This window comes from Bacillus sp. JK62 (genome assembly GCF_053663455.1).
Map to the genome: position 1 here is coordinate 167,411 of NZ_JBSJQA010000004.1, position 56,954 is coordinate 224,364.

58 protein-coding genes and 1 pseudogene (2 of these 59 running past the window's edge) are annotated in these 56,954 nt (G+C 45.7%); 48 read left to right on the top strand and 11 right to left on the bottom strand.

What is annotated here, in order from left to right; translation table 11 throughout:
• The 4 genes from ACWJJ4_RS12050 to ACWJJ4_RS12065 form a co-directional block, all read left to right on the top strand.
• Positions 1-743 carry the 3' portion of a polysaccharide biosynthesis protein gene (locus ACWJJ4_RS12050; RefSeq protein WP_039251635.1) on the top strand. 598 nt of this gene lie to the left of the window's left edge, so the window shows 743 of its 1,341 coding nt (coding positions 599-1,341); its start codon lies beyond the left edge, outside the window; the stop codon is at positions 741-743.
• A 62-nt stretch (positions 744-805) separates the two neighbouring features.
• On the top strand, positions 806-1,300 hold the full coding sequence (gene stoA / locus ACWJJ4_RS12055) for an endospore biogenesis thiol-disulfide oxidoreductase StoA (RefSeq protein WP_039251632.1): 495 nt from the start codon (positions 806-808) through the stop codon (positions 1,298-1,300).
• A gap of 243 nt (positions 1,301-1,543) precedes the next feature.
• Positions 1,544-3,457 (top strand): heavy metal translocating P-type ATPase, encoded by a 1,914-nt coding sequence (locus ACWJJ4_RS12060; RefSeq protein WP_102421853.1) that lies wholly within the window; start codon positions 1,544-1,546, stop codon positions 3,455-3,457.
• Positions 3,458-3,571: 114 nt separating this feature from the next.
• Positions 3,572-4,666 (top strand): M24 family metallopeptidase, encoded by a 1,095-nt coding sequence (locus ACWJJ4_RS12065; protein ID WP_182068813.1) that lies wholly within the window; start codon positions 3,572-3,574, stop codon positions 4,664-4,666.
• 57 nt (positions 4,667-4,723) lie between these two features.
• Here ACWJJ4_RS12065 and ACWJJ4_RS12070 read toward each other — a convergent pair whose 3' ends face one another.
• Positions 4,724-4,849 carry a hypothetical protein gene (locus ACWJJ4_RS12070; RefSeq protein ID WP_003154659.1) on the bottom strand — a complete coding sequence of 42 codons (126 nt, stop codon included), beginning with the start codon at positions 4,847-4,849 and terminating at the stop codon, positions 4,724-4,726.
• A 97-nt stretch (positions 4,850-4,946) separates the two neighbouring features.
• On the opposite strand from ACWJJ4_RS12070, the gene ACWJJ4_RS12075 reads away from it, so the two are divergent.
• From ACWJJ4_RS12075 to ACWJJ4_RS12115, 9 genes are all read left to right on the top strand, one after another.
• Positions 4,947-5,912: a LacI family DNA-binding transcriptional regulator gene (locus tag ACWJJ4_RS12075; protein ID WP_182068814.1), complete on the top strand. Its 966-nt coding sequence runs from the start codon at positions 4,947-4,949 to the stop codon at positions 5,910-5,912.
• A gap of 50 nt (positions 5,913-5,962) precedes the next feature.
• Positions 5,963-6,829: a glucose PTS transporter transcription antiterminator GlcT gene (glcT, locus tag ACWJJ4_RS12080; protein ID WP_012117426.1), complete on the top strand. Its 867-nt coding sequence runs from the start codon at positions 5,963-5,965 to the stop codon at positions 6,827-6,829.
• A 230-nt stretch (positions 6,830-7,059) separates the two neighbouring features.
• Positions 7,060-9,156, top strand: coding sequence for a glucose-specific PTS transporter subunit IIBC (gene ptsG, locus ACWJJ4_RS12085; protein WP_101562965.1), 2,097 nt, complete (start codon positions 7,060-7,062; stop codon positions 9,154-9,156).
• 96 nt (positions 9,157-9,252) lie between these two features.
• On the top strand, positions 9,253-9,519 hold the full coding sequence (locus ACWJJ4_RS12090; protein WP_003154654.1) for a phosphocarrier protein HPr: 267 nt from the start codon (positions 9,253-9,255) through the stop codon (positions 9,517-9,519).
• On the top strand, positions 9,519-11,234 hold the full coding sequence (ptsP, locus tag ACWJJ4_RS12095; RefSeq protein ID WP_007409600.1) for a phosphoenolpyruvate--protein phosphotransferase: 1,716 nt from the start codon (positions 9,519-9,521) through the stop codon (positions 11,232-11,234). The genes ACWJJ4_RS12090 and ptsP overlap by 1 nt, the downstream gene beginning before the upstream one ends.
• Positions 11,235-11,321: 87 nt before the next feature.
• On the top strand, positions 11,322-11,561 hold the full coding sequence (locus tag ACWJJ4_RS12100; protein WP_172614644.1) for a transcriptional regulator SplA domain-containing protein: 240 nt from the start codon (positions 11,322-11,324) through the stop codon (positions 11,559-11,561).
• Between the two features lie 86 nt (positions 11,562-11,647).
• Entirely contained in the window at positions 11,648-12,676 is a 1,029-nt protein-coding gene (gene splB, locus ACWJJ4_RS12105; protein ID WP_094246987.1) for a spore photoproduct lyase, read from the top strand.
• Between the two features lie 127 nt (positions 12,677-12,803).
• Positions 12,804-14,771, top strand: a complete 1,968-nt coding sequence (locus tag ACWJJ4_RS12110; protein WP_044053153.1) for a methyl-accepting chemotaxis protein — start codon at positions 12,804-12,806, stop codon at positions 14,769-14,771.
• Between the two features lie 80 nt (positions 14,772-14,851).
• The gene (locus ACWJJ4_RS12115; RefSeq protein ID WP_003154640.1) at positions 14,852-15,718 is read left to right on the top strand and encodes an NAD(P)-dependent oxidoreductase; all 867 of its coding nucleotides are present in this window, start codon (positions 14,852-14,854) and stop codon (positions 15,716-15,718) included.
• A gap of 33 nt (positions 15,719-15,751) precedes the next feature.
• Here ACWJJ4_RS12115 and ACWJJ4_RS12120 read toward each other — a convergent pair whose 3' ends face one another.
• Positions 15,752-16,537, bottom strand: coding sequence for a CAP domain-containing protein (locus tag ACWJJ4_RS12120; RefSeq protein WP_367069847.1), 786 nt, complete (start codon positions 16,535-16,537; stop codon positions 15,752-15,754).
• Between the two features lie 340 nt (positions 16,538-16,877).
• Here ACWJJ4_RS12120 and ACWJJ4_RS12125 point away from each other — a divergent pair, with 340 nt between their 5' ends.
• Entirely contained in the window at positions 16,878-19,010 is a 2,133-nt protein-coding gene (locus ACWJJ4_RS12125) for a peptidoglycan D,D-transpeptidase FtsI family protein (RefSeq protein ID WP_077722137.1), read from the top strand.
• A 177-nt stretch (positions 19,011-19,187) separates the two neighbouring features.
• Entirely contained in the window at positions 19,188-21,008 is a 1,821-nt protein-coding gene (locus ACWJJ4_RS12130) for a PAS domain-containing protein (RefSeq protein WP_003154628.1), read from the top strand.
• Here ACWJJ4_RS12130 and ACWJJ4_RS12135 read toward each other — a convergent pair.
• Together ACWJJ4_RS12135 and ACWJJ4_RS12140 are read right to left on the bottom strand one after the other, a co-directional pair.
• Positions 20,984-22,203 (bottom strand): annotated as a pseudogene (locus ACWJJ4_RS12135) (aminotransferase A). The gene ACWJJ4_RS12130 and the pseudogene ACWJJ4_RS12135 sit on opposite strands and share 25 nt — an antisense overlap.
• A 200-nt stretch (positions 22,204-22,403) precedes the next feature.
• Positions 22,404-22,565, bottom strand: coding sequence for a hypothetical protein (locus tag ACWJJ4_RS12140; RefSeq protein WP_164672396.1), 162 nt, complete (start codon positions 22,563-22,565; stop codon positions 22,404-22,406).
• Positions 22,566-22,753: 188 nt separating this feature from the next.
• Here ACWJJ4_RS12140 and cheV point away from each other — a divergent pair, with 188 nt between their 5' ends.
• Complete coding sequence (gene cheV / locus ACWJJ4_RS12145) at positions 22,754-23,665, top strand: chemotaxis protein CheV (RefSeq protein WP_003154623.1); 912 nt, start codon at positions 22,754-22,756, stop codon at positions 23,663-23,665.
• Between the two features lie 41 nt (positions 23,666-23,706).
• Here the strand turns inward: cheV and ACWJJ4_RS12150 are convergent, their stop codons facing one another.
• From ACWJJ4_RS12150 to ACWJJ4_RS12165, 4 genes are all read right to left on the bottom strand, one after another.
• A complete protein-coding gene (locus tag ACWJJ4_RS12150) occupies positions 23,707-24,171 on the bottom strand; it encodes a YkyB family protein (protein ID WP_454021674.1) in 465 nt (154 codons plus the stop codon).
• A gap of 122 nt (positions 24,172-24,293) precedes the next feature.
• Positions 24,294-25,586, bottom strand: a complete 1,293-nt coding sequence (locus ACWJJ4_RS12155) for an MFS transporter (protein WP_043867050.1) — start codon at positions 25,584-25,586, stop codon at positions 24,294-24,296.
• A gap of 75 nt (positions 25,587-25,661) precedes the next feature.
• Positions 25,662-26,156 carry a L,D-transpeptidase family protein gene (locus ACWJJ4_RS12160; protein WP_088037173.1) on the bottom strand — a complete coding sequence of 165 codons (495 nt, stop codon included), beginning with the start codon at positions 26,154-26,156 and terminating at the stop codon, positions 25,662-25,664.
• Positions 26,157-26,230: 74 nt separating this feature from the next.
• On the bottom strand, positions 26,231-27,094 hold the full coding sequence (locus tag ACWJJ4_RS12165; RefSeq protein ID WP_454021668.1) for a metallophosphoesterase: 864 nt from the start codon (positions 27,092-27,094) through the stop codon (positions 26,231-26,233).
• A gap of 143 nt (positions 27,095-27,237) precedes the next feature.
• Here ACWJJ4_RS12165 and fadH point away from each other — a divergent pair, with 143 nt between their 5' ends.
• From fadH to ACWJJ4_RS12235, 14 genes are all read left to right on the top strand, one after another.
• Positions 27,238-28,002 (top strand): 2,4-dienoyl-CoA reductase, encoded by a 765-nt coding sequence (gene fadH, locus ACWJJ4_RS12170; protein ID WP_003154618.1) that lies wholly within the window; start codon positions 27,238-27,240, stop codon positions 28,000-28,002.
• A gap of 110 nt (positions 28,003-28,112) precedes the next feature.
• On the top strand, positions 28,113-28,661 hold the full coding sequence (locus tag ACWJJ4_RS12175; protein ID WP_324658789.1) for a hypothetical protein: 549 nt from the start codon (positions 28,113-28,115) through the stop codon (positions 28,659-28,661).
• A 141-nt stretch (positions 28,662-28,802) separates the two neighbouring features.
• The gene (locus ACWJJ4_RS12180; RefSeq protein WP_003154615.1) at positions 28,803-30,023 is read left to right on the top strand and encodes an EAL domain-containing protein; all 1,221 of its coding nucleotides are present in this window, start codon (positions 28,803-28,805) and stop codon (positions 30,021-30,023) included.
• 443 nt (positions 30,024-30,466) lie between these two features.
• Positions 30,467-30,706, top strand: coding sequence for a YkuJ family protein (locus ACWJJ4_RS12185; RefSeq protein ID WP_003154613.1), 240 nt, complete (start codon positions 30,467-30,469; stop codon positions 30,704-30,706).
• A gap of 122 nt (positions 30,707-30,828) precedes the next feature.
• The gene (locus ACWJJ4_RS12190) at positions 30,829-31,347 is read left to right on the top strand and encodes a ribonuclease H-like YkuK family protein (RefSeq protein ID WP_020955744.1); all 519 of its coding nucleotides are present in this window, start codon (positions 30,829-30,831) and stop codon (positions 31,345-31,347) included.
• Between the two features lie 140 nt (positions 31,348-31,487).
• Positions 31,488-31,679: an antirepressor AbbA gene (gene abbA / locus ACWJJ4_RS12195; protein ID WP_007409618.1), complete on the top strand. Its 192-nt coding sequence runs from the start codon at positions 31,488-31,490 to the stop codon at positions 31,677-31,679.
• A 143-nt stretch (positions 31,680-31,822) separates the two neighbouring features.
• A complete protein-coding gene (gene cbpB / locus ACWJJ4_RS12200) occupies positions 31,823-32,266 on the top strand; it encodes a cyclic-di-AMP-binding protein CbpB (RefSeq protein ID WP_003154608.1) in 444 nt (147 codons plus the stop codon).
• A gap of 140 nt (positions 32,267-32,406) precedes the next feature.
• Positions 32,407-33,288: a transcriptional regulator CcpC gene (ccpC, locus tag ACWJJ4_RS12205; RefSeq protein ID WP_007611101.1), complete on the top strand. Its 882-nt coding sequence runs from the start codon at positions 32,407-32,409 to the stop codon at positions 33,286-33,288.
• A 111-nt stretch (positions 33,289-33,399) separates the two neighbouring features.
• The gene (locus tag ACWJJ4_RS12210) at positions 33,400-33,873 is read left to right on the top strand and encodes a flavodoxin (RefSeq protein WP_070081741.1); all 474 of its coding nucleotides are present in this window, start codon (positions 33,400-33,402) and stop codon (positions 33,871-33,873) included.
• Positions 33,863-34,756 carry a WD40/YVTN/BNR-like repeat-containing protein gene (locus ACWJJ4_RS12215; RefSeq protein ID WP_071391904.1) on the top strand — a complete coding sequence of 298 codons (894 nt, stop codon included), beginning with the start codon at positions 33,863-33,865 and terminating at the stop codon, positions 34,754-34,756. The genes ACWJJ4_RS12210 and ACWJJ4_RS12215 overlap by 11 nt, the downstream gene beginning before the upstream one ends.
• Before the next feature lie 26 nt (positions 34,757-34,782).
• A complete protein-coding gene (locus ACWJJ4_RS12220) occupies positions 34,783-35,238 on the top strand; it encodes a flavodoxin (protein ID WP_077722141.1) in 456 nt (151 codons plus the stop codon).
• 81 nt (positions 35,239-35,319) lie between these two features.
• The gene (dapD, locus tag ACWJJ4_RS12225; RefSeq protein ID WP_007409623.1) at positions 35,320-36,030 is read left to right on the top strand and encodes a 2,3,4,5-tetrahydropyridine-2,6-dicarboxylate N-acetyltransferase; all 711 of its coding nucleotides are present in this window, start codon (positions 35,320-35,322) and stop codon (positions 36,028-36,030) included.
• A 70-nt stretch (positions 36,031-36,100) separates the two neighbouring features.
• Positions 36,101-37,225 (top strand): N-acetyldiaminopimelate deacetylase, encoded by a 1,125-nt coding sequence (locus tag ACWJJ4_RS12230; protein ID WP_182068817.1) that lies wholly within the window; start codon positions 36,101-36,103, stop codon positions 37,223-37,225.
• Positions 37,226-37,285: 60 nt separating this feature from the next.
• Positions 37,286-37,531, top strand: a complete 246-nt coding sequence (locus tag ACWJJ4_RS12235) for a YkuS family protein (RefSeq protein ID WP_003154596.1) — start codon at positions 37,286-37,288, stop codon at positions 37,529-37,531.
• A 33-nt stretch (positions 37,532-37,564) separates the two neighbouring features.
• Here the strand turns inward: ACWJJ4_RS12235 and ACWJJ4_RS12240 are convergent, their stop codons facing one another.
• Positions 37,565-38,371, bottom strand: a complete 807-nt coding sequence (locus ACWJJ4_RS12240) for a mechanosensitive ion channel family protein (protein ID WP_060386912.1) — start codon at positions 38,369-38,371, stop codon at positions 37,565-37,567.
• Positions 38,372-38,658: 287 nt separating this feature from the next.
• On the opposite strand from ACWJJ4_RS12240, the gene ACWJJ4_RS12245 reads away from it, so the two are divergent.
• Both ACWJJ4_RS12245 and rok read left to right on the top strand, forming a co-directional pair.
• Entirely contained in the window at positions 38,659-39,117 is a 459-nt protein-coding gene (locus ACWJJ4_RS12245; protein WP_146283574.1) for a redoxin domain-containing protein, read from the top strand.
• 451 nt (positions 39,118-39,568) lie between these two features.
• Positions 39,569-40,165 (top strand): transcriptional regulator Rok, encoded by a 597-nt coding sequence (gene rok / locus ACWJJ4_RS12250; RefSeq protein ID WP_070081746.1) that lies wholly within the window; start codon positions 39,569-39,571, stop codon positions 40,163-40,165.
• A gap of 20 nt (positions 40,166-40,185) precedes the next feature.
• On the opposite strand, the gene ACWJJ4_RS12255 is transcribed toward rok, so the two are convergent.
• A complete protein-coding gene (locus ACWJJ4_RS12255) occupies positions 40,186-41,178 on the bottom strand; it encodes a coiled-coil domain-containing protein (protein ID WP_069473386.1) in 993 nt (330 codons plus the stop codon).
• A 145-nt stretch (positions 41,179-41,323) separates the two neighbouring features.
• Here ACWJJ4_RS12255 and ACWJJ4_RS12260 point away from each other — a divergent pair, with 145 nt between their 5' ends.
• The 14 genes from ACWJJ4_RS12260 (at position 41,324) to sipT (ending at position 54,109) form a co-directional block, all read left to right on the top strand.
• On the top strand, positions 41,324-41,926 hold the full coding sequence (locus ACWJJ4_RS12260; RefSeq protein WP_146283573.1) for a molybdenum cofactor guanylyltransferase: 603 nt from the start codon (positions 41,324-41,326) through the stop codon (positions 41,924-41,926).
• 51 nt (positions 41,927-41,977) lie between these two features.
• Positions 41,978-42,997, top strand: a complete 1,020-nt coding sequence (locus ACWJJ4_RS12265; protein WP_077722145.1) for a molybdopterin-synthase adenylyltransferase MoeB — start codon at positions 41,978-41,980, stop codon at positions 42,995-42,997.
• 17 nt (positions 42,998-43,014) lie between these two features.
• Positions 43,015-44,307, top strand: a complete 1,293-nt coding sequence (locus ACWJJ4_RS12270; RefSeq protein ID WP_102421866.1) for a molybdopterin molybdotransferase MoeA — start codon at positions 43,015-43,017, stop codon at positions 44,305-44,307.
• Complete coding sequence (gene mobB, locus ACWJJ4_RS12275) at positions 44,268-44,789, top strand: molybdopterin-guanine dinucleotide biosynthesis protein B (RefSeq protein ID WP_102421867.1); 522 nt, start codon at positions 44,268-44,270, stop codon at positions 44,787-44,789. Before ACWJJ4_RS12270 ends, mobB begins: the two co-directional genes overlap by 40 nt.
• Positions 44,790-45,260, top strand: coding sequence for a molybdenum cofactor biosynthesis protein MoaE (locus tag ACWJJ4_RS12280; RefSeq protein ID WP_003154579.1), 471 nt, complete (start codon positions 44,790-44,792; stop codon positions 45,258-45,260).
• Positions 45,257-45,490 (top strand): molybdopterin converting factor subunit 1, encoded by a 234-nt coding sequence (gene moaD, locus ACWJJ4_RS12285; RefSeq protein ID WP_007611118.1) that lies wholly within the window; start codon positions 45,257-45,259, stop codon positions 45,488-45,490. The genes ACWJJ4_RS12280 and moaD overlap by 4 nt, the downstream gene beginning before the upstream one ends.
• Before the next feature lie 323 nt (positions 45,491-45,813).
• Positions 45,814-46,512 carry a YIP1 family protein gene (locus ACWJJ4_RS12290; protein WP_077722147.1) on the top strand — a complete coding sequence of 233 codons (699 nt, stop codon included), beginning with the start codon at positions 45,814-45,816 and terminating at the stop codon, positions 46,510-46,512.
• A 1-nt stretch (position 46,513) separates the two neighbouring features.
• Positions 46,514-47,650: an efflux RND transporter periplasmic adaptor subunit gene (locus ACWJJ4_RS12295; RefSeq protein ID WP_043867055.1), complete on the top strand. Its 1,137-nt coding sequence runs from the start codon at positions 46,514-46,516 to the stop codon at positions 47,648-47,650.
• Positions 47,651-48,343 (top strand): ABC transporter ATP-binding protein, encoded by a 693-nt coding sequence (locus ACWJJ4_RS12300; protein ID WP_070081750.1) that lies wholly within the window; start codon positions 47,651-47,653, stop codon positions 48,341-48,343.
• Positions 48,340-49,533, top strand: a complete 1,194-nt coding sequence (locus tag ACWJJ4_RS12305; protein ID WP_071391893.1) for an ABC transporter permease — start codon at positions 48,340-48,342, stop codon at positions 49,531-49,533. The genes ACWJJ4_RS12300 and ACWJJ4_RS12305 overlap by 4 nt, the downstream gene beginning before the upstream one ends.
• 281 nt (positions 49,534-49,814) lie before the next feature.
• On the top strand, positions 49,815-50,570 hold the full coding sequence (locus ACWJJ4_RS12310) for a DeoR/GlpR family DNA-binding transcription regulator (RefSeq protein WP_014417627.1): 756 nt from the start codon (positions 49,815-49,817) through the stop codon (positions 50,568-50,570).
• The gene (pfkB, locus tag ACWJJ4_RS12315) at positions 50,567-51,478 is read left to right on the top strand and encodes a 1-phosphofructokinase (RefSeq protein ID WP_454021669.1); all 912 of its coding nucleotides are present in this window, start codon (positions 50,567-50,569) and stop codon (positions 51,476-51,478) included. The genes ACWJJ4_RS12310 and pfkB overlap by 4 nt, the downstream gene beginning before the upstream one ends.
• Before the next feature lie 14 nt (positions 51,479-51,492).
• The gene (locus ACWJJ4_RS12320) at positions 51,493-53,397 is read left to right on the top strand and encodes a PTS fructose transporter subunit IIABC (RefSeq protein ID WP_204530522.1); all 1,905 of its coding nucleotides are present in this window, start codon (positions 51,493-51,495) and stop codon (positions 53,395-53,397) included.
• Between the two features lie 94 nt (positions 53,398-53,491).
• Entirely contained in the window at positions 53,492-54,109 is a 618-nt protein-coding gene (gene sipT / locus ACWJJ4_RS12325) for a signal peptidase I sipT (protein ID WP_369719103.1), read from the top strand.
• 37 nt (positions 54,110-54,146) lie between these two features.
• Here the strand turns inward: sipT and ACWJJ4_RS12330 are convergent, their stop codons facing one another.
• A complete protein-coding gene (locus ACWJJ4_RS12330) occupies positions 54,147-54,416 on the bottom strand; it encodes a hypothetical protein (RefSeq protein ID WP_021493749.1) in 270 nt (89 codons plus the stop codon).
• A gap of 162 nt (positions 54,417-54,578) precedes the next feature.
• Here ACWJJ4_RS12330 and ACWJJ4_RS12335 point away from each other — a divergent pair, with 162 nt between their 5' ends.
• Both ACWJJ4_RS12335 and ACWJJ4_RS12340 read left to right on the top strand, forming a co-directional pair.
• On the top strand, positions 54,579-56,198 hold the full coding sequence (locus ACWJJ4_RS12335; protein ID WP_003154562.1) for an ABC-F family ATP-binding cassette domain-containing protein: 1,620 nt from the start codon (positions 54,579-54,581) through the stop codon (positions 56,196-56,198).
• A 113-nt stretch (positions 56,199-56,311) separates the two neighbouring features.
• Positions 56,312-56,954, top strand: partial view of a ketopantoate reductase family protein gene (locus ACWJJ4_RS12340; RefSeq protein ID WP_070081753.1) — the 5' portion only. Its footprint extends 266 nt past the window's final position; the window shows 643 of its 909 coding nt (coding positions 1-643); it begins with the start codon at positions 56,312-56,314; its stop codon lies off the right edge, out of view.

The following is a 56,954-nucleotide window of genomic DNA, read 5'->3' on the forward strand; positions in this document are numbered from 1 at the left end:
GGAGGGCGCTTTCCGGCCATCAGCACATTCATCTTCGCGGGAAAGACGTGCGGAAACGCCTCCTGGCCGTATCCATCCCGACAACGGGACTTCGTATATTTCATGCGGTGACAAACGCAGTTGAACCCTTCTTGGTTAAAGGAGCGCTGCTGGCGTCCGGGGCAGCCGGGACAGCCGCGATTGATCAATACGGCATGCTTGCCGGTGTAGCGATGACAATCGGTTCGTTTCCCGCATTTATCGCCCATTCGCTGATGGTCGTCATGATTCCCAGCATTTCAGAAGCATATGCGCTGTCCCAATATGATATTGTGCTGAAACGGCTGAGACAAGCGATTTTTATTACATTCGGCTACGGCATTCCGGCGGTCTGGGTCATGTTTCAGTTCGCGGGCCCGCTGACCCATTTGTTTTTTCAGTCTCCGGAAGCGCAGTATTATTTGCAGCTTTTGTGGCCGTTTTTTCTTTTTCATCTGTTTGTGATGCCGCTTCAAGCCTGTCTGATCGGCATCGGCCACGTGAAAACGGCGTTTTATCATAACGTATGGAGCAGCATTGTAGGGCTTTCGATGATGTATGTGCTCGGTTCTATGCCGGAATTGCAAATGCTCGGCATTATACTCGGTATGAATACCGGCATGATTCTTCTGACAAGTTTACATTACGCGACGATCTGCAAAGACCTCGGTGTCTCCGTGTTTTTGACGGGCGGCGGAAGAACAGCGCCCCGGATCGAAAGCTGAAAAGGCTGATACATTTCAATAAGGAAGGGCAAGCTATCCGAAACGCGTGAAAGGAAGATCATATGCATAAAACCCGCCTAATTGTATGTGCAGTCCTTTTGATAGCTGCCGCCGTCTGGATGCCTGAAGCAAAAGCCTCATCAGAAAAACAGGCAGTTCCCGCCGTGTTTCTGATGAAGACGATTGAAGGAGACGAAATATCGATTCCGAATAAAGGGCAGAAAACGATTTTACATTTTTGGACATCGTGGTGTCCTCCGTGCAAAAAAGAACTGCCGCAATTCCAAACCTATTTTGAACAGCATCAGTCTGATGATGTAAGCCTTGTAACGGTAAATTTGATGAATGCCGAGCGAAATAAAAATACCGTTCAAAACTTTGTCACTCAGCACCATCTCACATTCCCGATTGTTCTTGACACGAAAGGCGAACTTATGAAGGAATACGATGTCATGACGATTCCCACGTCATTTCTGCTGAATGAAAAAGGAGAAATCGAAAAAAAGATCGTCGGTCCGATGACCGCCTCACAATTAAAAGAATGGTCAGAGAATTAAAAAGGCGCGGGAGGAATTCCTCCCGCACCTTTTTTTGCATATAATGAACAGCTGAAGAAACGCTAATGATAATTATTATCAAAAAGAAATTAAAACAATTATAATTGAAATCTTCCGCCGGCATGCTATAATAAAGAAAACACTGCGATAACACTGTGAAAATGCTGCCTGTCAGGCGGCTGTTTTACTTTTATCGGGGAATTGAAGATGATTTGCGTTCTCAATTAGAGAGGAGAATTCATAATGAATGAACAAGTGATGACACAAACCCATTCACAACAGCAGATACAAGAAGAGCGGGCCGGAAAAAAGTGGCTCCAGCATGCAGAACTCATTGCGGCGCTCGTATCCGGCGTCCTTATTCTTGCGGCCTGGTTTTTTACCGAAACAAAAGGCCTGTCCGTCACTTTGTATATCCTTGCCTTCCTGATCGGGGGATTTGCAAAAGCGAAAGAGGGAATTGAGGATACCATTGAGACGAAGGCGTTAAATGTGGAACTGCTGATGATTTTTGCGGCTGTCGGCTCCGCCCTGATCGGTTATTGGGCGGAAGGCGCTGTTCTTATCTTTATTTTTTCGTTAAGCGGCGCGCTCGAAACATATACGATGAATAAAAGCAGCCGTGATTTAACATCTTTAATGAAACTGGAACCGGAGGAAGCGACCCTGCTTGCGGACGGACGGGAAAAGCGGGTGCCGGCTGCTGAACTTAAGATCGGTGACATGATCGTCATTAAGCCGGGCGAACGCGTAGCGGCAGACGGGATCATTGAGTCTGGCGTGACGAGCCTCGATGAATCGGCGCTGACGGGTGAAGCGATGCCGGCGGAAAAAACAGCAGGAGATTCTGTGTTTACAGGAACGGTAAACGGAAACGGCTCCTTAACGGTCCGTGTGACGAAAACAAATGAACAGTCTTTATTCAGAAAAATCATCCGGCTGGTGGAATCAGCCCAAAACAGCGTGTCACCGGCTCAGGCATTTATTGAGCGATTCGAAAGTGTCTATGTCAAAGGCGTGCTGTTAGCCGTGGCTGTGCTTTTATTCGTTCCTCATTTCGCTTTAGGCTGGAGCTGGAGTGAAACCTTTTACCGGGCGATGGTGTTTATGGTGGTCGCCTCCCCGTGCGCGCTTGTCGCTTCTATTATGCCCGCTGCGCTTTCCCTTATCTCAAATGGGGCCCGCAACGGATTATTGGTTAAAGGAAGTGTGTTTTTAGAGCAGCTGGGAAGCGTACGGATGATCGCATTTGACAAAACCGGCACGGTCACAAAGGGACAGCCGGCAGTCGCGGCATTTCAAGCAGCGGAACATGTGAGTGAAGATGAGATCATGCAGGCGGTGTATGCGATAGAAAAGCAATCAAGCCACCCGCTTGCAAAAGCGATAGCTGAATTTGCCGAAAGCCGGGGCGCCGCGCCCGCAGGCCATCTATCGATTGACGAGACGTCGGGATTCGGCGTTCAGGCTGAAATAGAAGGCGTCAAATGGATGGTCGGAAAAGCGGGATTTGCAGGTGAACATGCGGCAGATGCTTTTTTGCAGACATCGGGAAAAGAATTAAAGGATAAAGGCTTTACACTGGTCTTTGTTAAAAAAGATGACCGGATTGCAGGCTGCTTCGCCTTAAAGGATCAAATCCGCCCTGAAGCCAAAGCCGTGATGGCTGAGCTTGAATCACTGGGCATTCAAACAGCCATGCTCACCGGCGATCAGTCTGAAACTGCGGCTGCCATCGCGAAAGAGGCGGGCATGACGACGGTTGTTGCCGATTGTCTGCCGGACCAAAAGGCAAAAGAAGTGAAGAAGCTGAAAGAAACGTACGGCACAATCGCCATGGTCGGAGACGGCATTAATGACGCGCCCGCTCTGAAAACCGCTGACGTCGGTATTGCGATGGGCGGGGGAACGGACGTGGCTCTAGAAACGGCTGACTTAGTCCTTATGAAAAATGATCTTCACAAGCTTGTGAAAATGTGCAGACTCTCAAGGAAAATGAACCGGATTATTAAGCAGAATATTGTTTTCTCGCTCTCGGTCATCTGCCTTTTGATCTGCGCCAACTTTCTGCAGGTGATGGAACTGCCGTTTGGCGTAATCGGGCATGAGGGGAGCACGATTCTGGTCATACTGAACGGACTGAGATTATTAAAATAAACATGACAGCCGCACATCGGGCGGCTGTTTTTTTAAATGTTCGTTCACAGCATAAACGCCGGAAAACTGATAGAATGAATAAAGAGTCACTTTGGTAAGGAGGAAAAGCAAAAAATGAACAGATTAGAACGTGTTTCATCTTGGCTGAAAAAAGAAGGACATGATGCGGCGTTTATACATACAAAGGAAAACGTATTTTATTTAACTGATTTTTACACGGACCCGCATGAGCGGTTAATGGGATTGTTCCTGTTTCAGGAACAGGAGCCGTTTTTCGTTTGTCCGGGAATGGAAGCCGGACAAGCCCGAAGCGCCGGATGGGAGCATGGTATTATCGGCTACGGCGATCACGAAGATCCGTGGGAGCTGATCAAAGCCGAGCTCACAAAACGAAATGTGCGGCTTGATTCCATCGCGGTTGAAAAGGATTCGATCTCTCTTTCCCGCTCAGAACAGCTCAAACAAGCTTCTGGGGGTGCGGCATTTGTTTCGGCGGAAGAAACGCTCAACCAATTCCGCCTCGTAAAAGATGAGAAGGAAATCAGCATTCTCAGGGAAGCGGCAAAACTCGCGGATTACGGAGTTGAAGTCGGTGTCGCGGCGCTTAAAGAGGGTGTGAGTGAAACCGAAGTACTCGCACAGATTGAGTTTGAGCTGAAGAAAAAAGGTGTGCAGGGCATGTCATTTTCAACGATGGTGCTGTTCGGGGAAAAATCAGGCCAGCCCCATGGGAATCCGGGTGCAGACCGGTTGAAAAAAGGCGATTTTGTTCTGTTTGATCTGGGCGTTATTCTTGACGGCTACTGTTCAGACATTACGAGAACATTCTCATACCAATCAATCAGCCCGAAACAGGAAGAGATTTACGAAACGGTGCTTAAAGCTGAACAGGCGGCGCTTCAATTAAGCAAACCCGGCGTCAGAATCGGCGATCTTGATTTAAAAGCCCGCGGCATTATTGAAAAAGCCGGATACGGAGACTATTTCCCGCACCGCCTCGGCCACGGACTCGGGATTTCGGTTCACGAATATCCATCAATGAGCAGCGCGAACGACACACTCCTCAAAGAAGGCATGGTGTACACGATAGAACCGGGGATTTACGTACCGGATGTCGGCGGCGTGCGCATAGAAGACGATGTGTTTGTCACAAAAGACGGCGCCGAAGCATTAACGCAGTATCCAAAAGAATTGACGATTCTGAAATAGAAAGCTTTGTGATAAAAAAGGACGGTTCTGGAACGCAGCGTCCTTTTTTATCACCTTTTAAATGAAAAAATCATCAAAATGCTGAAATGGTTTGATGTCATGCTTTTCATTCAGGGGCCGCAGGGCAAGGTAACTGCCGCCGAGTATGGCCAGACACAAACCGATTAAGCAAAGAATCCCCATCGCTGTTCTTCTCCTTTCAAACGAATAGGATGTATCTGTTTCTAGCTTACTGTATGAAACGCATTCCAGATCAAGGGAAAAAAAGAAAGGGGACGCCATGGCTACGATCAGAGACATTGCCGGCGCTGCCGGGGTTTCCGTTACAACGGTATCAAGAGTTTTAAATGATCATCCTTATGTAAGTAAGGACAAAAGAAAAAGAGTGAAAAAAGCGATGCAATCGCTCGGATACACGCGCAACATTCATGCTGTGCATTTATCCAAAGGTTTTTCCGATATGATCGGCGTTGTGCTTCCGTCGGTGAACCTTCCGTATTTTGCAGACCTTGTTGCAGGTATTGCCGAGGCTGCCGAAGCGTCAGGCGTGCATCTTTGTTTATACCAGACAGATTATGAGCAGCAAAAAGAACGTTTTGCCTTATCACAATTACAGGAGCGCCAAGTGGACGGCCTGATTATCTGCTCCAAAGCAATTCCTGATGAGCATCTGCTTGCCGTGAAAGAACCGCTCATCCTCTGCCAGTACACTGATGCGGCAGGGCTTTCATCCATCAGTAATCCGCATCGGGAAGCATTTCGGCACGGTCTGGATTATCTGATAGAAAAGGGACACCGGAAAATAGCGATCTGCCTGGCCAGAAAAAAGGGAAAAAACAGTCAAGTCCGCATCGCCGCATACAAAGAGGCGCTGAAGAAGATCGGGCAGCCTTACAGGGAAGAGCTGGTTGTGGAAAAGGTGCTGACGCTGCTTGACGGGAAAGCCCTTTTTCATAGATGGAAGAGCTGGGATGACAAACCGACTGCGCTGTTTGCGGCGAATGATCAAGTATCCGCGGGTCTTTACCTTGAAGCCAAGGCAAACGGGACGCGCATCCCGGAAGAGCTTGCGATTTTGAGCATCGACAATCATGATATCAGCAAGATGTTAGGTATTTCCACAATAGATATACAAACGAAAGAAATGGGAAAGCAGGCTTTTCACATGCTTGAGGACCGGATCAGCGGCGGGCCTCCGGCAAGGAAAGTTCTTGATTACCGCCTTATTGAACGATCAACCGTCTAAAAAAAGAATTGACGCGCTTTCCGTTCGTTTTGTACGATATGAGGTATTGAATGACAAAGGAGCTGAGGATCATGAAGGGGTCCTTTACAGTTGAAAAGGTATTAAATAACAATGTGCTCATCGCAACACATGATAGATACAGTGAGGTCGTCTTAATCGGAAAAGGGATCGGCTTTGGAAAAAAACAAGCGGATGTCATTGAAGATAAAGGGTATGACAAGATGTTCATCTTAAAGGATGAAAAAGAACAAAAACAATTTAAAAAGCTCCTCGGTTATGTGGACGAGACACTTGTCGACATCTCCAATGACGTCATTTATCATATCAAGAAGCGGACAAGCCAACCGTTAAATGAGCATATTCATATTGCGCTGACTGACCATATCGCCTTTGCGGTAAAGCGGCTGCAGCAGGGGTTTGACATTAAAAACCCGTTTCTCATGGAAACCGAAACGCTTTATCCGGAAGAATTCCAAATTGCCCGTGAAGTCGTCGGCATGATTAATGAAAAGACGGGAATCTGCCTTCCGGAAGGAGAGATCGGCTTTATCGCTCTGCATATCCATTCCGCCCTGACGAATCGGCCCCTTTCAGAGGTCAATCAGCATTCACAGCTGATGTCCCGCCTCGTTCAGGTGATTGAGGAATCTTTCCAGATGAAAGTGAATAAAGAAAGCGTCCACTATTTGCGGCTGATCCGGCATATCAGATTTACCATAGACAGGATTAATCGGGAAGAGCAGACAAAAGAACCAGAAAAGTTAATGTTATTATTGAAAAATGAATACCCGCTATGCTACAATACTGCTTGGAAACTGATAAAAATCTTGCAGCAAATACTGAAAAAACCAGTTCATGAGGCGGAAGCGGTTTATCTCACGCTTCATTTGTACCGATTAACCAATAAAATTTCATAATTTCAGTTGAAACCTTAAAAACGTGTCACTGATTCGATCAGGCATGAGTGATTGAGGGTAAAAAACGGGAAGAACGATCCCGTTATTTTGCACACCCTTTTTACTCATGCCTTTTTTGTTGTGTAAAAGGGCAAATGTAAACGGTTAAACTGAAGACTTGCGCCAGTGAATTCGTTGTCATGAATTTTCGCTGTAAGGTCACACTAGCTAACAGAGGAGGTACATCTTTTATGTTTAAAGCATTATTCGGCGTTCTCCAGAAAATCGGCCGTGCTCTTATGCTTCCGGTTGCGATTTTACCGGCTGCGGGGATCTTGCTTGCGTTAGGGAATGCCATGCAGAACAAAGATATGATTCAAGTCATGCATTTCTTAAGCAATGATAACGTTCAGCTTGTGGCGAACGTCATGGAAAGCGCCGGCCAAATCGTATTTGACAACCTGCCGCTTCTTTTTGCAGTAGGGGTTGCGATCGGTCTTGCCAACGGAGACGGTGTTGCCGGAATCGCGGCCATTATCGGATACCTGGTCATGAACGTATCCATGAGCGCCGTGCTTATGGCGAACGGCAGTATTCCGTCTGACAAAATTGAACGGGCAAAGTTTTTTGCGGAAAACCATCCGGCCTATATTAACATGCTGGGGATACCCACTTTGGCGACGGGCGTGTTCGGCGGTATTATCGTCGGGGTTCTGGCCGCGTTATTGTTCAACAAGTTTTATAAAATTGAACTTCCGCAGTACCTCGGATTCTTTGCGGGTAAGCGGTTCGTCCCGATTATCACATCAATTTCCGCATTAATTCTCGGACTTATTATGTTAGTGATCTGGCCTCCGATCCAGCACGGTCTGAATTCCTTCTCCACGGGTCTTGTGGAAGCGAATCCAACCTTGGCGGCCTTTATTTTCGGGATGATTGAGCGGTCATTGATTCCGTTCGGTCTTCATCACATTTTCTACTCGCCGTTCTGGTATGAATTTTTCAGCTATAAAGATGCCGCAGGAGACATCATCCGCGGAGATCAGCGGATTTTCATGGCTCAGATCAAAGACGGCGTACAGCTGACGGCGGGAACATTTATGACGGGGAAATATCCGTTTATGATGTTCGGTCTTCCGGCGGCGGCGCTTGCAATCTATCATGAAGCGAAGCCTGAAAAGAAAAAACTTGTAGCCGGAATCATGGGTTCTGCCGCTCTGACAAGTTTCTTAACGGGAATTACCGAGCCGCTTGAATTCTCATTCTTATTTGTGGCTCCTATCCTGTTTGCGATTCACTGCGTATTCGCGGGACTTTCCTTTATGGTTATGCAGCTTCTGCATGTAAAAATCGGTATGACGTTCTCAGGCGGTCTGATTGACTACTTCCTGTTCGGAATTCTCCCTAACCGGACGGCTTGGTGGCTTGTCATTCCGGTCGGCTTAGGACTAGCACTCATTTACTACTTCGGTTTCCGGTTTGCGATCAGAAAGTTCAATCTGAAAACGCCGGGCCGTGAAGAAGAGACTGCGGATGAAGGTGCGGGCGCCTCAGGCGAAGCCGGCGACCTTCCTTATGAAATCCTGCAGGCAATGGGTGACCAGGAAAACATTAAGCACCTTGACGCTTGTATCACGAGACTCCGCGTTACGGTCAACGACCAGAAGAAAGTGGATAAGACTCGTTTGAAACAGCTTGGCGCCTCAGGCGTTCTTGAAGTCGGAAACAACATTCAGGCCATTTTCGGCCCGCGTTCTGACGGTTTAAAAACACAGATGCAGGATATTATCGCCGGACGCACGCCGCGCCCTGAACCGAAAGTATCCGCACAAGAAGAAGTCAGCCAGCAGGTTGAGGAGGTTATCGCAGATCCGCTCCGAAACGAGCAGGGTGAAGAAGTGTTCGCTTCTCCGATCACCGGCGAAATCCATCCGATTACCGATGTGCCTGACCAGGTGTTCTCAGGAAAAATGATGGGTGACGGTTTTGCGATTCTTCCTGAAGAAGGAATCGTCGTATCGCCTGTCCGCGGAAAAGTGCTGAATGTTTTCCCGACAAAACATGCGATCGGTCTTCAGTCTGACGGCGGAAGAGAGATCCTGATTCATTTCGGAATCGACACAGTCAGTCTGAAAGGCGAAGGATTCACTTCTTTTGTTTCTGAGGGTGACCGGGTTGAACCGGGGCAAAAGCTGCTTGAAGTTGATCTTGAAGCGGTTAAACCTCATGTTCCTTCATTAATGACACCGATTGTCTTTACAAATCTTGCCGAGGGTGAAGCGATTTCCCTTTCGGCCGAAGGTACCGTAAAACGGGAACAAAAAGATATTGTGAAAATCGGAAAATAAGCATATAAATACGCCGTGCTTGTCAGATGACAAGTACGGCTGTATGATATAATATTGTGTAGTAAAATAGCTTTAATTTAAAGGAGAATGATAATCATGGCACAAAAAACATTTAAAGTAACAGCAGATTCCGGAATCCACGCTCGTCCTGCGACAGTTCTTGTACAGACTGCAAGCAAATACGATGCTGACGTAAACTTAGAATATAACGGCAAAACAGTAAACCTTAAGTCAATCATGGGCGTTATGTCTCTAGGTATCGCTAAAGGCGCTGAAATCACAATTTCCGCTTCAGGCGCTGACGAAAACGATGCTCTTAACGCTTTAGAAGAAACAATGAAAAGCGAAGGACTCGGCGAGTAATGCAAGAATTAAAAGGAATAGGCGCTTCAGCCGGAATTGCGATTGCGAAAGCATACCGGCTTGAAGAGCCGGACTTAACGGTTGAAAAGAAAAACATTGCTGATGCTGCGGCTGAAGTAAGCCGTTTTGATGAAGCGATTGTACGTTCTAAAGAAGAGCTTGAAAAAATTAAAGAGCATGCTTTAAAAGAACTGGGACAAGACAAAGCTGACATTTTCTCCGCGCACCTTTTAGTTCTGAGTGATCCTGAGCTGTTGAACCCGGTAAAGGAGAAAATCAGCACAGATTCAGTCAATGCTGAATTCGCTTTGAAAGAAACAGCTTCCATGTTCGTTACTATGTTTGAATCAATGGATAACGAATACATGAAAGAGCGTGCGGCGGATATCCGTGACGTAACAAAACGTGTGACGGGGCACCTGCTGGGCGTGGAAATTCCGAACCCGAGCATGATCTCAGAAGAGGTTGTTATCGTGGCTGAAGATTTGACACCGTCTGATACGGCGCAATTAAACCGCCAGTTTGTAAAAGGTTTTACAACTGATATCGGCGGACGCACTTCACACTCCGCGATCATGGCCCGTTCGCTTGAAATTCCGGCTGTTGTCGGCACAAAAGCGGCTACAGGGACAATTGAAAACGGTGTTACGGTGATCGTAGACGGCATCGATGGTGATGTGATCATCGATCCTTCCAGTGAAACGTTAAAGAAATATGAAGAAAAGCACAGTGCTTACCTGGCGCAAAAAGCTGAGTGGGCGAAGCTCGTCAATGAACCGACTGTTTCAAAAGACGGCCATCATGTAGAGCTTGCCGCAAACATCGGCACACCTGACGATGTAAAAGGCGTTCTTGAAAACGGAGGAGAAGCTGTAGGGCTTTACCGTACGGAATTCCTTTACATGGGACGCGACCAGCTTCCGACAGAAGACGAGCAGTTTGACGCTTATAAAACGGTTCTTGAGCGTATGGAAGGAAAATCAGTTGTCGTGCGGACATTGGATATCGGCGGCGACAAAGAGCTTCCTTACCTGCAGCTCCCTAAAGAAATGAACCCGTTCTTAGGCTACAGAGCCATCCGCCTTTGCCTTGAAGAGCAAGAAATCTTCAGAACTCAGCTTCGTGCGCTGCTTCGTGCAAGTACATACGGAAACTTAAAAATCATGTTCCCGATGATTGCGACAGTAAACGAGTTTAAACAGGCGAAAGCGATTCTTCTCGAAGAAAAAGAAAAACTCGTCGAAGCCGGCGTAGCGGTTTCTGACGATATTGAAGTCGGTATGATGGTAGAGATTCCGTCTACAGCCGTTATCGCAGATCAGTTTGCTACAGAAGTTGACTTCTTCAGTATCGGAACAAATGACTTGATCCAATACACGATGGCTGCTGACCGCATGAACGAGCGCGTAGCTTATCTGTATCAGCCATACAATCCGGCGATTCTCCGTCTGATCACCCTTGTTATTGAAGCCGCTCACAAAGAGGGCAAATGGGTCGGCATGTGCGGAGAAATGGCGGGAGACGAAATTGCGATTCCGATTCTTCTCGGCTTAGGCTTAGATGAGTTCTCAATGAGCGCTACATCCATCCTTCCGGCAAGAACGCAGATCAGCAAGCTTTCTAAAAAAGAAGCTGAATCATTCAAAGAAACAATCTTGTCTATGAGCACGACAGAAGAGGTTGTCGCATTCGTTAAAGAAACATTCAATAAGTAATACAACAGCCAGACGGTGTAAGCCGTCTGGTTTTTTTCATATTCGGAAAAAAGGGGGGAACAATAACGTTCAACAGGAGGGATTATCATGACAAAATCATTTGCAGCGGGGGATACGGTCTATGTGATTTACCGCAATCCGCATGCCGCCAATGTTGCCCATATTAAAGAGGCGGAGATCGTCCATCACCCGTATCATGAGGGAGAACTGTCTCTGTTTTTATACGAAACCTATCATCCGCTGGCCGAAGATGACGCGGTCTTTACGACATATGAGGAAGCGGAAGCGCTTTACAGCGAGCTTTTTGAAGAAGACCGGTATCATTGATCAAAGGAAATGTTTACAACGCATATTCACTCTCTTTTAAACGGAAAGTAACAACATGAGAAAATGTAAAAAGGGAGTGTCAGTTCATGCTGAAGCCGTTTGTGCCCCAGCTTGTTTATATAGAACCGAGAGCGCTCGAATACCCGTTAGGACAAGAGCTGAAGAATAAGTTTGAAAACATGGGGCTTGAGATCAGAGAAACAACATCGCATAATCAAGTCCGGAATATTCCGGGGAAAAACCACTTGCAGCAATACCGGAACGCGAAATCAACATTGGTAATCGGCGTCCGGAAAACACTGAAATTCGATTCTTCAAAGCCGTCCGCCGAATATGCCATTCCATTTGCGACAGGCTGTATGGGGCATTGCCACTATTGCTACCTGCAGACGACGATGGGATCAAAGCCTTACATCCGGACATATGTCAATGTGGAAGAGATTCTGGATCAGGCTGATGAGTATATGAAAGAACGGGCGCCGGAATTTACAAGATTTGAAGCCTCTTGTACGTCTGATATTGTAGGAATCGATCATCTGACACATACATTAAAAAGAGCCATTGAACATTTCGGACAAAGCGAATTGGGGCAGCTCAGATTCGTGACTAAATTTCACCACGTCGATCATTTGCTTGATGCAAAACATAACGGAAAGACTAGGTTCAGATTCAGCATCAATGCGGATTATGTCATTAAGAACTTTGAACCGGGAACTTCTCCGCTCGACAAACGGATCGAAGCCGCCGTCAAAGTCGCTAAAGCGGGCTATCCGCTCGGTTTCATCGTGGCGCCTATTTATATTCACGATGGCTGGGAGGAAGGCTATAAGGAGCTGTTTGAGAAACTGGATGCGGCGCTTGGTGAAGACGTTCGGCATGACATCACATTTGAACTGATCCAGCATCGTTTTACAAAACCGGCCAAACGGGTGATTGAGAAGAACTATCCGAAAACAAAGCTTGAGCTTGATGAAGAAAAGCGCAGGTACAAATGGGGACGCTACGGAATCGGCAAATATATATACCAAAAAGACGAAGAACATGCCTTAAGGGAAACACTCGAATCTTATATCGAAACCTATTTTCCGAAAGCGAAAATCGAATATTTTACGTAAGGCGGAGCTGTCGGCATGACGGCTCTTTTTTTTGCTGCGCCAAATGACGGAAATGTTTGATATTTATTTCAAGATTTATTCATTTTCTTGGCCGAAAGACCGATATAACTCTCAGGAGGGGATGGTTATGTTTAAAAAAATGCATATCAAAATTGCTGTGTTTGTCTCGGCAATGCTTATTGTAACGGTTGTTTTTTTAACGGTTTCTTCATATTTGACATTAAAGCCGATGATGACGGAGGAAGCAAAACGTACGACAGAGAATGTCACCAATTCACTCGGTCAGAACATTGAGCTTCAGCTGAAAAATGATGAGACCGTATTAATGAGATTAGCAGACGGTGAATTGTCCCGGTCTTTTCTATCAGATGGGAAGAAAGAAACCGCGCGGCTTTTTAACGATGAGTTAAAACAGATCGGACAGAATGACAAATATGTCGCGCTTGCGTACGTCGGAACCGCAAACAAACAAATGTTTACATATCCAAAGGCCGATTTTGCCAAAGACTATGATCCGACAAATCGAACGTGGTATAAGATGGCGGCTGAAAAACCCGATAAGGTTGTCTGGACTGACCCTTATAAAGATGCAGTGACGGGAGACATGATCGTGACGGCGTCAAAAGCCATTCAAAACAGCGGAACCGTCGTCGGAGTGGCGAGCTTAGATTTGAAGCTGTCCTCTATTCAGAGCATGGTCAACGAGCAAAAGGTTCCGTATAAAGGATTTGCCTTTTTAGCGGATGAAAACGGCTCTCTTCTGGCCCATCCGGCAAAACAGGGAAAAAATATTTCGGAAGATCAGACGTTAAAAGACATCACTGCGGACAAAGAAGGCATCAAAGAGCTGCAGGGGAACATGGTCGTCTACCAAACGGTAAAAGAAACAGGGTGGAAAGTCGGAACGCAGTTTGAAAAAGATCAGCTGATGGGAGTAGCCGACAAAATGAACACGGTGAGCATTTTTATGTCACTGATCGCCCTTGTGATTACGATCGGACTCAGCTATTTCCTCGCAAAAACGATAACCGGGCCGATTCAGCAGCTGATCGCAAAAACAAATTCAGTCTCAGCGGGAGATTTAACCGTCCGCGCTCAGACGAAATCAAAAGATGAAGTAGGCGAGTTAACAAAAGACTTTAACCAAATGGTTGAAAATATGAAAGAGATGGTCGAACAGGTCAAGGCCTCCTCAGAAAATGTGTCTGATACATCTGACCAACTAACTGTCATCTCACAGGAGACAAATGAAACGAGCGGACAAATCGCAAAAGCGATAGAGGAAGTCGCCGCCGGAGCGACAGAGCAAGCGTCAGAGGTTGAGACGATCAACGAAAAATCAGAAAATCTCTCAGTCAAAATAAAAGGAATCGCAGATCGTGCAGGCAGCATAAAACAACTCTCAAAATCTTCAGAGGATGCCAGCTACAAAGGATTGGACGCGCTCGGGCAGCTGCTGATGAAGTCAAACGAAGCCAATTCAGAAACGAAAAAAGTAGAGGCAATGCTGAATGACCTGGAAGAACAAACGAAAAACATAGAAGAAGTCGTGACGGCAATATCCGCTATTTCAGACCAGACGAATCTCTTGGCGCTGAATGCGAGCATAGAAGCCGCAAGAGCGGGAGAAAGCGGACGGGGCTTTGCCGTCGTCGCGGAAGAAGTCCGCAAGCTTGCTGAACAATCAGCTCTTTCTTCCGGCCATATCAGTGAGACGGTCCGTCTGATTCAATCAGAGACAAAAGAAGCGTCACACGCGATGATTGAGGCAAGCAGAATGAATGATGAACAAAACAGCGCCATTCATGAAACGGGTGAGGTTCTCAATCTGATTACGACGGAAATGCAGTCTCTCGTTCAAGGTATAGATCATATTTACAATGACATTCAAAAAATGAGTGAAGAACAAGCCGCGATTCAAGAAGCGATTCAAAGCATCTCCGCCATTTCTCAAGAATCTGCGGCAGCGGCGGAAGAAGTGAATGCTTCTACTGATGAACAGCTCGTTACGCTTGAAAAAGTGAAGCAATCGACTGATATGTTAAAGAGCGCAAGCGAAGATCTGATCAGCGCCATTTCTAAATTCACCTTGTGACGCGGTCTCTATCAGCCTATAATATGGTAATATAGACATGAAAGAGTGATATATGAATCGCATCAGGGGAGGAAAGCGCAGTGAACAAAACGGTCGGATTTATCGGTTTGGGCGTCATGGGAAACAGTATGGCATCGCACATTTTAGAAGCGGGCTATCCTGTTTTAGTCTACACGCGGACGAAACAAAAAGCGGAAGAGATTCTGAATAAGGGAGCGGTCTGGCAGGAGACGGTCAAAGACCTTTCGGAAAAAGCTGACATCATTATTACCATGGTCGGCTATCCGAGTGATGTCGAGGAAATCTATCTCGGCGAAAACGGCATTCTCCGGCACGCAAAAGAAGGGGCGTTTGTCATTGATATGACGACATCAAAACCATCTCTGGCGAAGAAAATAGCGGAGAAAGCCAAAGAAAAGTCCATTCACGCCCTGGATGCACCCGTTTCCGGCGGAGACATCGGCGCGAGGAACGGAACGCTTGCCATTATGGCCGGAGGAGAAAAAGAAGCGTTTGAAGCATGCCTGCCGCTTTTCTCCGTTATGGGGGAAAATATTCAGTATCAAGGGCCGGCTGGCAGCGGCCAGCATACGAAAATGTGCAATCAGATCGCGATTGCAGCGGGGATGGTCGGAGTGGCTGAAGCGATGGCTTACGCGGAAAAATCCGGTCTGAACCCGGAACAAGTGCTGAAAAGCATTACAACCGGAGCGGCTGGCAGCTGGTCATTGTCAAACCTCGCTCCCCGTATGCTGAAAGGCGATTTTGCGCCCGGATTTTACGTGAAACACTTTATTAAAGACATGGGCATTGCCCTTGAAGAAGCGGAGCTCATGGGAGAAGAAATGCCCGGATTGGCGCTGGCCAAATCATTGTACGACAAGCTTTCCGCGCAAGGTGAAGAAAACAGCGGAACTCAAAGTATTTATAAGCTTTGGGTGAAATAAAAAAGATTGCCCGCCGGGGCAATCTTTTTTTATTTATTTTCCGATGAATTGCTGTGTCCAGATGTTTCCTGATTCTACATAACCGACACCGATTTGAGTGAACTCAGGATTCATGATGTTCTTTCTGTGGCCTTCACTGTTCATCCAAGCTTTAACGACAGCTTCAGGAGTCGGCTGTCCTTTGGCGATATTTTCACCGGCAGTTTTATAAGTGATTCCGAAAGACTTCATCATATCAAACGGTGAGCCGTAAGTCGGACTTTGGTGATCGAAATAGTTTTTGTCTTTCATATCTTGTGATTTTGCGTGAGCTGATTTGCTTAATTTTTCATCAATCTGCAGAGGTTTTAAGCCTTGCTTTTGTCTCTCTGCATTTGTCAATTCAACGACTTTCTTTTCGTACGCACTGACAGATGAAGGAGTTTTCTCGCTGCTGTTGTTTGTGTTATCTGTCTGCTTTGCATTGTCAGCAGCCTGGTTTTGCTGGTTTTGATCGGCTTTCGGTTTTTCGGCAGCTGACGGAGCCGTTTTTGCCGGTGTTTCTTTTTGAACGTCTTTAACTGTCATATCAGAATGCTTGGCGTGTTTTTGCAGCAGCTGTTTCAGTTCTTTCTCATTTTTAACGTTCAGCTGTTTCGCGCTCGTTTTCATATGTAGTTTTTCAACAGCCTCTTGAAGAGTCAGATGCTGTACGGTGTTTCCTTTTTTCACAGTAACGACGTGCTGGCATGACAGCTCTTTTGCAGATGCCTGCTGAATGCCTCCGAATGTAATCAAACTGACTGCCGCGGCAGCAGATAAGAGAAATGCTTTTTTCATAAGTTTATAGCCTCCCAGAGAAGTTGTTTTTTTCTACATGAAAAATCTTATCACAGCTTTTTTGTCATAATGCAGGCAGCCATTTCCTTTGACAACAAACGTTTGTCATAATTGTAATTGAGCACAGAAAAATGGCTTTATATCAGGAAAAACGATCTGTATTTATTTTTTAAAATCCGTTACATCTCTTCAAATTATTTGAAGTGTTAGATATATTTTAAGATAATTTGATCTTGACAGTTTTTTTTACCCGTTTTCGCTGTAACAACTTTTACAAAAATGTTACAATTAAAATCTGTTTATGTAAATATATTCAATGATTTGAGAGGTGTAACAGAAAGTGGCTGAAGTCGCGCGCGAACCAAAGAAAAAAACGAAACGTTACAGAGCGCTGAGAATGAATCTCTATTTTTTGATTGTTTTTCTTCTCTTTACGGCACTGATTTTTAAACTCGGCATCGTCCAGATTGTCGAAGGGGATAAACACCGCCAGGATGCGGAGAAGGCAAATGCAAAAACCGCCTATTATCCGACACCGCGGGGAAAAATGTATGACAAGCGGAACAGAGTGGCGGTTGATAACCAGGCCGTGCCCGAAATTGTATATGTATCCACCTCAAAAACCTCGGCAAAGGACAAATTGAAAACGGCAAAAAATCTCGCTGCACTGATTCATATTGATACTGAATTTATGAAGGATCGAAATATCATTGATTACTGGCTTGCCGCACATCCGAAGAAGGCGGAAAAGCTTATGAAGGATTCAGAAAACAGCCTGAAATCCCAAGAAGTGTACAAACGCCAGATTGAACGCGTCCCGAAGCAGGAGATTGACGCGATCAAAAAAGATAAAAAAGAGCTGCAAATTGCGGCGATTTATACGCGTTTTTCAAGCGGCAACGCCTATCAGCCGCAAGTCGTCAAATCAATGGACCCGAATAAGCTGAACGGAAACGGAAACAGCGGTTCACTGCTTGACGAGCATGACAACAACAAGCAAAAACCGAAAAGCGACCTGACATATGAAGAAGTTTCCGTCGTATCCGAGCACTTGAAAGAGCTCCCCGGCATTGACGTAATCAATGACTGGACGCGGAAATATCCGTACGACAAAACACTGTACTCTCTGTTCGGCGGTGTGACGACACCGGAACAGGGATTGTTGGGCGAACGGAAAGATTACTATGTCACAAGAGGCTACTCACTGAATGACCGGGTGGGTAAAAGCTACATTGAATATCAGTATGAAGACTATTTAAACGCACATAAAGAAAAAGTAGAGTATGTGGAAAACAGCAAAGGTGAAGTCGTCAGCCAAAAGCCCGTCGATGAAGGCAGCAGAGGCTACGATCTGCAGCTCTCGCTCGATATGGAATTACAGTCGAAAGTCGAAAAAGTCATTGAAAAAGAGCTGAGAAGAAGCCGCGCTGCAGGCAACTATATGGTTGACAGAGGATTTGCCGTCATGATGGACCCGAACAACGGGGATATTCTCTCAATGGCGGGGAAACGCATCGATCTCGAAACAAATAAAATACAGGATTTTGCGATCGGATCATTTACGACACAATATGAGATGGGCTCTGCTGTTAAAGGAGCGACTGTTCTCGCGGGTTACCAAAGCGGCCTCCCGCATTATAAAACGTTTGTCGATGCACCGCTTGTATTTAAAGGCAACACGAGAAAACAATCGTGGACACAAATGGGAGCCATTACTGAGCTGACCGCGCTGCAAAGAAGTTCAAACGTATATATGTTTCATGTGGCCATGCATATCGCCGGCATTACCTACGTCCCGCATGGCACGCTGCCTGCCGGATTAGACGATATTAAAAAAATGCGCAACTACTACGCCCAATTCGGTTTGGGTGTGAAGACCGGAATTGATCTTCCGCAGGAATCAGCGGGCATGCAGTCAAATCCGCAAATGGTCGGGGGGTTGCTGCTTGACTTTGCGATCGGACAGTTTGATACGTATACGCCGCTTCAAATGGCTCAATATATTTCAGCCATCGCAAACGGCGGGTATCGCGTCCAGCCGAGGATCGTCACAAGCATTCATGAACCGGACAGCAAAAACAAGATTGGAAAAGCGATTGAACAGCGGGATATTAAAATTTTGAACAAAGTAAATAACAGCCCGAGCGATTTTGATCAAGTTCATAAAGGAATGAAACTGGTCACAAGCTCACCTCAAGGAACGGCTTATTCAACATTCCAGGGGTCCGGCGCCGATGTTTCCGGAAAAACGGGAACCGCGGAGACCCACTATTACGGCACGAACAAAAACTGGTGGGGGAAAGACACGTATAACCTGACCTTTGTCGGCTATTATCCGTCAGAACATCCACGAGTGGCATTCAGCGTCGTCGTACCGTCTGTTCGAGATGATCACGATCCCGTCAGCAAAAACATTGCCAAGGGAGCAATTGACGCTTACAAAGAACTTGAAAAGAAATACAATAAAAAATAACAAATGAAAGGGCGGCCGAACATCTCGTGCGCCCTTTCTTTCATTCAGGAAAATTGACGTTCACAATAAGAATAGAAGGAGAATGCTCATTTTTTAGCGAATCAATCTAGTGGAATTTCTTTTTATATCAGTCCGTGTCCAGCCTGCAGTGCGAGTATAATGCAAAGGAGGGATTCTGTGGAACAGGATACTCAGCATGTCAAACAGTTTCAATCGAAAACCGATCTTCATGCCGTTTTGACGTCTAACGGGCGTATTATGTATATTTCTGCAAACTGCAAATCGTACTTCAGTTATTCTCAGGAAGAGATGATCGGGTCATTTCTCAAAACATTCCTGCATGAAGAAGATCAATTTTTGGTTGAAAGTTACTTCTATAATGAGCATCATTTGATGCCTTGCACCTTTCGTCTTATTAAAAAAGATCATACCATCGTATGGCTTGAAGCGGGTGTGGAAATTGTCACACCGCAAATGGAGGGGACGGATCGGGAAATCATCCTCAAAATCAAGGTGCTTGAGGAGAAGACGCCCCGCCGGCCTTATATGTATGAACAAAAAAAGCAAAAGGCAGAACAACAGTCTGAAGATGCGGCTGGAAACGGCGAATTCGAGCGTCTTGTCGAAATGCTGCCGAATCCTTTATATGTCAGCATCAACGGCACAATCGCCTACGCCAACAACGCTATGCTTGCCATGCTGGGAGCCGAAAGCAAAGACGAGGTAATCGGCAGGCGCTCTTATGAGTTTATTGAAGAAGAGTATCACGACATTGTGAAAAACCGAATTGTGCGGATGCAAAAAGGAATGGAAGTCGGAATGATCGAACAGACGTGGAGAAGGCTCGACGGCACGCCCGTTCATTTAGAAGTGAAGGCGGCACCGACGACATATAAAAATCAGCGGGCGGAATTGCTGCTTCTGATTGATATTTCTTCACGGAAAAAATTCCAAACGATTCTGCAAAAAAGCAGAGAACGTTATCAGCTCCTCATTCAGAATTCAATTGACACGATCGCCGTGATTCACAATGATAAATGGGTATTCATGAATGAATCGGGCATTTCGCTGTTTGAGGCTGAAACATATGAAGATTTAATCGGGAAAAACGTCTATGATCAGCTTCATCCCTGTGATCATGACGGCGTGAAACAGCGGATCCAAAATATTATCAACCGAAAGACCGAGTCAGAAATCATTAAGCAATCGTGGTTTACCTTTAAAAACCGGCTGATCTACACGGAAATGGTCTGCATTCCGACGACGTTTTTCGGAGAAACGGCCGTGCAGGTCATTCTGCGTGACATTTCTGAGCGGAAGCAGACGGAGGAATTAATGCTGAAGTCGGAAAAGCTGTCTATCGCAGGGCAGCTGGCAGCGGGGATCGCTCACGAAATCCGCAATCCGCTGACGGCGATCAAAGGATTTTTACAGCTCATGAAGCCGACGATGGAGGAAAACGAACATTACTTTGAAATTGTGTTTTCTGAACTGAGCAGAATCGAATTAATTTTAAGTGAGCTTTTAATGCTTGCCAAACCTCAGCAAAACGCCGTGAAAGAGCGTGTAAACTTAAAGAAAATTATAAGTGAAGTAACCGCTCTTTTAGAGACGCAGGCGAATCTTAAAGGGATTTTTATCAAAACGGATTACGAACATGACAGCATGTATATTAACGGTGATCAAAATCAGCTGAAACAGGTGTTTATCAATCTGATTAAAAATGCCGTTGAGTCGATGCCGGATGGGGGAACGGTTCACATCATCATGACAGAAGATGAGTATTCCGTTAATGTGACGGTGAAAGACGAGGGTGACGGGATACCGGAAAACGTGCTGAAACGAATAGGCGAACCGTTTTTGACAACGAAAGAAAAAGGAACCGGCCTGGGGCTGATGGTCACATTCAACCTTATTAAAAACCATCAGGGAGCCATCCAAGTAGACAGCAAACCGGACAGAGGCACGGCCTTTCACATTACATTCCCGAAACAATAAAAAAACAACGGCGTTATGCCGTTGTTTAAATAGTCTGCATGGATTCTCTCGTTTTTAAAATAAATGCTTCCAGCCGGTCCAAGCCTTCTCTCAATGTATCCAGTGAATATGCGAATGACAGCCTCACATACCCTTCACCCAATTTTGAAAACGAGCTGCCGGGCACAAGAGCCACACCTGCATCCTCTAAAAGAGCCATACTAAAATCAAACGATGACATTCCGAATGACTTAATGGAAGGGAAGATATAAAATGCGCCTGACGGCTTTACGACGTCAAGCCCCATTGAGACAAGACGGTCATATACATAGTCAAGCCGCTTTTTATACTGTTCTCTCATAATAAGCGCATCATCAACACCGTTTGTCACCGCTTCAAGAGCCGCTTTCTGAGAGATTGAAGACGCGCATGTCACACTGTATTGGTGAACTTTTAAGATGTGCTTGGCAATTTCTTTCGGTGCGAAAATGAAACCGATTCTCCAGCCCGTCATGCTGTGTGATTTTGACAGGCCGTTGATGACGATCGTCTGGTCTCTCAAATAAGACGCGATCGAATAATGCGGTCTGTCATAGGTTAATTCGCTGTAAATCTCATCAGACAGGACAAAAACATTTCTGCCCTTCAGGACGGATGCGATGTTTTGCAGTTCTTCCTCAGACAATGTCACTCCGGTCGGATTTGACGGATAAGGAAGAATGACGCATTTTGTTTTTGGTGTCAGCGATTCTTCAATGAGCCGCGCCGTCAGCTTAAATCCGTGTGTCGTCGTATCCACATGGACCGGAACGGCGCCCGACATGCGGATGATCGGTTCGTAGCCCGGATATATCGGTCCGGGGAGAATTACTTCATCGCCCGGAGATAAAATCGTCCGCAAAGCCGCGTCAATCGCTTGGCTTGCCCCGGTTGTGACAATGATTTCAGTTTCAGCCTCATAATTCAAATCAGCTTTTTTCTTCATATAAAGCTGTACGGCCTGTCTCAGCTCATGGCAGCCCGCGTTCGGAGTATATGCCGTTGCGTTCTCGTCGATTGCCTTTTTGGCAGCCGCTTTGACATGGTGCGGCGTGAAGAAATCCGGCTGGCCGATCGTAAGCGAAATGACATTGTCGTGCTGAGCTACAAGATTTGAGAATTTGCGAATTCCTGAAATTTCAATTTCTTTTACATTCGGATTAAGCAAATGTTCCATAATTCATCACCTTATACTATATATTGAGTTTATCCTATTTTACCACTAGCTGAGCATTTGTCATCTTTTTATTAAACTATCCCGAGTATATGTCCGATATGTGAAAACATACCTTCTTTCAGAAAAAAATAAGACAACCAGCTGAAATGATTGTCTTCATTGTATCATGATCTATCTATTGTGATATGTGGCGAATGTCATTAATACCCGTATTCAAAGCTGACGTCTTCCCGCCATAAGATGTATGGAGCAGGCTTGTCGGGACGATCTTTCGCCTCTTTTTTCATTTGCAGGTAAGCCGTTTTGCTGATATCTTCTAACACCGTCATTTGATCTTGGTCGAATATGACTACTGTACCCATTTATTACACCCTTCTTCCTGAAAAATCCTTGACTATTTTACCACTCGATGTCAAAAAGTCAATGGGATATCAGAAAAAAGCATCTTTTTATAAAGAGTTCATGGCCAGTTGGCCCGAATACATTCACTTTTTCCGTTTACAGCCGATATATACAGTACAATACTGAATGCGGATAGCGAGGGATTGAATTGTCTTTACAACAATACGATATTTTATTGGATTCAGGCACAAACGAATTAGAAATCGTCAAATTTGAAGTAGGCGTCAATACATTTGGCATAAATGTGATGAAAGTCCGGGAAATCATTCAGCCGGTAGATGTCACATCTGTGCCTCAGTCTCATAAAGACGTAGAAGGGATGATTAAGCTGAGAGGCGAAATTCTTCCCGTCATCAGTCTGTATACCTTTTTCGGCGTTGATGCCGAAGGAGCAAAAGACGATAAATATATCGTAACGGAATTCAACAAGCGGAAAATCGTCTTTCACGTCGGTTCCGTTTCACAAATCCACAGGGTGTCCTGGGAGGCGATTGAAAAGCCGACTTCCCTGAACCAGGGCATGGAGCGGCACTTAACGGGAATCATCAAACTGGAAGACACGATGATCTTTCTGCCTGATTATGAAAAGATCATTTACGATATTGAATCAGCATCCGGTGTTGAGACTTATCATGTCCATCAGGAAGGATTTGATGAAAGACGGGCGGGTAAAAAACTGATTATCGTTGAAGACTCGCCGCTTCTGATGCGTCTTTTGACGGATGAGCTGACTGAGGCGGGGTACAGTGAAATCGTTGCGTTTGAAAACGGAAAAGAAGCGTATGATTACGTCGTGGAACTGACGGATAACGGAGCAAACCTGTCAGATCATATTGACATGATTATCAGTGACATTGAGATGCCGAAAATGGACGGGCATCGTTTGACGAAGCTCCTTAAGGATAACCCGCAAAGCTCTGATGTGCCGATTATGATTTTCTCGTCCCTCATTACGGACGACCTGCGCCACCGGGGCGAAGTAGTCGGAGCGGATGAACAGATCAGCAAGCCTGAAATCAGCGAGCTCATTAAAAAAGTGGATACGTACGTGATTGAATAAAAAAAGCCGATGCATGACGCATCGGCTTTTTTGCGGCAGAATTAAAAATAACTCTCACCAAGTTTTTTAAATACGGGTTTATGATAAGTGGGCTGCTGCCTGTTGGCGGCAAGCGGTTTTTCCTTTAAGCCCACATATTTTTGCAATACGTTTTTCGCTTTTGTCAAAGACATTTGTGCTTTAGGATTGCGGTACGATTGATTTAACGTACCTAAATGCGGAAGATGCTGGAAGTCTTCTTTTGTTGGAGGCATGTGAAAATAGTAGTCTCCGATAGAGATAAGTACGTCTGACTGCTGTTGGCTAAACCTGGGATTATTTGAAAAGTGAAGCCCTATTTTTTTCCCTTTGCCTTCTTTCACAAGCTTTTGTAATGCCCGTTTTTTCAGCAGATAAAGGTATTTAGGGTTGGGGGCGGTTTTTGCATGGCGGTTCACAGTATAAACAGCTTTTGAAAGATTCTCGATGGTTGGCTGCAGCTCTTTCGAATAAGCGTGGTCGTCCATTATTTCTCTCCTTTGCATTGATCAAGTTCATATATAGATTATACTTTTTTAGCGTTGAAATGCAAATATTGATTATAAAAATACGCCTTTTTCTGATGAAAAGGGCGCATTTTTTTCCTTTATTAGACAGGTTTCGCATGTTTTTCGGAATCAGCCTTTAATGATTGCTGCACATCGACCTCTGCTGCCTCGGCGCTGTATTTCGGAAGAGCGATAAAATAGAACACAAATACCGCTAAAATCACGATTCCCATGCCGTAATAAAGGTAATCAATATTGGAAACGAATTTCGGAAATAACAGGGCAACCAGTCCGAGTGTAATCGATTGGGCAAACATCATAAAAGGATCCTGCCAGCCGCTGACCCGGCCCATTATTTTCGGATGAACGATTTTCGGCATCCAGCCGCCGATGGCGATATTGACAGGGCCGATGCACATGCCGAGGATGAAAGCCGCCGCATAATAAATCCACAGCTTATCCGTATAGCCGAGGACAAAAATGAGCAGTCCGGCTGCTAAAATAGGAATCGACATCAAATGATGCGGTTTGACTTTTTTTGCGATCATCGTTCCGATCACACTTCCTGCAAGCAGGCCGAAGCCGAGTGCGACGGTGAAGATGGAAGTATGTGATTCGTAATGATCAGGCGCAAGTCCGTATTTCATCGTAAACATCGGCAGTACGGCAAAGCCGCCGTTGACAAAACCAAAGATAAAAAAGCCGAAAATAAGGGAAGCAAGCAATTTGTTTTTAACAATATATACGATCCCTTCCTTAAAATCAGCGACCGAGTCTTTCAGAAACGAATCTCCCCATTTAAAAGGGCCGTTCGGCTGACGGGCTTCTTTCGGAATGCGGCAGGCGCGGATCAGAAAGCCTGATACAATAAAGCTGACAAAATCAAGGATAATGGCTCCGTGAATACCGATCGTTTTATACATAAACGCGCCCATACCGACGCCGAATACCATAAAGATGCTGAACAGGATCTGGTTAAGTCCCGCCGCTTTCGCATAATGCTCCTTAGGCAGAATAGCTTGTACAAGGCTGGCTTCCGCCGGGAAAAAGAACTTGGTCACGGCGCTTCTGATGAACAAAATACAGAACACGAGAGGGATGCTCCCGGTGTATAATGCGGCAAATAATACGATCGTCAGTCCGGCTCTGATCCAGTCACAATTCTCTGCGACCTTTTTCCTGTCAAGCCGGTCAGCTGCGACACCGACAATCAGAAATACGAAAACTGTCGGCAGTGAATACATCAGCTCAGCCAAAGTTGTATATGCCGGCTGGTTTGAAAAATGGTCCAGCAAGTAAAAAGCGAAAGCCATATTACCTACAGTCGTTCCCATTTGAGAAGCGAGTGCTGCGAAAAAGAGACGGACAAAATTGCGATTTTTAAATATATCCATAAACACGCTCCTTACCCTAAAGGTCCCACTGTAATATATTATCATCAGCTCGTTCCATTAACAAATAAGATCTTTCTATCTTATAATGGTCACCCTTGTTCCATTAGGAACGGTAGCGGCAAGTTCAGTGACGTCCTGATTATACATCCGGATGCATCCTTTTGATACCGCTTTGCCGATGGAGGAAGGGTTATTTGTTCCGTGAATGCCGTAATGAATTTTAGAGAGGCTGAGCCAATAAGCGCCGAACGGGCCGCCGGGCTTGGGCTGGCGGTTCACAATGTAAAATTCTCCGGTCGGCGTGGTCGTCAATATTTTTCCGACTGCGATGGGGTACGTACGGATGAGCCTGCCGAGGCGGTATAACTCCAGTTTCTTCGCTCCGATATACACGACAATGGAATAGGGAATGGTGGATGGGTCGGGAAGATTCGGTATGATAATGTGCTGTCCCGCGTATATGACCGATTGGATTGAGGGATTTGCCTGAAGGAGAGCAGCAGTGCTTATTCTGAAGTCTTGCGCAATGCTTGAGATGGTTTCTCCTTGTTTCACTTGATATGTCAGCAGTTTCATCACCCTCCTTTTTGCTCTTTTCCATATACATATTACGGAGGGGGTGTCTGTGCATCGGGATAAAAGTCTTATTTTTGTACGGTTTTCAATGTGAACAGCGTAATTTCCGGTCTGGCTAAAAATCGATAAGGCAGTCTTGTCGTACCGAGCCCGCGATTGACGTAAACGGCTGTGTCATGCAGCCTATACATGCCGTCGGTATACGTTTTTCCGTATGGAGGCGTAATGAGAGGGCCGAAAAACGGGAGCTGGACCTGGCCGCCGTGAGTGTGTCCCGACAGCTGGAGGTTTACGGGATATCCGCCGATCTTGAGAGCGGCATCAGGCTCGTGGACGATTAAAATGGAAAACGCATCTTCGGAAAGGCGGGACAGGGTGCCTTCATAATCGGGTTTTCCGAGCATTACATCATCCAAAAACGCGAGTTCAATCCGGCTTCCGTCTGTCAGCTGCACCTGACGGCAGCCATTTCGAAGCACTTGAAAATCAGCAGCTTCCATCAGAGCCTTGTACGTGTTCGTACCGTAGCCTCCGTGGTCATGGTTTCCGTAAACACAAAGTTTGCCGAAGGGAGCTTCAAGATTTTGCAGCACGGCCAGTGCATGCTGGTGATCATTAAATAAATGCGGCTTATCAATTAAATCTCCCGTAAAGATAAGCAGATCGGGTTTCAGCTGATTGATCTTTTCCGCTGCTTTATTCAAGTCACCGGATGTAAACACATCACTGAGATGCGTATCGCTGAATTGAACGATTTTAAAATTGTCAAAGCCGCGGGGGATCAGGCGGCTGGTGATTGTATGACGGGTGATCTCAATCATGCGCGGTTCAATATACCGGGCATAGCCGTAACCTCCGCAAGCCGTTGCGAGAGTTGCACCCAAAATGCCGAATCCTCTTTTTAAAAATGTTCTTCTCGTCATTTTCTCCATCTGTAAAACCAACCTTTGTCAGAGTTGTTCTATTATATCATCAGCTTGGCTGAAAAATCCCTTCTCAGCATGTAATGACGCGGAAAGACATCTATGATAAGATTATGAATGATTATTCATTCAATAAAAGGGGTGGGTTTGTTATGGATAAGAAAGCGGTAATCATTACAGGCGGTTCAAGCGGCATGGGAAAAGCAATGGCGAAAAAACAGGCTGAATTAGGATGGCACGTCATGGTGACAGGGAGGAACCATGAAGCACTTGAGGAAACAAAAAAAGAAATTGAGACCTTTGAGGGGCAGGTCGCCTGTTTTCAAATGGATGTCCGTTCTGATTCCGCCGCTTCAGACATGATTACAGAAGCGAAAAAAGTCTTTGGCCGACTAGATGCGCTGATTAACAATGCGGCCGGCAATTTTATTTGCCCGGCAGAGAAGCTGACGCCCAATGGATGGAAAGCTGTTATTGAGATTGTTTTAAACGGCACATTTTTCTGCAGCCAAGCCGCGGCAAGGCATTGGATCGAGCAGGAGCAGAAGGGCGTCATCTTAAATATGGCCGCTACATACGCATGGGGAGCGGGAGCGGGTGTCGTTCATTCCGCTGCAGCCAAAGCGGGGGTATTGTCACTGACAAGAACGCTGGCCGTTGAATGGGGGAGCAAATACGGCATCCGGACAAACGCGATAGCCCCCGGCCCGATTGAACGGACAGGCGGTGCGGAAAAGCTGTTTGAATCGGAAAAAGCCGTGTCCCGCACTATGAACAGTGTGCCGCTCGGCCGTCTGGGGACACCGGAGGAAATCGCCGCTTTGGCAGCGTTTTTGCTATCCGATGAAGCATCCTATATAAACGGGGATTGTATCACAATGGACGGGGGGCAATGGCTGAATCCTTACCCGTTTTAATTTACATGACATATTTTGCGAAGCAAGCGAACGTTAAAGGTGAACGTTCGCTTGTTTTATTTTTCTATTCAAAATTATGATATAATTTTTAAAGATTAAGAGGTGAATAAGTGAAGAAATTATTAAAATGGTTCGTTGTACTATTTGTAAGCAGTTGCGTTATCATCTTTAATATTTGGTACTTTATCATTTGCGCTTTTACTCCGGAGTATTATCAAAATACCAATCTTACATCTGATGAAATAATCAGATTTGAAAAGCTATATCATATAGATTTTCCTGATGAAACGAAATTTATTAAAGCCAGGGAGTATTTGAGTGGGCTCGGAGGCGATACATCGGCTGTATTATATGTGTCTCTGCCAACCAAGCTGGCGGAAACAATTTTATCTGATTATACGTATATGCCAATAAATCATACTGATCATGCCGGTTCAATGTATGGAGTTGACGTTTCCAAGAGTGCTGGCGGGTTAACAACTCTTACATTTGGCACTTTAGATAAAAAAGGAACTTTCTTTCAGTTGAAACATGATGATGATTGGATATTTAACAGTACTGATTGGAGCCATTATTTTTGGACAGCCGCCGGTTATAATGCTCTTATATTTATCCTTTTATTTGTGATTGTGAAACAAATGAATAACGTCCTTAATTAACCGGTCTGAAGAGTGATCTTAAAAATGTCCCCCTTTTATTTTAAACTGCTGCCATACTGCCTCCTTTTCCCCTAATCTAAACATTTGTAGTGCTGATATAATTGTGTATAATCAGACAAAGATAGAGAAGCAGGTGATAACATGTTGGACCCACTTGATATACTGACGAATATTGATGATGTCATTCCGTATTACCAAGCGATTTTTAACGCTGAGGAACAAAGAGTCGTAGGCTACGAAGTGCTTGGGCGGATTTTGGCAGATGCGGAGATTGAGAGCCTCGGGCCGTTTTTCTTAGATTCCGGCATTCCGGAAGAATATAAGCTTGAGGTCGATGACAGAGTCATCAGGCAGGCGCTGGAGCGGTTTAAAGAAGCTGATCGCGATCTGTTGATTTTTATCAATCAGGATGCGAATGTATTGATGCTTGACCACGGCGAGAGCTTTCTTGAGCTTTTGAAAGAATACGAAGAGCAGGGCATTGAATTGAACCGTATTGTGCTTGAGATCACCGAGCACAATTTCGAAGGCGACATTGAACAGCTGTACCATATGCTTGCCTACTATCGTACATACGGCATTAAAATCGCGGTGGACAATATAGGTAAGGAGAGCAGCAACCTGGACAGAATCGCGCTCCTTTCACCGGACCTTCTGAAAATAGATTTGCAGGCGCTGAAGGTATCTCAGCCGTCACCATCATATGAGCATGTGCTGTACAGCATTTCATTGCTGGCGAGAAAAATCGGCGCCGCGCTGCTGTATGAAGATATAGAAGCTGATTTTCAGCTCCAGTACGCATGGAGAAACGGAGGCCGATTTTTTCAAGGCTATTATCTGCAGGCGCCGAGCGGCGATTTTATAGACCGGAGCCTGTTAAAAGCACGCTTGAAAACGGAGTTTCAGCAATTTATCACGAGAGAAAAAAAGAAGCTGGAGACAGTATACGAACACTCTGAGAATTTTTATAAGCGGGTCAATCAGGCAGTTTCCGAACTGAAGAAAACCCATCAGGCGGACGATGAGTTTATTAAAAAACTGGCGGAAAACCTGACCGACTGCTGTTTCAGAATTTATATGTGTGATGAAGAAGGCTATCAGCTGACGGGAAATGTGTTCAAGCAGTCCGGCGAATGGCTTTATCAGCCTGAATACGTGGAGAAAAACTGGAGCTGGCGTCCGTACTTTTTAGAAAACATTATGAAGATGCGGAATTCAAGAAAAGGCTTTTTCAGTGACCTGTACAGTGATATTGAGACGGGTGAGATGATCAGAACCTTTTCATACCCGATGGATGACAATATGTATTTATTTATCGATCTGCCTTACTCTTATTTATATGAACAGGACGGGTTACTTTAAAGCGGCTGCTGTATGCCGCTTTTTTTATAAATGTGAAAAAGTTTTAAAAAACGATTGACAATGATAGTGATAATCATTATCATTTAGTTATAGAGAGAAGTTACTCTCTGTTCCCCAACCCCTCTATCAGATCAAGATCCGAAAAAGCTTGGCGCTACCCCCGCCAAGTTTTTTTATGCTGTCTCCTCATAAAAGGGCTTCTCCTCACATACATCTGACAATGGCGGCTCAAAAAGCGAAAAATTATTTTTGAAAGGTGTATGACATTCCGAAAAAAGCTTCAAACTATTCGAAAACACGGTTTTCCCGTTTATTTTCTTATTGAAAATCCAGCGGGAAAATGCCATCCCGGTCTACTTTATGGTATGATGCTCTGTAGGACTTGTATTATAATAAATACTTGTTGATTTGAAGTTGTTTTTTGAAAGGAGTCTTTTTTTAGAATGTCACAATTAATGGGTATCATCACGCGGCTGCAAAGTCTGCAAGAAACAGCGGAAGCGGCTAACGAGCCGATGCAGCGTTATTTTGAAGTTAACGGCGAAAAAATTTGCAGTGTTAAATATTTCGAAAAAAATCAAACGTTTGAACTGACGGTTTTCCAAAAAGGTGAAAAACCTAACACATATCCGTTTGATAACATTGACATGATTTCTATTGAAATTTTTGAGCTCCTTCAGTAATGTGATTTGATTTTTCAGGCTGACCAAGCTTCCGGTCTTCCGCAAGCGGAGCTTTATTAAATCATGCAAAGGAACGTGCTTGTTCGTTTGGTTGTAGACTCTGGAAAGAGGAGTGTCCGTACATGGCTGATTCTTTTCTGTTTTATAATCTTTCTGAGGCACAGATGACCTTTCAAGACGTGACGGAGCGGCTGAAACGCTTTGTCAATAAAGACCCCCGTTCAGCATACGTGCTGTCTGTAGGGACGGATTCACAAGTTTACCGTGACTTCACAAAGTTTATTACGGCTATACACTTGCACCGTACAGGCAAGGGAGCTTGGGGCTGTTTGAAAAATCACGATCTTGCAAGACCGATACATAGCCTTCGCGAAAAAATTTCGCTGGAAACCGCGTTCAGCCAGGAGATGGCTGCGCATATCCTCGACGGCCGTCTTATGGAACTGACAGATTTGCTCTTGCCTTTTGCGGATGAAGGGGCGGATCTTTCATTTGAAGTGCATCTGGATATCGGTCAAAAAGGGCTGACAAAAGAATTGATACAAGAAATGACCGGCCGCATTACCTCGATGGGCATTGAAGCGAAAATCAAGCCCGATTCCTGCACAGCATTCAGTTATGCCAATCGTTACACAAAATAATATTTCATACAGAATCCGCAAAATGTCGAATTATGCGGTTGACGATTTTTTTCTGTTTACTTATTCTAGCGGTAGAGCTGAAAGCAAATTTCACCTTGCTTTCGGAGGTATTCAGTTAAAAATAGGGGGCCTGATTACGTATGAGTCTTATCGGTGAACGATTTACGGAAGAAGAACAGAAACTTCTGCTGAATATCCTGATCAATCAAGAATATGCCATTGAGCTTTTGACCAGCGAAATCAACGATATAGAAGCAGGGTCAAAAAGCGTTGATGGAACCACTTATAAAAAACTCGTAACGCTCTATGACCGTTTTCGGAACGAAAATTAATCAGCGGCCTATAAATTGATACTCGATTGCAAAGAGTATCTTTTTTATTGACGGAAACTTTTCGACAAAAAATGATAATGTTTATATTATTGCAATATAGGGAATACATGCTTTGATGAAAAATGTAAAGGGGTCGAAGTGACATGATTAGCTTACAATCAGATCAGCTTCTTGATGCAACAGTCGGACAATTTATGATCGAGGCGGATAAAGTGGCGCACGTTCAAGTCGGAAACAACCTTGAGCATGCTCTATTAGTGCTGACGAAAACCGGCTATACCGCCATTCCCGTCCTTGACGCTTCGTACCGTCTGCACGGTTTGATCGGGACAAATATGATTATGAACAGCATTTTCGGACTTGAACGGATCGAGTTTGAGAAGCTGGATCAAATTACGGTTGAGGAAGTCATGCTGAAAGACATTCCCCGTCTCCACATCAATGATCCGATTATCAAAGGGTTCAGCATGGTCATTAACAACGGCTTTGTCTGCGTTGAAAATGATGAAGGCGTCTTTGAAGGCATTTTCACGAGAAGAGTCGTATTAAAGCAGTTGAGCAGTCATATCAGATCATTGAATAAGTAGGCTCGCACGATCAGCCTATTTGTTCTTTCGCATGCCAGAAAAAGAAAACGCATACATATGAGTGGCGCTTGCCTCGGCAGCCTTTATTTGATTAGAATGGTAGATAAGAAATATGAAAAGGCATTGAAAAGGAGGACGACATGCAGCTTCAAGAGCTTCATATGCTCGTAGTTTTAGCTGAGGAATTAAACATGAGGAAGGCTGCCGAACGGTTATTCGTGTCACAGCCGGCTCTGTCCCAGCGATTGCAGACCATTGAAAAAGCCTGGGGAACAAAGATCTTTCTTAGGTCTCAAAAAGGACTTACGGTAACGCCGGCAGGAGAAAAAATCATACAATTTGCAAATGACGTCACGGATCGGCAAGAAAGAATCAGAGAAAACATTGATGAACTTGAGGGTGAGATTCACGGCACATTAAAGCTTGCCGTCGCCTCGATTATCGGGCAGCACTGGCTTCCGAAAGTGTTAAAAACATATGTGGAACGATATCCGAATGCAAAGGTCTCTCTCATTACAGGGTGGAGCAGCGAAATGCTGAAAAGTCTGTATGAAGATCAGGTACATATCGGCATTATCCGGGGAAATCCGGAATGGAAAGGCCGGAAAGATTATTTAATGACCGATCATTTATATTTGGTCGATACGGAAATTTCCTGTATTGATGATATTGCCCATACCGACCGGCCGTTTATTCAATTCAAAAGTGACAGTACATATTTTCAGGAAATTCAGCATTGGTGGCATCAAAAATTCAAAACTTCGCCGAAACAGACCATCCTTGTCGATCAGATTGAAACGTGCAAGCAGATGGCGCTGCACGGGATCGGTTATGCCATTCTGCCGTCAGTCACCTTAGAAGAGGAAGACAAAGTAAATAAAATGCCCCTGCTTGATACAAAGGATCATCCGATCGGCCGTGACACATGGCTGCTCGGATATGAGCCGGCATTTGAATTAAAACAGGTGCAGGCTTTTGTTTCTGTCATTAAAGATATGCTGAAACAGGAACGCCCATTTTAGAAAGACAGCAATCATGCTGTCTTTTTTTATTTTTTATTGACAATGAAAATCATTATCATTTAAAGTGTTATATATGTTAATGAAAATCATTATCAATTACGAGGTGATCATATGCAGAAAGCATTAATGATATACGCAAGCATGTCGGGGAATACAGAGGATATTGCCGGCATTATAAAAGAAACACTGAGCGGGCATCAGATAGCGGTTGACTGTCTTGATATGGACGAAGCAGATGCGGATTCTCTCAAAGCATATGATTATGTTTTTGTCGGCACATACACATGGGGGGATGGTGATCTTCCTTACGAAGGGGAAGATTTTTACGAAGATATTCTGCACAGCCAGCTCAACGGACTGAAAACGGCCTGTTTCGGTTCAGGCGATCACGCCTACCCGAAGTTTTGTGAAGCGGTCACGCTGTTTTGCGATGCGTTTGAACAGGCCGGAGCCAATTTATACCCGGAAACGCTGAAAATTGAGCTGGCGCCCGAGACGGCTGAAGATCAAGAATGCTGCAAAGAATTTGTCCGCGGTTTTCTTGCATGGGCCGCTCACCACGGAGACCGGTGCCATGTTTCATAAAGGCGCGACGGCTGTCATGGCATCAGTATCTTCGGGATTTTTTGTCGCTGTGAAAGACGAAGGTATTTTTCATTTTTCGGCGGAAGAAGGCTGGAAAAGACTATTCCGAGTGAAAAGCAGGATTCATGTGCTGACTTATATAGGGCCCTACATATTCGCAGCTGGAGAAAAAGGCGCCGTCCTCAGATCGGCCGATCAAGGAAAGACTTGGACGGCCTCCCGATTTCCGACCAGCGCCTCCGTATGGGCCGTTGCCGGACGGAATGACGGATTTGTCTGTGCGCACGGCACATACTGCCTCTACTTATCTGATGATTTCGGCGTCACTTGGCATGTGGCTAAGCCCTTTTCACAATTAAAGGAGCCGCCTGTCATCCGTTCGCTTTGTTTACACGGTCAGACGATTTATATCGGCACCCGGATTCATATGAATCATGGCGGCATTTGGGCGTATGATCTGACGGAAGGCCGCATCCGGCGTATAAGCCGTGAAAGGCAGCGCATGACGGCTTCAATGATGATGTATCAGAATGACTGGCTCATTGCAGCAAAGGGCGCGGCAAAGGGAGAACGGGGGGAGGTTGCCGTTCGAAACGTGCGGACGCAAGAGGAGTTTGCCATTACAGCCGGGGACGCTGTAAGGGAAAAGTCATTTCTCGACGTTTCTGAGGATAACGGGACTATTTATGTCACATCGTCACAGGGCGAAAGCGGATTTTCGCGTATTTATCAAGCTGATCTTGCCGCCGGTGAATTAAAGTGGTTTGATACGATCCGCGGTCACGGATGGCGGGTGGCCAACCGGGAAGAAAACTTTTTTTGCGCGGGCCTTTACGAAAGTAAGTTTGTCAGACCGTATGAGGCGGTTCGGCTCGCACATTAGTTTTTATGCATAAAGGAGAGACGAAGATGGGGAATGTATTGCTTGTTTACGCTACAATGTCAGGAAACACCGAGGCGATGGCGGATTTAATTGAAAAAGGGCTGATCGAAGCACAAGCATCCGTAGACAGATATGAAGCGATGGATATTCATGCCGAACTTTTTAATGATTACGAGTATATTTTATTAGGCACATATACGTGGGGAGACGGGGATCTTCCTGATGAAATGCTCGATATTGTAGAAGATATGGAAAACCTGGAGTTTACGGGAAAAACATTTGCTTTGTTCGGTTCCGGAGATACGTCCTATGAGTTTTTTTGCGGAGCGGTTGACGAATTGGAAAAAGTAATCACGGCCCGCGGCGGACGGGTGGTGCTGCCGTCGGTCAAAATTGAAAACAACCCTGAGGGCAGTGAGGAAGAAGAGCTCCGGGAATTCGGAAGACAGTTTGCTGCGCTGTGCAGCCAGCCGGCAGAATAAAGGCTTGTTCCTTTTTTTCTTGTCTTTGTATCCTTCCTTTGTTACAGTAATGAGGTAGAAAATCAGAGGAGGACAATACATATGAAAATGATGGATGCAAATGAAATTATTTCATTTATTCAAAATAGTACAAAATCAACGCCTGTAAAAGTGTATGTAAAAGGCGATCTTGAAGGAATCAGCTTTGGCGATTCCGCTAAAACATTCCTGAACGGCCAATCCGGCGTCGTTTTTGGCGAGTGGGCTGAAATTAAAAGCGCAATCGAAGAAAACAAAGACAAAATTGAGGATTACGTCATTGAGAATGACCGCCGCAACTCTGCGATCCCGATGCTTGATTTAAAAGATGTTAAAGCGAGAATCGAACCCGGCGCTATTATCCGCGACCAAGTCGAAATCGGCGACAATGCCGTTATCATGATGGGTGCATCTATTAATATCGGTTCAGTCATCGGCGAAGGTACGATGATTGATATGAACGTTGTTCTCGGAGGACGCGCGACTGTCGGCAAAAACTGCCACATCGGAGCGGGTTCTGTATTAGCGGGCGTTATTGAGCCGCCTAGCGCTAAGCCTGTTGTCGTAGAAGACGACGTTGTGATCGGCGCAAATGCGGTTGTGCTTGAAGGCGTAACAATCGGTAAAGGCGCGGTTGTCGCCGCCGGAGCCATCGTTGTAAATGACGTCGAGCCGTATACCGTTGTAGCGGGAACACCAGCGAAAAAAATCAAAGATATCGATGAAAAAACAAAAGGAAAAACAGAAATCAAACAGGAATTACGCCAGCTGTAAGGAATGGTTTGATAGAATGGGCGTGGATGATAAAATCCACGCCTTATTCTTATCTCAAGGAGGAATACATATGGAAAAAGAGCGGCTCATTGCCATCCGAAGAGATCTGCACCGCATTCCGGAGATCGGCTTTCAGGAATATAAAACCCAGCAGTACCTGCTGAATCTATTAAACCAATATCCGGAAGAAAGAATTGAAATCGAAACTTGGAGAACCGGCATCTTTGTCAAAGTCAACGGCACGGCTCCGGAAAAAATGCTCGCCTACAGAGCGGATATAGACGCTCTGTCGATTGAAGAGCAGACGGGGCTTCCGTTTGCATCTGAGCACCCCGGTTTTATGCACGCATGCGGCCACGATATGCACATGACCATCGCGCTCGGCATTATTGATCATTTTGTCCATCATCCCGTCAAACATGATCTGCTCTTTTTATTCCAGCCGGCTGAAGAAGGACCGGGCGGAGCGGCACCGATGCTTGAAAGCGATGTGCTGAAAAAATGGACGCCGGATTTGATCACCGCCCTCCATATAGCACCTGAGCAGCCGGTCGGCACCATTTCCACCAAAAGCGGATTGCTGTTTGCCAATACGAGCGAGCTTGTCATCGATCTTGAGGGGAAAGGCGGACATGCGGCATATCCGCATACAGCAGACGACATGGTCGTTGCCGCGAGCACGCTTGTCACGCAGCTGCAAACAGTCATATCCAGAAATACGGATCCGCTTGACAGCGCTGTAATTACTGTCGGAACGATTACCGGGGGCACGGCGCAAAATATCATCGCAGAGCATGCTCATTTGGAGGGAACCATCCGGACGCTTTCCGAGGAATCAATGCGTATGGTGAAAAAGCGGATTGAAGAGCTTGTCAAAGGAATTGAAATCGGCTTCCGATGCAAAGGAAAAGTCACGTATCCGTCCGTTTATCATCAAGTTTATAATACAAGCGGCCTGACCGAAGAATTTATGCAATTTGTCAGCGATCATCAGCTTGCTGACGTGAAAACGGCGAAAGAAGCGATGACCGGAGAAGATTTCGGATATATGCTGAAAAAATATCCCGGCTTTATGTTCTGGCTGGGGGCCGATTCATCCCACGGGCTTCATCACGCCAAGCTGAACCCGGATGAAGATGCGATGGAAACCGCGGTAAATGTCATGGTCGGATATTTTTCGAAGTATGCCAATTAAATCCGAAAAGAAGAATAATCTAACAAAAATTGAGCATTCTACATAACGGAGGTGTTCAATATGACGAAAAAAATTGGAATTGAACAATCTTTATCGGATGTAGAACAGGCGTTAAAACAAAAAGGATATGACGTAGTGATGATGAAGACTCCTGAGGATGCGAAGAATTGTGACTGCTGTGTCGTAACCGGACTTGACAGCAATGTTCAAGGAATTGCCGATACGTCAACTCAGGCTCCCGTCATTACGGCTTCCGGAATGACCGCCGACGAAATCTGCAGCGAAGTGGAAAAAAAATTTCATTAAAAAGAAAAAACCGAAGCTTACGCTTCGGTTTTTCTATTCGGCGGAAGCGGCGTTTTTAAAACGGTCGAGCGCGATTTTTATTTCTCTCCGCAGTACGCGTTCAACCCGCCATTGCTCCATATTTTCTGTTTTGGCAATGATTCTGATCACCATTTCTGACGTGCTTAAATCTTGAACCCCGATGACGTCCGGCCCTTCCTTAATCTGCGGGAGCTCAGCGGCTGCTTTGTCACACGCGGTTTGCAGAATTTGAATGGTTTCATCAAGATTTTTTTCAAGCGGCACTTTAATATCGACAAGCGCCTGCATCGTTCCGCGGGAATGGTTGCTCACATTCGTGATGCCCCGGTTGGGAAGATAGTGAAGCGTGCCGTCAAAGCTCCGGATTTGCGTCGTACGGAGACCGACCTGCTCGACAATGCCGCTGTAGCCGGCAACCGTAATATAATCACCGACGTCAATCTGTTTTTCCAAAAGGATAAAAAATCCGGTGACGATGTCACTGACAAGCCCCTGAGCCCCGAAGCCGACTGCGAGACCGACCACGCCGGCGCCGGCAATGAGAGCGCTCGGATTGTAGTGAAATAAATCCAAAATCATCACAATAAAAACGAATATCAGGATGTATCCATACACATTGAGCGCGAGGCTTCGCAAAGTATAAGCGCGGCCCGTGGAGAGGTTGTTTTGTTGCTCGAATTTCTGAAACAGATGCTTGATCAGCTTTTTTCCTGCCGTCCGGAAAATAAAGTACGCTAAAATAATGAGAGCCAGCTTTATGATGAAAATCCCGGCAGATGTGAGAAGCCCGGCCCAATCAAAGTGTTTTAAATCAATCATAGTGATGTCTTCCTTTCAAGTCTATTGCAGAAAAAGCTAAAAGTGATATACCCGTTTTTTAAATAAGATAAACCTTTTCATAGAAACCAGTTATTACATTTATGATTTGTTCATATTGCCCCGGTTTCAATATCTTCATTTTTGTGAAGATATGTACTAAAGAATCTCCACACTCATTTTAACATGGTGATTCAGCCAAATCATATCCTTTGGAGAGAAAACAGGAGGACGTGGCCCGGCGGACTGAAAGCCCCGGCAAAAAACTTTTTCATAAGGAGGGAAATGAGATGAAATTACATCAGCAAATGCCTGAATTGCCCGGCGCTGAAGCATGGATTAACAGAGAAGTCACGAAGGAACAGCTGGTCGGCGGAAAGCCGGCACTGATTCACTTCTGGTCCGCCAGCTGCCGCATGTGTAAAGAAGCGATGCCTGAGGTGAACGGGTTTCGTGATAAATATAAAGATCAGCTGAATGTGTTGGCCGTCCACACGCCCCGTTCCGAAGACGATCTTGATCTTGAGAAAATCAAGAAAACAGCGGCTGAGCACGATATCTCTCAGCCGATTTGCGTCGACAGCGATCATACGCTGACTGACGTATTTGAAAATGAATATGTGCCGGCTTATTACGTTTTTGATAAAAACGGACAGCTCCGCCATTTTCAAGCGGGAGAGAGCGGGATGAAAATGCTTGAAAAACGCATCAGCCGGGTACTTTCAGAAACGGAGCAGGCTTCTGAGTAATCGGGACAATCTCCGTCGGACTATTGTCTCGGTTCTGCAAACCCTTTGCCGTTAGGTAACAGGGTTTTTTTGTGTCTATTGGATAAAAAAATCCAATATGACATGTGTGGCTTAAAAAATAAGAGAAACAGCCGTAAACACGCTGTACCGCTTGTTTCATCCATATCATTATCTTTTACATATTATAGTCGAAAATTGTAGATATCACGCTAATTTTCATTAAACAAGTAATTTCAAGTTATATTTTGAAATGGTTGAATAAATTGGAACTTTGTCCAGAATCCCCTATATGATAAGGGATTTTTGTATATAAAGTACCATTTTCAGAAAATAAGCAATTTTTCATAGAGTAAATAAAATAGTAAAATGATAAAATAATAGTTGATAAAATTACTTTTGTAATCTAATATCTTAATAAAAGCGTTTAAATTTTTGACAGGGGGTTTTACACATGTTTAATGAAAGAGAAGCGCTGCGCTTACGTTTAGAACAATTGAACGAAGCAGAGGTAAAAGTCATTCGTGAATATCAAATAGAACGTGATAAAATATATGCAAAACTGAGAGAATTAGACAATACGGGCAGCCTGTCCGATACAAAAAAAGAGTTTCGTCCGGAGAAAAAAAATGACTCCCTCCCGGTACTTGCAGAGCTTGCAGCACAGGAAATGAGAAGCTATCAAAAGCCGCAGACACAGCCTCAATCCTCCCAGCAGCAGATGCAGTCTATTACGTCTCTTCCCGCAGGCATTCCAGACGGTTCTACAAGAAGAAGAAGAGGGACGGCGAGACCGGGATCGAAAGCGGCAAAACTGCGCGAAGCAGCGATTAAAACATTGAAACGCCACAATGCAGCGATCAAAAGTTCCGAACTGCAAAAGGAAATTGAAAAGGAAAGCGGCCTTGAAATTCCTAATATGACAACATTTATGCAAAGCTTAATTAAAATGTATCCGGAAGTGAAAAAACCATACCGCGGCCAATATATTCTTGAGGGAGAAATTTCTCAGGAAACAGCAGAAACGGCAAATGATACGGCTGCTGAATAAAACAGTAAAAACTGCTTGCGTTACTCAAGCAGTTTTTTTGCGCTTTCCCGTTTATTCTGCGGAAGTGACGCATCTTTTCCAGGCTTTTTTTCAAGCTTGACAACATATTTTTGGAAAGGCTTTTCGCCGTCAGCGCGTTCTTTCAACGCATCCAGTTTTTCATCAAACGACTGATCGCGGGACTCTGATTGTACAAATTGTTTTTGAAGGGAGATGACTTGTTCGGTAACGGCTGTAAGCAAGTCTTCTGCCTGAACAGTCTCTTTGGAAACGGAAGGAATTTCCAGAGTTTGTTCCGCCGGTTCCGCCGTGCGGCTGTCAATATCAGCAAAATGGCCGGCAATCCAAGCATCACTTTCGTCCAGCTGCCGTTTATACGAAAGAATGGTTTCTTGAAATAACTTTTCTTTCGTTTTTTCTATTTCTACAAGCCGTTCTTTTGTTTCTAGTATTCGATCTCTCATATGATTAATTTCTATTTTAATATGTTTGAGCTGGTATTCTTTTTCTATCATTTGTGTTTGGAGCCGGGTATTTTCGTCTGCAGCGGCATGATAACGCTGTTTCATATCTTCGTGAGAAGTCCGTTCGGTTTGAATGGCGGTCTCAAGTGAGCGGATGCGGGTATGTAAGTTTTTATTTTCTTCTTCAAATTTTATATTTGTAAGATGCAGACGATGCTTTTCTTCCATCTCATTTTTCCGACGAAACGTTTCCTGCTGAAGCAGTTCTTGCAGAATGACGATTTTATCCAGCAGCCCGGCTCTGATTTCATGCAAAGAACGCTCCGTGTCACTTGTCTGTTTGTGTTTTTGAGCCATGGCTTCCAATTCGTCAGAAAGCTTGTGAAGCCGCTCTTTAATATTGGCGTTTTCCTCCTGAAGCTTATTATTTTTTTGATGGAAGTAGCTTGCTTCAAATTCTGAAATTATTTTTCTGCATCTGGAAAGTTCGGATTTCAAGTAAAGGTTCTCTTGAGAAGTGTCGTGGAAAAACGGACCTGATATTTTCATAAGAACCATCTCCCTCATGATGTTAACACTACAATATGGGAAAGGAACAACGGCTATTCCTCTTAATTAAACAGACAAGCAACGTAATATTGTATTTCGGCTGAGGCGTTTGCTATGCTTTTATATAGAATGGGAGAGAGATGACATGAAACGGGTGAATGTAATATTAGCGGGGGGAGCTTCCCGAAGATTCGGAGAACCGAAAGCTTTTGCAAAGTGGAAGGGCGGCATGTTTTATGAACAGGCGAAAAAAGCCTTCGGCGGCGGAGAAACGGTAATTATCAGCCGCCCTGAGCATATAAAAAAGTTCTTATCAAACACGGAGCGGCATGTTTTTCCCGATGAGCCGCGGTTTCGGGGAATGGGCCCGCTTGCCGGCATATATACGGCAATGGAACAAACGGAAGGCGAAACATATACGGTCATATCCTGTGACACGCCGCTCGTGACAAGAAAAACGATGGCTGCGCTTGAAATGAAGCTGACCGGAAACCTGGACGCTGTCATACCGGTTTGTGAAAACAGAGAGCAGCCCCTCTTGGCGGTTTACCATAAACGGGTGCAGGATGTGCTTTTTGATCAGCTGACACAAAACAAACTGAAAATGACAGACACGCTGAAACGGCTGTCTGTCTGTTATGTGCAGGCTGAAGACATCGGCGCCGGGCCGGAGGAGTTCGCTAATGTCAACACATGGGATGATTACACCAGACTTTTGGCGCATGTCGAGTCTTCAAATCAGGACTGATCGGGAAGAAACATGGTATGATGGAAATAAAAATGCAAGGGGACAACACAGATGGAAGAGCGCTATTCGCGGCAGACAAGATTTAAGCCGATAGGGGAAAAAGGGCAGCAGGCGCTGGCTGACAGCAGTGTCCTGATTGTCGGAGCCGGAGCCCTCGGAACAGCCGCGGCAGAGGGCCTGGCAAGAGCCGGAGCGGGCCGTATGGCGATTATTGACCGGGATTATGTGGAGTGGAGCAATTTACAAAGACAGCAGCTGTATACAGAAGAAGACGCGAGACAGCGCCTGCCGAAAGCAATGGCGGCCAAGGCGCGTCTTTTAGAGGTAAACAGTGATATACATATCGATGCTTACGCGGCGGAAGGTACGGCGGAAACACTTGAACCGCTGATCGAACAAGCGGATTGCATCGTGGATGCGACAGATAATTTTGAAACGAGAATGGTCATCAATGATCTGGCGCAGAAAACGAAAACACCTTGGATTTACGGTGCCTGTGTCAGCAGTCAGGGAATGTGCATGACGATTATTCCGGGGGTTACGCCGTGTTTATCCTGCCTGTTTGAGCAAATGCCCGTGGGCGGAGCGACATGTGATACAGCAGGCATCATACCTCCGGCGGTTCATATCGTCTCCGCTTATCAGCAAGCGGAGGCGCTGAAATTGCTGACAGGAAATCATGCGGCGGTAAATCGGCGCTTTTTCACGTTTGACGTGTGGAATAACACCAATATGAGCATAAATGTGGATCAGATCAAACGGGATCATTGCCCTTCCTGCGGCGCGGAGCCTGTATATCCGTATCTGCAGCCTGAAAACAGGCCGAAAGCAAGCGTGCTGTGCGGAAGAGACACCGTTCAAATCAGATCGGAAGCCTTAAAGAGGCTGGATAAAGAAGAGCTTGTCAAACGTCTGAAGCAGATCGGTAAAGTGGAAGCAAATGAGTTTTTGCTGCACATGGCGTACGAGCGCTTCAGAATCGTTATTTTTCAGGACGGACGGGCTCTGATTCACGGTACAAACGATATAAAAGAAGCAAATTCAGTTCTGGCCAGAGTGATCGGATTGTAGGAAGGGGATGTATTGCTATGCTTGAAAAAAGAACGCCGATTCAGGTGGACGAAGCAGTCCGCCGGGTGAGCCGGTATAAAAAACAGGGGGATACCGAATGGGTGGCGCTGGAGGACAGTCTCCACCGCTATTTGGCGGAGGATGTTAAGGCGGATCATGATGTGCCGGCCTTTAACCGTTCTCCGTATGACGGGTTTGCCATCAGGGCGAGCGATTCAAAAACGGCTTCCCGTGACAATGCCGTCACCTTTGAAGTCATTGACCATATCGGAGCCGGCGCCGTGTCAGAAAAAGAACTCGGCCCTTATGAAGCGGTCCGCATTATGACGGGGGCGCAGATTCCAAAAGGCGCGGATGCCGTAGTGATGCTTGAGCTGACAAAAACGTTTTCTGAAAACGGCACGAATTACATGTCAGTGAAACGCCCTTTTGATGCGGGCGATAATATTTCATATCAAGGAGAAGATGCGAAAAAAGGCAGCTCGCTATTAAAAAAGGGGACGAAAATCACGCCGGGCGTAACCGCTCTTTTAGCAACCTTCGGCTATGCTTCCGTTCCCGTGGTCAGAAAGCCGGTTGTCGGCATTATCGCAACGGGAACCGAGCTTCTTCATGTCAGCGATCCGCTTGAGCCGGGGAAAATCCGCAACAGCAACGCTGCCATGGTGTATGCCCAGGTCATTGAAGCGGGTGCGGTACCGCTGAACTTAGGGAAAATTTCCGATGATTTTGATGACAGCTATGCTGCGGTGAAGGAAGCTATGAAAAAAGTTGATTTTCTGATCACGACCGGCGGCGTGTCAGTCGGCGATTTTGATTTTCTTCCGGACATTTATAATAAGCTCGGAGCGGAAGTTCTTTTTAACAAAGTGGCAATGCGCCCGGGGAGCGTGACAACTGTCGCCCGGGCCGATGACATGCTGCTGTTCGGCCTTTCAGGCAATCCGTCCGCATGTTATGTCGGATTCACCCTGTTTGTCAAACCGATGATTCAGACGTGGCTTCTGAATGAAAAACCTCATTCCGGATGGGCGGAAGCCGTGTTAACAAACGACTTTCCGAAGCCTAATCCATTTACGAGATTTGTGAGGGCGTTTGTTTATCATAAGGACGGAAAAATGATGGCGTCACCGGTCGGTCTCGACAAATCAAGCTCAGTCACATCTCTTGCCGAAGCAAACGCGTTTATCCTTCTGCCGGGAGGAACGAGGGGATATGAAGCGGGCCGGACGGTTCACGCGCTCCTCATCCGTGATGAGAATGGAAGTGAATGGCCGTGGTCAATTCTTTCCCGATCGTCCAGATCGTAGGTTTTCAAAACAGCGGTAAAACAACGTTTATTGAACGTGTGCTGAAAGCGGCGCCGAAAGAGTGCGATATTGGATGTTTAAAACATCACGGACATGGCGGAGAACCGGAACCTTTTTCTGACGGAAAAGACTCGGAGCGTTTTTCAAAAGCCGGAGCCGCGGTTACGGCAGTAGAAGGGGACGGCGTCCTGCAGCTTACGGCGCGAAAAAAATGGGATCTGGCGGGTTTGATCAGTCTGTATGAATGTCTGGGAATTGACGGTCTTCTCATAGAGGGGTTTAAACATGCGCCGCATCCGAAAATCATTATGATCAAAAACAGCGAAGATTGGCAAAAGCTGAAGCATTTGGAGCGCGTGATCGCGGTTGTCAGCAGAAATACGGAGCATATGCCGACAGATGCAGGCAAGCCCCTATTCCATGCGGACGATCCGGCTGCCATTATGTTTGTGCTTTCGCAGCTGAAAGGGGAATCTGCTTAAATGGAACGTTTTCAAATTACAAGGGAACCTATCATTGCGGAAAATATCGTAAAAAAAGTTGAAAAGCGTGAAGCCGGCGCCATCACAACGTTTATCGGCACGGTCAGAGAGTGGACTGCAGGACGGCGGACGGTGCGTCTCGAATATGAAGCGTATGAACCGATGGCTGTTCAAATGCTTTCTCAAATCGGCAGTGAAATCAGCGCGAAATGGGAAGGAGCCGAAGCTGCAATCACTCACCGTGTCGGCGTCCTTGATATCGGAGAAGCAGCGGTCGTAATCGCCGTGTCTTCTCCGCACAGAAAGGCGGCATATGAGGCGAATGAATATGCAATTGAACGGATAAAACAGATTGTGCCGATATGGAAAAAAGAAATCTGGGAAGACGGGGAAGAATGGATAGGCGATCAGCTGGAAACGACGCCCTATCCGAACGGAAAACCGGATTTGGATAAAGGGGAATCGCGATGATTAAAGTATTGTTATTTGCCGGGCTTGCGGAGCAGGCGGGAACACCGGTCATTGAACTTGACGAAAAAGAGACGGCGGCGTCTGCTGTAAAAACGCTGTTAAAGGAACGGTACGGCCTTCAGACGATTGACAATGCCATGATCGCAATCAATGAAACATATGTAAAAGACAACAGCACCGTAACAGAAGGTGATACCATTGCCTTTATCCCTCCTGTAAGCGGAGGGTGAAAAAAGAGCCGGATGTGCATCATTGCCATCCGGCTTTTTTGTTTATAGGCGCTGAATTTCAGAGAATATCTAAATGGGATTTAAAGGGTTTTTCAATTGAGGCGGTTTTCACTGCATGAATAGGCTGATAACAGTGCCTTTACGAGGTTTTGAGCCACCCGTCATACCGGTCTGACGATGCTTTTTTTTACATAATTATGGAACGTAAAGCTGAGAATTTGTGTTACAATTTAGCATAAATACGCAAACGGCAAAAAAATTGAAACTTCTCTCAGCCTAAAGCGTACGTATAAACAGAATAATACATAGGAGGCATCAGCCATATGGAACCAAACCTGGAAAAAAGCAATACGGCAGTAACGGAAAAGCCGTCAATTTTCGGCGTCATTACAAGTCCTGTTGTGCAGTTTAAAAGATTAAAAGAAAAGCCGGTCATCGGCATTCCTCTCCTGATTGTCATCATTCTCATTGCGGCGGGGAGTATTTTGCGCGGGCTCGGAATGAATTATGAAGAACTGCTGAACAGCTCATCTCTTGACGGATTGACCGATGATCAGATTGAAATGACCAAAACCATTGCGAAATTCGGCTCGATTTTCGGAGGGATTTTCGGAGGCATTATCGGTCTCTTTATCGTTCCGCTTATTTATTGGCTGTGCGTCAAAATTTCAGGCGGCGTGACAACTTATAAAAAAATGCTCTCACTCGGCCTCTTTACTGCATTTATTACTAACATCGGCTTAGTCATTAACGGACTTGTCATTTATTTTACCGGTGCAGGCTCACTGTACCCTGTCACATCTTTGGCGAGTGTCATACCGGCCGGAGACGGCGTATCGGTCTTTTTAAGCGCGATCGATATTTTCAGCATCTGGAGCTATATTCTGCTCGCTTTGGGACTTCGCTATACAGGCGGTATTTCGAAAAAAGCGGCCTGGACTTCCGCGATTGTCCTGTTTGTTATTATGCTTTTGGTTTCGGCAGTCGGAGGACTGTTAAGTTCAGTGACAGCAGGTGTATAACATGAAAAAAATTTGGATCGGAATCGGCATCGCCGTAATTGTTGCAGTATTCATCGGTATCAATATTTATAAGTCTGCCGCTCCCGCGGGCGGCAGCGCCGGAAAAAAAATCGAAACCGGAACCATGGAAAACAGAGAAATCTCATCTACGGTTATGGTTCCGGGAACACTTAAATTCTCTAAAGAACAGTATGTTTTTTATGAAGCAGATAAAGGAACTCTTGATAAAGTGAAAGTAAAAGAAGGCGACAAAGTAAAAAAAGGGTCGTCGTTAGTCACTTATACAAATGAGCAGCTCAACCTTGATAAAGAACAAAATGAGTTGACAGAACAATCAAAACGGATGCAAATCGAACAAGTTGAAGAAAAACTCAGAGCATTAAACAGCAAGGAACAAGATCTGGCAAAACAAGTGGGAGAAGCGGAAGCCAAAAAACAAATTGAATCCGAACGGACTGATCTGCAGCTTCAGCAAAAAACGGCGGAAATCGAATTAAAGCAATCTGATTTGCAAAAGCAGTCTCTTGAAAATCAAGTGTCGAATCTCAATGTTAAGAGTGAGATGGACGGGACGGTTATCTCGGTAAATCAAGAAGCGGCTTCTAAAAAATCGGATATTCAAGAACCGGTTATACATATAGGAGACCCGGAACACCTGGTCGTTGCCGGCAATTTGTCCGAATACGACACGCTGAAAGTGAAAAAGGGCCAAAGCGTTACAATCACCTCAGACGCCATCCCCGGCAAAACGTGGAAAGGGAGAGTGGCGGCTGTCGGCCTCGTTCCGGATCAAAAGTCAAGCGCTGCTTCGGGGGAAAGCACGGAACAAGCCGTCCAGTACCCGTTTCAGGTTAAGCTGATCGGAAACCTTCCGGAAGGCAAGCCGGGATTTAAATTAATTATGAACATTGAAACCGACAAACGGAAAGCCGATACGCTGCCGTCCTCCGCAGTCAAAAAAGACGGAGATGAGCACTGGGTCTTTACGGTAAAAGACGGGAAGGCCAAACGCGTGAAAGTTAAAGTCGGCGATACCGCAAATCAGCTTACGGAGATAAAAGAGGGGCTTTCAAAGGATGATAAAGTCATTCTGAATCCGGCTGACGGTTTGACTGACGGAACGGATGTGAAAGCATAGATGATTCAGCTTTCAAAGGTGAAAAAAAGCTATCAGATCGGCAAGGAGACGTTTGATGTTCTCCGTTCAATCGACCTGACGATTGAAGAAGGAGAATATGTGTCAATTATGGGACCGTCGGGATCGGGAAAATCTACGATTATGAATATCATCGGCTGTCTGGACAGACCGACGTCCGGCAGTTACAGGCTTGCGGGCGAAGATGTTTCTTCATGCACCGAAAAAGAGCTTGCGGCGGTCCGGAACAAATCAATCGGATTTGTCTTTCAGCAGTTTCAGCTGCTGCCGCGATTGAATGCAAGAAAAAATGTCGAACTCCCCATGATCTATGCCGGTATCGGCAAAAAAGAGCGTGAGGAACGGGCTGAGCACGCGCTGGAAAAAGTCGGTTTGGCGGATCGGATGCGTCACATGCCGAATGAGCTGTCCGGCGGCCAGAAGCAGCGTGTCGCGATTGCAAGAGCCATCGTGAACGAACCGAAGCTCATTTTAGCTGATGAACCGACCGGCGCGCTGGATACGAAAACAAGCATTTCCATTATGGAGCAGTTCACAGAGCTTAATGCAGAGGGCGTGACCGTGGTGCTTGTCACTCATGAGCCTGAAGTGGCGGACTGTACAAACAGAGTGATTTTCGTCCGTGACGGCATGATCGTTTCCCGCGATTCTGAGCAGAGGAGAGTGGGGGAATGAGCCTGTCAGAAAATCTCCGGATGGCCCTCAGTTCCGTAAGAGCTCACAAGCTGAGATCGATTCTGACAATGCTCGGAATCATTATCGGCGTCGGTTCAGTAATCGTTGTTGTGGCTGTCGGCCAGGGCGGAGAGCAAATGCTGAAGCAATCCATCAGCGGGCCGGGCAATACGATTGAATTGTTTTACCTGCCGAGTGATGAAGAATTAACAGCCAATCCGAACGCCTTACAGCAAGCGAGTTTTACAGAAGAAGATATTAATGGATTAAAAGGAGTGGACGGCGTAAAGCAGGTTGTCGCTTCCGCGGTAAAATCCATGACGGCCCGTTACCATGAAGAAGACACGGATATTACGCTGAACGGCATTAACAGCGGCTACTTGGACGTAAAAAAGCTGGACGTTCAAGATGGACGGACATTTACGGACAATGATTTTCTTTCCGGGAAAAGAGCGGGAATCATCTCGAAAAAAATGGCTGAAAAGCTGTTCGGGAAAACGTCTCCGCTCGGAAAAATCGTCTGGGCCGGCGGACAGCCCGTAGAAGTAATCGGCGTACTGAAAGAAGAGAGCGGCTTTTTATCGTTAGGACTCAGTGAAATGTATGTGCCGTTCAACATGCTGAAAACGTCTTTCGGTACTAACGACTACAGCAACGTTTCCGTTCAGACGGAGTCCGCTGATCAAATCAAAACAACAGGAAAAGAAGCGGCCCGTCTCTTAAATGACAATCACGGTACAAAAGAGGCCTATCAAGTCATGAATATGGAAGAAATCGCGGCGGGAATCGGTCAGGTCACGACCGTTATGACGACGATCATCGGTTCGATCGCCGGTATTTCTCTCGTTGTCGGCGGGATCGGGGTCATGAATATTATGCTCGTATCAGTGACGGAACGGACAAGAGAAATCGGCATCCGCAAATCGCTCGGTGCCACGAGAGGACAGATTCTGACACAATTCTTAATTGAATCTGTTGTGCTTACATTAATCGGCGGCTTAATCGGAATCGGTCTCGGCTACGGGGGAGCAACACTCGTTTCCCTTATCGCAGGCTGGCCGTCGCTCGTTTCCTGGCAGGTGGTTTGTATCGGCGTGCTGTTCAGTATGCTGATCGGTGTCATTTTCGGCATGCTGCCCGCCAACAAAGCATCACGCTTAGATCCGATTGAAGCGTTACGGTATGAATAACCGGCGCCCCATGCAGTCTGCATGGGGTTTTTTGTGTTTTAATGATTGAATGAATATAATAGACTTTTTTCATTTATGATAAAAAGAAAATGTCATACAATTGTCCCCCTTTTTGTCGAATTTACAGTTTACAAACCCTATGTACATACGTTAATATGAACAAATGTGAAAGATTTTGATAGTTATTGAATGAATTTGAGTGATTTTAGTTGCTTGAAGTAAAAAAAGCGTTTACAATTATCTTGCAGCCGAAATGAATACGTTTTCAAAGGAGGCGGAATATGCTCACTCCTGAAAGGTATCAGCTGATTATGGATCAGATTGAAAAGCGAGATGTGGTGAAGATTCAAGAGCTGATAAGCATGACAAACGCTTCTGAATCAACGATCAGAAGAGATTTATCAACACTTGAAGAGCGCGGGTTTTTAAAGCGCGTTCACGGCGGGGCGTCTAAACTTTCCAACAGCAGGCAAGAACCCGATATGCTTGAAAAATCCTCCAAAAACCTTCAGGATAAACTGAAGATCGCTGAAGAAGCGGCATCTTTATTAGAAGAAGGTGACTGTATTTACCTTGATGCGGGAACAACTACATTGCACATGATTGATTTTATAGATCATACAAAGGACATTGTGGTTGTCACAAACGGGGTTATGCATATCGACGCTTTAATAAGGAAAGGGATTCCTTTTTATCTTCTCGGAGGATATGTGAAGCATAGAACAGGTGCGATGATCGGCGGCGCCTCATTAACGGCGGTCAGCCAGTACCGTTTTGACAAAAGCTTTCTCGGGGTGAACGGCGTGCACATTGAAGCCGGCTTTACAACACCCGATCCGGATGAGGCTCTTCTGAAGACAAAGGCTGTGAGACAGGCGAAAAATGCGTATGTTTTAGCCGATCCTTCTAAATTCGGCGAGATTTCTTTCGCAGCGTTCGCCGCCTTGGGCGATGCAGCTATCATTACCACTGAAGCTGAAGAACTTGCATTCGATAATTACCAAGAAAAAACTGTCGTAAAGGTAGTGAAACCATGATTTACACTGTAACCCTCAATCCGTCTGTTGACTATATCGTTCACGTTGAAGATTTTGCCGTAGGCGGTTTAAACCGTTCCAGCTATGACACGAAGTATCCCGGCGGAAAAGGCATCAACGTTTCGAGATTACTGAAAAGACACCATGTGCCGTCAAGAGCATTGGGGTTTGTCGGCGGATTTACCGGAAATTATATCACGTCATTTTTGCAGCAGGAAGGTCTGGAAACGGCTTTTTCTGAGGTGGATGAAGACACGCGTATAAATGTAAAACTGAAAACGGGCGATGAAACGGAAATTAACGGACAGGGCCCGACGATTTCAGACGAAGTGTTCAATGCCTTTTTAGAACAGTTCTCCGCTCTGGAAGAGGGAGACATCGTCGTTTTAGCGGGAAGCATCCCTTCCTCCCTGCCGCATAACACGTATGAAAAAATTGCTGAGGCATGCAGAAAGCAGAATGCCCGGGTAGTGGTGGACATCTCCGGTGAAGCGCTGATGAAAGCGACAGAAATGAAACCGTTTTTGATGAAGCCGAATCATCATGAGCTTGGGGAAATGTTCAATACGGTCATTGATTCAGCCGAAGCTGCCGTTCCTTACGGTAAAAAATTAATTGAACAAGGCGCTGAACACGCGATTGTTTCGATGGCTGGCGACGGTGCGCTTTTATTTACGAAAGAGGCGGTTTTCCTCGCCAATGTTCCTAAAGGAAAGCTTGTCAATTCGGTAGGCGCGGGTGATTCCGTCGTCGCGGGATTCCTTGCGGGAATTTCAAAACAGCTGCCTTTGGAAGATGCGTTCCGTTTAGGAGTTGCTTCCGGAAGCGCGACGGCATTTTCTGAAGAACTCGGAACTGAAGAGTTTGTACAGCAGCTTCTTCCTGAAGTTAAAGTCACACGTCTATAGAGGAGGAAAGAAAAGTGAAGATAACTGAGCTGTTAACAAGAGATACAATTCATCTCAATATAGAAAGCAAAGAGAAAGAAAACGTTATCGATGAAATGGTGACAGTGCTTGACAAAGCCGGCAGATTAAATGACAGAGAGGCTTACAAAGCAGCCATTTTAAATCGTGAAAGCCAAAGCTCGACGGGAATCGGCGAAGGCATTGCCATTCCTCACGCGAAGACGGCGAGCGTCATTAACCCGGCCATCGCATTCGGCCGTTCAAAAGATGGTGTGGATTATGAATCATTAGACGGTCAGCCGGCACACCTGGTCTTTATGATTGCGGCAACCGAAGGAGCGAACAATACGCATCTTGAGGCATTATCAAGACTTTCAACGCTTCTTATGCGTGAGGAAATCCGCAAACAGCTTCTTGAAGCTGAATCAGAAGATGCGATCATTGACATCATCAATCAGCATGACAAAGATGACGATGAGGAAGAAGAAGAGCAGGAAGAACAGGCAGCGCCGTCAGGAAAAGGGAAAATCCTTGCGGTTACGGCATGCCCGACAGGTATCGCTCATACGTTCATGGCAGCTGACGCACTGAAAGAAAAAGCGAAAGAGCTCGGCGTTGACATTAAAGTCGAGACAAACGGCTCAAGCGGTATTAAACATAAGCTGACGGCTCAAGAAATTGAAGACGCGCCTGCGATTATCGTGGCGGCTGATAAACAGGTTGAAATGGAGCGCTTTAAAGGCAAACATGTTCTTCAAGTGCCTGTGACGGCCGGTATCAGGCGTCCACAGGAACTGATTGAAAAAGCCGTTAACCAAGATGCGCCGATTTACGAGGGCAGCGGCGGAGGATCTTCCGCTTCAAATGAAGACGGCCCGAAACAGAAATCAGGCACAAGCATCGGAAGTACTTTCTATAAACACTTAATGAGCGGTGTCAGCAACATGCTGCCATTTGTCGTCGGCGGCGGAATTCTCGTTGCGATTTCATTCTTCTGGGGAATTCATTCAGCTGATCCGAAAGATTCGACATACAACACGTTTGCTGCCGCGCTGAACTTTATCGGTGACGGTAATGCGTTAAAGCTGATTGTTGCAGTTCTTGCCGGATTCATCGCAATGAGTATTGCGGACCGTCCGGGATTTGCGCCGGGTATGGTCGGCGGATTTATGGCTACGCAGGCGAATGCCGGATTCTTGGGCGGACTGATTGCCGGATTCTTAGCCGGTTATGTCGTAGTCCTTTTGAAAAAGCTGTTTGTCTTTATCCCTCAGACTCTTGACGGATTAAAACCTGTATTGATTTATCCGCTGCTCGGTATTTTTATCACCGGTGTCCTGATGCAGTTTGTCATTAACACACCTGTAGCAGCGTTTATGAATTTCTTAACAAATTGGCTTGAAAGCCTTGGAACTGGAAACCTTGTCTTAATGGGGATTATTTTAGGCGGTATGATGGCTATCGACATGGGCGGCCCGCTCAATAAAGCGGCATTCACTTTCGGTATCGCGATGATCGATGCCGGAAACTATGCGCCGCATGCGGCCATCATGGCGGGCGGAATGGCTCCGCCGCTTGGAATCGCACTGGCGACAACATTCTTTAAACACAAATTCTCTAAACGTGACCGTGAAGCCGGTATTACGTGCTACTTCATGGGAGCAGCTTTCGTTACAGAAGGCGCCATCCCGTTTGCAGCGGCTGATCCGCTTCGCGTCATCCCTGCAGCCGTTGTCGGTTCTGCGGTAGCGGGCGGACTGACAGAGTTTTTCAGGGTAACGCTTCCTGCACCGCACGGAGGAATATTCGTTGCATTCATTACGAACCATCCGCTGCTTTACTTAATGAGCATCGTGATCGGAGCGATTGTAACTGCGGTTATCTTGGGAATCATCAAAAAACCGGTAGTAGAGAAATAAGCGAAAAGCGTCCTTTACGGGCGCTTTTTTCAATCATATGCGCATAGAAGCGTTATGTATTTTGTGATGAGTTGTGATAAAGTAAAGATGGTACATGAACCGAAACAGTGATCGTCTAGGAGGAACCACGTTGACTGAAGAACAAAAACCTACTTCTGAAAAATCGGTAAAAAGAAAATCCAACACATATTGGGAATGGGGAAAGGCCATCATTATAGCGGTTGCACTTGCGCTGTTAATCCGCCATTTCCTGTTTGAACCGTACTTAGTGGAAGGATCATCAATGTACCCGACATTACATGACGGTGAAAGACTGTTTGTCAACAAAAGCGTCAATTATATCGGAGAAATCGAGCGGGGGGACATCGTCATTATTAACGGCGATACATCGAAAGTCCATTATGTAAAGCGGCTCATCGGAAAACCGGGAGAAACGGTGGAAATGAAAAATGACACGCTTTATATAAACGGCAAAAAAATCGCAGAACCGTACCTCGCGAGCAATAAAAAAGAAGCGAAAAAACTGGGAGTCAACCTGACGGGAGATTTCGGCCCCGTAAAGGTTCCGAAAGGCAAATACTTCGTCATGGGCGACAATCGGCTGAATTCAATGGACAGCCGGAACGGACTCGGTTTAATTGCCGAAAACCGGATCGTCGGCACCTCGAAGTTTGTGTTCTTCCCGTTTCATGATATGCGTCAGACAAAATAAAAACGCCGCGCTGCCCGATTCGGACAGCAGGCGTTTTTTATTTGGCAAACGAGGCGGCGACGGCGATGAACAATACTGTGGCCAGCACTGATCCGACAATGGCCAGAACGCTGAAAAAAAGATTCACCTGCTTCTTCTCTTTGCCGCGTTTTTCAAGCATCCGTTTTGAAAAGAGATGCGAAAACGTATAAATGAGGGCGATTCCGACGTACAAGCCGATGTCACGTGCCGTAAAGCCTGTGACGGCCAGAAAAACCCCGGTGAAGAAAATCATAAGACAGTATTCTGTGAGTGTTAAAAGCTTCAACTTGTTCCTCCGTGATGAATATGTATATATATCTATTGTATCACAGCGCTCCGGGTTTGACGCCTGCATCTTTTCAAACCCGTATATTCGCAGGGAAACATTTCTCTTCCCCTTTATTCATGGTATACTTTTAATGATGATAGACACGATGGAGGATTCTAAATGATTGCTGTAAATAATGTGAGCTTGCGTTTTGCGGATCGCAAGTTATTTGAAGATGTCAATATTAAATTTACGCCGGGCAACTGCTACGGATTAATAGGCGCAAACGGTGCCGGAAAATCAACATTTTTGAAAATTTTATCCGGTGAGCTGGAGCCGCAGACCGGCGATGTCCATATGAGCCCGGGCGAACGTCTTGCCATTCTGAAGCAGAACCACTTTGAATATGAAGACTGTGAAGTGCTGAAAGTCGTCATCATGGGGCATAAACGTTTATACGAAGTCATGCAGGAAAAAGACGCGATTTATATGAAGCCTGATTTTTCAGATGAAGACGGCATCCGCGCCGCTGAACTTGAAGGAGAGTTTGCGGAATTAAACGGATGGGAAGCTGAAAGTGAAGCCGCTATTTTGTTAAAGGGGCTGGGCATCTCTGAAGACCTGCATACGAAGAAAATGGCCGACTTAGGCGGTTCAGAAAAGGTGAAAGTGCTTTTGGCACAGGCGCTGTTCGGCAAGCCGGACGTTCTGCTGCTTGATGAACCGACCAACCACTTGGATCTGAAAGCGATTCAGTGGCTGGAAGAGTTTTTAATCAACTTTGAGAACACAGTCATCGTCGTATCCCATGACCGTCACTTTTTAAATAAAGTGTGCACGCACATCGCCGATCTTGATTTTAATAAAATTCAAGTGTACGTCGGCAACTATGATTTCTGGTATGAATCAAGCCAGCTTGCTTTAAAGCTTTCTCAGGAAGCCAACAAGAAAAAAGAAGAGCAGATTAAACAGCTTCAGGAGTTCGTGGCCAGATTCAGCGCCAACGCCTCTAAATCAAAGCAGGCGACATCAAGAAAGAAACTCCTTGATAAAATCACGCTTGATGATATTAAACCGTCATCACGCCGTTATCCTTATGTCAATTTCACGCCGGAACGCGAGATCGGAAATGACGTGCTGCGGGTTGAAGGCTTAACAAAAACGATTGACGGGGTTAAGGTGCTTGATAACGTCAGCTTTATTATGAACAGAGAAGACAAAATTGCATTTACGGGCCGCAACGAACTTGCCGTTACGACATTGTTTAAAATCATTTCCGGGGAAATGGAAGCAGACAGCGGCACATTTAAATGGGGCGTGACCACTTCTCAGGCGTACTTCCCTAAAGACAACAGCGAATATTTTGACGGCAGCGATGCGAACCTTGTCGACTGGCTCCGCCAATACTCGCCGCATGACCAAAGCGAAAGCTTTCTGCGCGGTTTCTTAGGACGCATGCTGTTCTCAGGAGAAGAAGTCAACAAAAAATCAAACGTCCTTTCCGGAGGAGAAAAAGTGCGCTGCATGCTTTCAAAAGCGATGCTTTCCGGCGCGAATATCTTAATTCTGGATGAACCGACAAACCACTTAGATTTGGAATCCATTACGGCGCTTAACAACGGCTTAATCAGCTTTAAAGGCGCTATGCTGTTTTCATCTCATGACCATCAGTTTGTACAGACAATTGCCAACCGCATCATTGAATTAACGCCTAAAGGCATTGTTGATAAACAAATGTCTTATGACGAATTTCTTGAAAACGCGGATGTGCAGAAAAAGCTTGAAGAGCTATACGCGTAATAAAGAAGCAGGGGAGACTCTGCTTTTTTATTTATGAAAAAAGTTTTCAATCTTCTGACTTCCCGTTACAATAAAGGCAATACATAAATTGAAAAGAGACGGAGGAATGCATCATGAAGTTTTTAGTTGTCGGAGCTGGGGGAGTGGGCGGATATATCGGCGCGCGACTTGCAGAAAAGGGAAATGACGTTACGTTTCTCGTCCGTCAGAAGCGGGCGGAACAATTAAAAGAGACGGGATTGACCGTCAAAAGTGCAAATGGTGATGTTTCAATCAAGCCGAAAATAATCATGGCGGGCGAAGATGGAGAGTTTGACGCCGTTATCATCGCATCAAAAGCGTATTCTTTGCAGGACGTCATTGGGGATGTCAAACCGTTTGTCAAACCTTCGTCGGTCATTATTCCTTTTTTAAACGGATACAGGCACTATAACCAGCTGTTTGAAGCTTTTTCAAAACGGCAGGTGCTGGGCGGCCTCTGCTTTATTGAGAGCGCCCTTAACGACAAAGGGGAAATTCTTCATACGAGCGCTGCCCACCGCTTTGTTTTCGGTGAATGGAACGGGGAGCGCACAGAACGTATGAACGAGCTGGAAAACGCATTTGCAGGCGTGAAAGCGGATGTCATCATCAGCGGGGATATTGAAAAGGACATTTGGAAAAAATATATGTTTATTGCCGCGCAGGCGGGAGTGACCACTCTGTTTCAACAGCCGGTCGGACCGATTTTAGAAACAGAAGGCGGCCGCAGCACGG

What these genes read in the sequence shown, in the direction of transcription:
- stoA (WP_039251632.1), top strand. Translation starts at nt 806, where the DNA reads ATGCATAAAACCCGCCTAATTGTATGTGCAGTCCTTTTGATAGCTGCC.
- ACWJJ4_RS12060 (WP_102421853.1), top strand. Translation starts at nt 1,544, where the DNA reads ATGAATGAACAAGTGATGACACAAACCCATTCACAACAGCAGATACAA.
- ACWJJ4_RS12065 (WP_182068813.1), top strand. Translation starts at nt 3,572, where the DNA reads ATGAACAGATTAGAACGTGTTTCATCTTGGCTGAAAAAAGAAGGACAT.
- ACWJJ4_RS12070 (WP_003154659.1), bottom strand. Translation starts at nt 4,849, where the DNA reads ATGGGGATTCTTTGCTTAATCGGTTTGTGTCTGGCCATACTCGGCGGC.
- ACWJJ4_RS12075 (WP_182068814.1), top strand. Translation starts at nt 4,947, where the DNA reads ATGGCTACGATCAGAGACATTGCCGGCGCTGCCGGGGTTTCCGTTACA.
- glcT (WP_012117426.1), top strand. Translation starts at nt 5,963, where the DNA reads ATGACAAAGGAGCTGAGGATCATGAAGGGGTCCTTTACAGTTGAAAAG.
- ptsG (WP_101562965.1), top strand. Translation starts at nt 7,060, where the DNA reads ATGTTTAAAGCATTATTCGGCGTTCTCCAGAAAATCGGCCGTGCTCTT.
- ACWJJ4_RS12090 (WP_003154654.1), top strand. Translation starts at nt 9,253, where the DNA reads ATGGCACAAAAAACATTTAAAGTAACAGCAGATTCCGGAATCCACGCT.
- ptsP (WP_007409600.1), top strand. Translation starts at nt 9,519, where the DNA reads ATGCAAGAATTAAAAGGAATAGGCGCTTCAGCCGGAATTGCGATTGCG.
- ACWJJ4_RS12100 (WP_172614644.1), top strand. Translation starts at nt 11,322, where the DNA reads ATGACAAAATCATTTGCAGCGGGGGATACGGTCTATGTGATTTACCGC.
- splB (WP_094246987.1), top strand. Translation starts at nt 11,648, where the DNA reads ATGCTGAAGCCGTTTGTGCCCCAGCTTGTTTATATAGAACCGAGAGCG.
- ACWJJ4_RS12110 (WP_044053153.1), top strand. Translation starts at nt 12,804, where the DNA reads ATGTTTAAAAAAATGCATATCAAAATTGCTGTGTTTGTCTCGGCAATG.
- ACWJJ4_RS12120 (WP_367069847.1), bottom strand. Translation starts at nt 16,537, where the DNA reads ATGAAAAAAGCATTTCTCTTATCTGCTGCCGCGGCAGTCAGTTTGATT.
- ACWJJ4_RS12140 (WP_164672396.1), bottom strand. Translation starts at nt 22,565, where the DNA reads ATGGGTACAGTAGTCATATTCGACCAAGATCAAATGACGGTGTTAGAA.
- ACWJJ4_RS12150 (WP_454021674.1), bottom strand. Translation starts at nt 24,171, where the DNA reads ATGGACGACCACGCTTATTCGAAAGAGCTGCAGCCAACCATCGAGAAT.
- ACWJJ4_RS12155 (WP_043867050.1), bottom strand. Translation starts at nt 25,586, where the DNA reads ATGGATATATTTAAAAATCGCAATTTTGTCCGTCTCTTTTTCGCAGCA.
- ACWJJ4_RS12165 (WP_454021668.1), bottom strand. Translation starts at nt 27,094, where the DNA reads ATGGAGAAAATGACGAGAAGAACATTTTTAAAAAGAGGATTCGGCATT.
- fadH (WP_003154618.1), top strand. Translation starts at nt 27,238, where the DNA reads ATGGATAAGAAAGCGGTAATCATTACAGGCGGTTCAAGCGGCATGGGA.
- ACWJJ4_RS12180 (WP_003154615.1), top strand. Translation starts at nt 28,803, where the DNA reads ATGTTGGACCCACTTGATATACTGACGAATATTGATGATGTCATTCCG.
- ACWJJ4_RS12185 (WP_003154613.1), top strand. Translation starts at nt 30,467, where the DNA reads ATGTCACAATTAATGGGTATCATCACGCGGCTGCAAAGTCTGCAAGAA.
- ACWJJ4_RS12190 (WP_020955744.1), top strand. Translation starts at nt 30,829, where the DNA reads ATGGCTGATTCTTTTCTGTTTTATAATCTTTCTGAGGCACAGATGACC.
- abbA (WP_007409618.1), top strand. Translation starts at nt 31,488, where the DNA reads ATGAGTCTTATCGGTGAACGATTTACGGAAGAAGAACAGAAACTTCTG.
- cbpB (WP_003154608.1), top strand. Translation starts at nt 31,823, where the DNA reads ATGATTAGCTTACAATCAGATCAGCTTCTTGATGCAACAGTCGGACAA.
- ccpC (WP_007611101.1), top strand. Translation starts at nt 32,407, where the DNA reads ATGCAGCTTCAAGAGCTTCATATGCTCGTAGTTTTAGCTGAGGAATTA.
- ACWJJ4_RS12210 (WP_070081741.1), top strand. Translation starts at nt 33,400, where the DNA reads ATGCAGAAAGCATTAATGATATACGCAAGCATGTCGGGGAATACAGAG.
- ACWJJ4_RS12215 (WP_071391904.1), top strand. Translation starts at nt 33,863, where the DNA reads ATGTTTCATAAAGGCGCGACGGCTGTCATGGCATCAGTATCTTCGGGA.
- ACWJJ4_RS12220 (WP_077722141.1), top strand. Translation starts at nt 34,783, where the DNA reads ATGGGGAATGTATTGCTTGTTTACGCTACAATGTCAGGAAACACCGAG.
- dapD (WP_007409623.1), top strand. Translation starts at nt 35,320, where the DNA reads ATGAAAATGATGGATGCAAATGAAATTATTTCATTTATTCAAAATAGT.
- ACWJJ4_RS12230 (WP_182068817.1), top strand. Translation starts at nt 36,101, where the DNA reads ATGGAAAAAGAGCGGCTCATTGCCATCCGAAGAGATCTGCACCGCATT.
- ACWJJ4_RS12235 (WP_003154596.1), top strand. Translation starts at nt 37,286, where the DNA reads ATGACGAAAAAAATTGGAATTGAACAATCTTTATCGGATGTAGAACAG.
- ACWJJ4_RS12240 (WP_060386912.1), bottom strand. Translation starts at nt 38,371, where the DNA reads ATGATTGATTTAAAACACTTTGATTGGGCCGGGCTTCTCACATCTGCC.
- ACWJJ4_RS12245 (WP_146283574.1), top strand. Translation starts at nt 38,659, where the DNA reads ATGAAATTACATCAGCAAATGCCTGAATTGCCCGGCGCTGAAGCATGG.
- rok (WP_070081746.1), top strand. Translation starts at nt 39,569, where the DNA reads ATGTTTAATGAAAGAGAAGCGCTGCGCTTACGTTTAGAACAATTGAAC.
- ACWJJ4_RS12255 (WP_069473386.1), bottom strand. Translation starts at nt 41,178, where the DNA reads ATGAAAATATCAGGTCCGTTTTTCCACGACACTTCTCAAGAGAACCTT.
- ACWJJ4_RS12260 (WP_146283573.1), top strand. Translation starts at nt 41,324, where the DNA reads ATGAAACGGGTGAATGTAATATTAGCGGGGGGAGCTTCCCGAAGATTC.
- ACWJJ4_RS12265 (WP_077722145.1), top strand. Translation starts at nt 41,978, where the DNA reads ATGGAAGAGCGCTATTCGCGGCAGACAAGATTTAAGCCGATAGGGGAA.
- ACWJJ4_RS12270 (WP_102421866.1), top strand. Translation starts at nt 43,015, where the DNA reads ATGCTTGAAAAAAGAACGCCGATTCAGGTGGACGAAGCAGTCCGCCGG.
- mobB (WP_102421867.1), top strand. Translation starts at nt 44,268, where the DNA reads ATGGCCGTGGTCAATTCTTTCCCGATCGTCCAGATCGTAGGTTTTCAA.
- ACWJJ4_RS12280 (WP_003154579.1), top strand. Translation starts at nt 44,790, where the DNA reads ATGGAACGTTTTCAAATTACAAGGGAACCTATCATTGCGGAAAATATC.
- moaD (WP_007611118.1), top strand. Translation starts at nt 45,257, where the DNA reads ATGATTAAAGTATTGTTATTTGCCGGGCTTGCGGAGCAGGCGGGAACA.
- ACWJJ4_RS12290 (WP_077722147.1), top strand. Translation starts at nt 45,814, where the DNA reads ATGGAACCAAACCTGGAAAAAAGCAATACGGCAGTAACGGAAAAGCCG.
- ACWJJ4_RS12295 (WP_043867055.1), top strand. Translation starts at nt 46,514, where the DNA reads ATGAAAAAAATTTGGATCGGAATCGGCATCGCCGTAATTGTTGCAGTA.
- ACWJJ4_RS12300 (WP_070081750.1), top strand. Translation starts at nt 47,651, where the DNA reads ATGATTCAGCTTTCAAAGGTGAAAAAAAGCTATCAGATCGGCAAGGAG.
- ACWJJ4_RS12305 (WP_071391893.1), top strand. Translation starts at nt 48,340, where the DNA reads ATGAGCCTGTCAGAAAATCTCCGGATGGCCCTCAGTTCCGTAAGAGCT.
- ACWJJ4_RS12310 (WP_014417627.1), top strand. Translation starts at nt 49,815, where the DNA reads ATGCTCACTCCTGAAAGGTATCAGCTGATTATGGATCAGATTGAAAAG.
- pfkB (WP_454021669.1), top strand. Translation starts at nt 50,567, where the DNA reads ATGATTTACACTGTAACCCTCAATCCGTCTGTTGACTATATCGTTCAC.
- sipT (WP_369719103.1), top strand. Translation starts at nt 53,492, where the DNA reads ATGAACCGAAACAGTGATCGTCTAGGAGGAACCACGTTGACTGAAGAA.
- ACWJJ4_RS12335 (WP_003154562.1), top strand. Translation starts at nt 54,579, where the DNA reads ATGATTGCTGTAAATAATGTGAGCTTGCGTTTTGCGGATCGCAAGTTA.